52 protein-coding genes, 1 other RNA gene, 2 riboswitches and 1 other annotated feature are annotated in these 54559 nt (G+C 28.1%); of the genes, 35 read left to right on the top strand and 18 right to left on the bottom strand.

From position 1 onward, the window contains the following. Positions 1 to 157 precede the first annotated feature (157 nt). The 3 genes from EDD60_RS12405 to EDD60_RS12395 all read right to left on the bottom strand — a co-directional run bounded on the left by EDD60_RS12405 (position 158) and on the right by EDD60_RS12395 (position 3574). The gene (locus EDD60_RS12405) at positions 158 to 1555 is read right to left on the bottom strand and encodes a leucyl aminopeptidase family protein (RefSeq protein WP_066447233.1); all 1398 of its coding nucleotides are present in this window, start codon (positions 1553 to 1555) and stop codon (positions 158 to 160) included. A 66-nt stretch (positions 1556 to 1621) separates the two neighbouring features. Next, positions 1622 to 3163: an amidohydrolase gene (locus EDD60_RS12400; protein WP_066447231.1), complete on the bottom strand. Its 1542-nt coding sequence runs from the start codon at positions 3161 to 3163 to the stop codon at positions 1622 to 1624. A 48-nt stretch (positions 3164 to 3211) separates the two neighbouring features. Beyond that, a complete protein-coding gene (locus EDD60_RS12395) occupies positions 3212 to 3574 on the bottom strand; it encodes a hypothetical protein (RefSeq protein ID WP_066447229.1) in 363 nt (120 codons plus the stop codon). Between the two features lie 221 nt (positions 3575 to 3795). Between EDD60_RS12395 and EDD60_RS12390 the strand changes: the two genes are divergently transcribed. After that, positions 3796 to 4632, top strand: coding sequence for a hypothetical protein (locus tag EDD60_RS12390; RefSeq protein ID WP_066447228.1), 837 nt, complete (start codon positions 3796 to 3798; stop codon positions 4630 to 4632). 140 nt (positions 4633 to 4772) lie between these two features. Here EDD60_RS12390 and lysA read toward each other — a convergent pair whose 3' ends face one another. The 4 genes from lysA to EDD60_RS12370 are packed head-to-tail and all read right to left on the bottom strand — an operon-like array spanning position 4773 to position 8215. Beyond that, entirely contained in the window at positions 4773 to 6083 is a 1311-nt protein-coding gene (lysA, locus tag EDD60_RS12385) for a diaminopimelate decarboxylase (protein WP_066447226.1), read from the bottom strand. Between the two features lie 12 nt (positions 6084 to 6095). Beyond that, positions 6096 to 6839, bottom strand: a complete 744-nt coding sequence (gene dapB / locus EDD60_RS12380; RefSeq protein ID WP_066447224.1) for a 4-hydroxy-tetrahydrodipicolinate reductase — start codon at positions 6837 to 6839, stop codon at positions 6096 to 6098. Between the two features lies 1 nt (position 6840). After that, the gene (gene dapA, locus EDD60_RS12375; protein ID WP_132226469.1) at positions 6841 to 7737 is read right to left on the bottom strand and encodes a 4-hydroxy-tetrahydrodipicolinate synthase; all 897 of its coding nucleotides are present in this window, start codon (positions 7735 to 7737) and stop codon (positions 6841 to 6843) included. Between the two features lie 10 nt (positions 7738 to 7747). Continuing rightward, positions 7748 to 8215: an ACT domain-containing protein gene (locus tag EDD60_RS12370; RefSeq protein WP_132226468.1), complete on the bottom strand. Its 468-nt coding sequence runs from the start codon at positions 8213 to 8215 to the stop codon at positions 7748 to 7750. Positions 8216 to 8279: 64 nt separating this feature from the next. Continuing rightward, a riboswitch (Lysine riboswitch) is annotated at positions 8280 to 8452 on the bottom strand. Positions 8453 to 8548: 96 nt separating this feature from the next. Here EDD60_RS12370 and EDD60_RS12365 point away from each other — a divergent pair. Together EDD60_RS12365 and EDD60_RS12360 are read left to right on the top strand one after the other, a co-directional pair. Further along, positions 8549 to 9622, top strand: coding sequence for a metallophosphoesterase (locus EDD60_RS12365; protein WP_066447215.1), 1074 nt, complete (start codon positions 8549 to 8551; stop codon positions 9620 to 9622). Between the two features lie 60 nt (positions 9623 to 9682). After that, complete coding sequence (locus EDD60_RS12360) at positions 9683 to 10351, top strand: BglG family transcription antiterminator (RefSeq protein ID WP_132226467.1); 669 nt, start codon at positions 9683 to 9685, stop codon at positions 10349 to 10351. A gap of 24 nt (positions 10352 to 10375) precedes the next feature. On the opposite strand, the gene EDD60_RS12355 is transcribed toward EDD60_RS12360, so the two are convergent. The 10 genes from EDD60_RS12355 to rpmH all read right to left on the bottom strand — a co-directional run bounded on the left by EDD60_RS12355 (position 10376) and on the right by rpmH (position 17634). Continuing rightward, a complete protein-coding gene (locus EDD60_RS12355; RefSeq protein WP_066447202.1) occupies positions 10376 to 11638 on the bottom strand; it encodes a hypothetical protein in 1263 nt (420 codons plus the stop codon). Positions 11639 to 11701: 63 nt separating this feature from the next. Continuing rightward, entirely contained in the window at positions 11702 to 11923 is a 222-nt protein-coding gene (locus EDD60_RS12350) for a hypothetical protein (protein ID WP_066447199.1), read from the bottom strand. A 1-nt stretch (position 11924) separates the two neighbouring features. Next, positions 11925 to 13259, bottom strand: coding sequence for a tRNA uridine-5-carboxymethylaminomethyl(34) synthesis GTPase MnmE (gene mnmE, locus EDD60_RS12345; RefSeq protein WP_066447197.1), 1335 nt, complete (start codon positions 13257 to 13259; stop codon positions 11925 to 11927). Positions 13260 to 13356: 97 nt separating this feature from the next. Continuing rightward, positions 13357 to 13593: a hypothetical protein gene (locus EDD60_RS12340; RefSeq protein WP_066447194.1), complete on the bottom strand. Its 237-nt coding sequence runs from the start codon at positions 13591 to 13593 to the stop codon at positions 13357 to 13359. 4 nt (positions 13594 to 13597) lie between these two features. Continuing rightward, positions 13598 to 15106, bottom strand: coding sequence for a serine hydrolase (locus EDD60_RS12335; RefSeq protein WP_066447191.1), 1509 nt, complete (start codon positions 15104 to 15106; stop codon positions 13598 to 13600). 1 nt (position 15107) lies between these two features. Continuing rightward, on the bottom strand, positions 15108 to 15536 hold the full coding sequence (locus tag EDD60_RS12330) for an RrF2 family transcriptional regulator (protein WP_066447186.1): 429 nt from the start codon (positions 15534 to 15536) through the stop codon (positions 15108 to 15110). Positions 15537 to 15644: 108 nt separating this feature from the next. Next, a complete protein-coding gene (locus EDD60_RS12325) occupies positions 15645 to 16244 on the bottom strand; it encodes a Jag family protein (protein ID WP_066447185.1) in 600 nt (199 codons plus the stop codon). 14 nt (positions 16245 to 16258) lie between these two features. Continuing rightward, a complete protein-coding gene (locus tag EDD60_RS12320; protein WP_066447182.1) occupies positions 16259 to 17119 on the bottom strand; it encodes a YidC/Oxa1 family membrane protein insertase in 861 nt (286 codons plus the stop codon). 2 nt (positions 17120 to 17121) lie between these two features. Beyond that, positions 17122 to 17457, bottom strand: a complete 336-nt coding sequence (gene rnpA, locus EDD60_RS12315; RefSeq protein ID WP_066447180.1) for a ribonuclease P protein component — start codon at positions 17455 to 17457, stop codon at positions 17122 to 17124. Between the two features lie 42 nt (positions 17458 to 17499). Next, positions 17500 to 17634: a 50S ribosomal protein L34 gene (gene rpmH, locus EDD60_RS12310; protein ID WP_003535525.1), complete on the bottom strand. Its 135-nt coding sequence runs from the start codon at positions 17632 to 17634 to the stop codon at positions 17500 to 17502. A 584-nt stretch (positions 17635 to 18218) separates the two neighbouring features. On the opposite strand from rpmH, the gene dnaA reads away from it, so the two are divergent. The 13 genes from dnaA to EDD60_RS12245 all read left to right on the top strand — a co-directional run bounded on the left by dnaA (position 18219) and on the right by EDD60_RS12245 (position 36144). Further along, entirely contained in the window at positions 18219 to 19562 is a 1344-nt protein-coding gene (gene dnaA, locus EDD60_RS12305) for a chromosomal replication initiator protein DnaA (RefSeq protein ID WP_066447178.1), read from the top strand. A 148-nt stretch (positions 19563 to 19710) separates the two neighbouring features. After that, the gene (gene dnaN / locus EDD60_RS12300; protein ID WP_066447175.1) at positions 19711 to 20814 is read left to right on the top strand and encodes a DNA polymerase III subunit beta; all 1104 of its coding nucleotides are present in this window, start codon (positions 19711 to 19713) and stop codon (positions 20812 to 20814) included. Positions 20815 to 20903: 89 nt separating this feature from the next. Further along, positions 20904 to 20977, top strand: a riboswitch (cyclic di-GMP riboswitch). Positions 20978 to 21025: 48 nt separating this feature from the next. Further along, positions 21026 to 23272, top strand: a complete 2247-nt coding sequence (locus tag EDD60_RS12295; RefSeq protein ID WP_132226466.1) for a sensor domain-containing diguanylate cyclase — start codon at positions 21026 to 21028, stop codon at positions 23270 to 23272. 48 nt (positions 23273 to 23320) lie between these two features. Then, complete coding sequence (locus EDD60_RS12290) at positions 23321 to 23992, top strand: response regulator transcription factor (protein WP_066447168.1); 672 nt, start codon at positions 23321 to 23323, stop codon at positions 23990 to 23992. A gap of 1 nt (position 23993) precedes the next feature. After that, positions 23994 to 24884, top strand: coding sequence for a sensor histidine kinase (locus tag EDD60_RS12285; protein WP_066447166.1), 891 nt, complete (start codon positions 23994 to 23996; stop codon positions 24882 to 24884). A gap of 88 nt (positions 24885 to 24972) precedes the next feature. Then, positions 24973 to 25656 carry an ABC transporter ATP-binding protein gene (locus EDD60_RS12280; RefSeq protein WP_066447237.1) on the top strand — a complete coding sequence of 228 codons (684 nt, stop codon included), beginning with the start codon at positions 24973 to 24975 and terminating at the stop codon, positions 25654 to 25656. Beyond that, positions 25653 to 28094 (top strand): FtsX-like permease family protein, encoded by a 2442-nt coding sequence (locus EDD60_RS12275; RefSeq protein WP_066447162.1) that lies wholly within the window; start codon positions 25653 to 25655, stop codon positions 28092 to 28094. Before EDD60_RS12280 ends, EDD60_RS12275 begins: the two co-directional genes overlap by 4 nt. 180 nt (positions 28095 to 28274) lie before the next feature. Further along, on the top strand, positions 28275 to 28490 hold the full coding sequence (locus EDD60_RS12270) for an RNA-binding S4 domain-containing protein (RefSeq protein WP_066447161.1): 216 nt from the start codon (positions 28275 to 28277) through the stop codon (positions 28488 to 28490). Next, entirely contained in the window at positions 28480 to 29589 is a 1110-nt protein-coding gene (gene recF, locus EDD60_RS12265; RefSeq protein WP_066447157.1) for a DNA replication/repair protein RecF, read from the top strand. The genes EDD60_RS12270 and recF overlap by 11 nt, the downstream gene beginning before the upstream one ends. Continuing rightward, the gene (gyrB, locus tag EDD60_RS12260; RefSeq protein WP_066447155.1) at positions 29576 to 31498 is read left to right on the top strand and encodes a DNA topoisomerase (ATP-hydrolyzing) subunit B; all 1923 of its coding nucleotides are present in this window, start codon (positions 29576 to 29578) and stop codon (positions 31496 to 31498) included. The genes recF and gyrB overlap by 14 nt, the downstream gene beginning before the upstream one ends. Positions 31499 to 31513: 15 nt before the next feature. Next, positions 31514 to 33973 carry a DNA gyrase subunit A gene (gyrA, locus tag EDD60_RS12255; RefSeq protein WP_066447153.1) on the top strand — a complete coding sequence of 820 codons (2460 nt, stop codon included), beginning with the start codon at positions 31514 to 31516 and terminating at the stop codon, positions 33971 to 33973. Between the two features lie 125 nt (positions 33974 to 34098). Next, entirely contained in the window at positions 34099 to 34716 is a 618-nt protein-coding gene (locus EDD60_RS12250; protein WP_066447150.1) for a DUF4230 domain-containing protein, read from the top strand. Positions 34717 to 34800: 84 nt separating this feature from the next. Beyond that, entirely contained in the window at positions 34801 to 36144 is a 1344-nt protein-coding gene (locus EDD60_RS12245; protein WP_066447131.1) for a dicarboxylate/amino acid:cation symporter, read from the top strand. A gap of 23 nt (positions 36145 to 36167) precedes the next feature. Here EDD60_RS12245 and EDD60_RS12240 read toward each other — a convergent pair whose 3' ends face one another. Beyond that, positions 36168 to 37055 carry a PD-(D/E)XK nuclease family transposase gene (locus EDD60_RS12240; protein ID WP_066447129.1) on the bottom strand — a complete coding sequence of 296 codons (888 nt, stop codon included), beginning with the start codon at positions 37053 to 37055 and terminating at the stop codon, positions 36168 to 36170. Positions 37056 to 37267: 212 nt separating this feature from the next. Beyond that, positions 37268 to 37458: a binding site (T-box leader), on the top strand. Positions 37459 to 37497: 39 nt separating this feature from the next. On the opposite strand from EDD60_RS12240, the gene serS reads away from it, so the two are divergent. The 19 genes from serS to EDD60_RS12145 all read left to right on the top strand — a co-directional run bounded on the left by serS (position 37498) and on the right by EDD60_RS12145 (position 54479). After that, positions 37498 to 38775 carry a serine--tRNA ligase gene (gene serS, locus EDD60_RS12235; protein WP_132226465.1) on the top strand — a complete coding sequence of 426 codons (1278 nt, stop codon included), beginning with the start codon at positions 37498 to 37500 and terminating at the stop codon, positions 38773 to 38775. Between the two features lie 134 nt (positions 38776 to 38909). After that, complete coding sequence (locus EDD60_RS12230; protein ID WP_066447124.1) at positions 38910 to 40409, top strand: amino acid adenylation domain-containing protein; 1500 nt, start codon at positions 38910 to 38912, stop codon at positions 40407 to 40409. A 13-nt stretch (positions 40410 to 40422) separates the two neighbouring features. After that, the gene (locus tag EDD60_RS12225) at positions 40423 to 40650 is read left to right on the top strand and encodes an acyl carrier protein (RefSeq protein ID WP_066447122.1); all 228 of its coding nucleotides are present in this window, start codon (positions 40423 to 40425) and stop codon (positions 40648 to 40650) included. A 2-nt stretch (positions 40651 to 40652) separates the two neighbouring features. Further along, positions 40653 to 42233, top strand: a complete 1581-nt coding sequence (locus EDD60_RS12220) for an MBOAT family O-acyltransferase (RefSeq protein WP_132226464.1) — start codon at positions 40653 to 40655, stop codon at positions 42231 to 42233. Between the two features lie 12 nt (positions 42234 to 42245). Then, positions 42246 to 43235 carry a hypothetical protein gene (locus EDD60_RS12215; RefSeq protein ID WP_066447116.1) on the top strand — a complete coding sequence of 330 codons (990 nt, stop codon included), beginning with the start codon at positions 42246 to 42248 and terminating at the stop codon, positions 43233 to 43235. A gap of 28 nt (positions 43236 to 43263) precedes the next feature. After that, positions 43264 to 43351, top strand: an RNA gene (gene ffs / locus EDD60_RS12210) — signal recognition particle sRNA small type. A 17-nt stretch (positions 43352 to 43368) separates the two neighbouring features. After that, on the top strand, positions 43369 to 43815 hold the full coding sequence (locus EDD60_RS12205; protein ID WP_066447111.1) for a nucleoside deaminase: 447 nt from the start codon (positions 43369 to 43371) through the stop codon (positions 43813 to 43815). 67 nt (positions 43816 to 43882) lie between these two features. Continuing rightward, on the top strand, positions 43883 to 44563 hold the full coding sequence (locus tag EDD60_RS12200; protein ID WP_066447104.1) for a Bax inhibitor-1 family protein: 681 nt from the start codon (positions 43883 to 43885) through the stop codon (positions 44561 to 44563). A 65-nt stretch (positions 44564 to 44628) separates the two neighbouring features. Beyond that, on the top strand, positions 44629 to 46452 hold the full coding sequence (dnaX, locus tag EDD60_RS12195) for a DNA polymerase III subunit gamma/tau (RefSeq protein WP_066447103.1): 1824 nt from the start codon (positions 44629 to 44631) through the stop codon (positions 46450 to 46452). Positions 46453 to 46455: 3 nt separating this feature from the next. Beyond that, positions 46456 to 46764 (top strand): YbaB/EbfC family nucleoid-associated protein, encoded by a 309-nt coding sequence (locus tag EDD60_RS12190; protein ID WP_066447102.1) that lies wholly within the window; start codon positions 46456 to 46458, stop codon positions 46762 to 46764. Further along, entirely contained in the window at positions 46764 to 47357 is a 594-nt protein-coding gene (gene recR / locus EDD60_RS12185; protein ID WP_066447101.1) for a recombination mediator RecR, read from the top strand. Before EDD60_RS12190 ends, recR begins: the two co-directional genes overlap by 1 nt. 22 nt (positions 47358 to 47379) lie before the next feature. Then, on the top strand, positions 47380 to 47571 hold the full coding sequence (locus EDD60_RS12180; protein ID WP_243646678.1) for a pro-sigmaK processing inhibitor BofA family protein: 192 nt from the start codon (positions 47380 to 47382) through the stop codon (positions 47569 to 47571). A gap of 72 nt (positions 47572 to 47643) precedes the next feature. Then, positions 47644 to 48267, top strand: a complete 624-nt coding sequence (tmk, locus tag EDD60_RS12175) for a dTMP kinase (RefSeq protein ID WP_066447096.1) — start codon at positions 47644 to 47646, stop codon at positions 48265 to 48267. After that, on the top strand, positions 48264 to 49217 hold the full coding sequence (locus tag EDD60_RS12170) for a hypothetical protein (protein WP_066447094.1): 954 nt from the start codon (positions 48264 to 48266) through the stop codon (positions 49215 to 49217). Before tmk ends, EDD60_RS12170 begins: the two co-directional genes overlap by 4 nt. 12 nt (positions 49218 to 49229) lie before the next feature. After that, a complete protein-coding gene (locus EDD60_RS12165) occupies positions 49230 to 50060 on the top strand; it encodes a PSP1 domain-containing protein (protein WP_066447090.1) in 831 nt (276 codons plus the stop codon). Beyond that, entirely contained in the window at positions 50041 to 50775 is a 735-nt protein-coding gene (locus EDD60_RS12160; RefSeq protein ID WP_066447087.1) for a tRNA1(Val) (adenine(37)-N6)-methyltransferase, read from the top strand. The genes EDD60_RS12165 and EDD60_RS12160 overlap by 20 nt, the downstream gene beginning before the upstream one ends. Then, positions 50768 to 51616 carry a 16S rRNA (cytidine(1402)-2'-O)-methyltransferase gene (gene rsmI / locus EDD60_RS12155; RefSeq protein WP_066447084.1) on the top strand — a complete coding sequence of 283 codons (849 nt, stop codon included), beginning with the start codon at positions 50768 to 50770 and terminating at the stop codon, positions 51614 to 51616. The genes EDD60_RS12160 and rsmI overlap by 8 nt, the downstream gene beginning before the upstream one ends. Before the next feature lie 72 nt (positions 51617 to 51688). Then, positions 51689 to 52615: a 1-phosphofructokinase gene (gene pfkB, locus EDD60_RS12150; protein ID WP_066447080.1), complete on the top strand. Its 927-nt coding sequence runs from the start codon at positions 51689 to 51691 to the stop codon at positions 52613 to 52615. Then, positions 52605 to 54479, top strand: a complete 1875-nt coding sequence (locus tag EDD60_RS12145) for a PTS fructose transporter subunit IIABC (RefSeq protein ID WP_132226463.1) — start codon at positions 52605 to 52607, stop codon at positions 54477 to 54479. The genes pfkB and EDD60_RS12145 overlap by 11 nt, the downstream gene beginning before the upstream one ends. Positions 54480 to 54559: the final 80 nt, after the last annotated feature.

The following is a 54559-nucleotide window of genomic DNA, read 5'->3' as shown; positions in this document are numbered from 1 at the left end:
GATGGTTGATCCTTCACCCTCTAAATATCTTTTGACAATACTTAATTTTAATTCTTTTGAATATTTATTTTTTCTTCCCAATATAAAAACCTCCCATATCAGTGTTTAATTATTTACACTGTCTACTGGGAGGTTATCATATCATTTTCATAGTTTTTTATTCTTTTACCATATTAACTACACTACGTACCATTGCTCCAGTGGCAGCTGTTCCATCATTATCAGCAGTACCAGCAATATCTAAGTGAATCCATTTTGTTCCTTCTTCTACAAAAGCTTCTAAGAAGTTAGCAGCAACACTTGCTCCAGCACCTGCTTTACCAACTGAATTTTTAAAATCTGCACTATGTGATTTAAGTTTTGCAAAATATTCTTCATCGATTGGTAAACGCCAACCTTTTTCATCACTTTCTTTCATAGCCTTATCAAATTCTTGATAATATTCATCATTATTAGAGAATACTCCTGTATAGATATCACCTAATGCTGAAACACATGCCCCTGTTAAAGTAGCTAAATCAATAAGTTGTGTAGCTCCTAATTGTTGAGCATATGTAATTGCATCACATAGAATAAGTCTTCCTTCAGCATCTGTACTAATAATTTCTACTGTTTTTCCTGATAATGTTGTAATAACATCTTGTGGTTTATAAGCTTTTCCACTGACTAAGTTTTCTGTTGTTGGAATAATGCCATATACATTAGCTTTAGCTTTTAATGCACCTAAAGTTTTCATAACTCCTAATACATCTGCACCACCACACATATCATATTTCATACCAAGACTATTTCCTTTTAAATTATATCCACCTGAATCAAATGTTAATCCTTTTCCTATTACAGCTGTATATGGAGTATCTGCATTTGTATATTTTAAACAAATCATATAAGCTGGTATATGACTACCTAAGTTTACTGATAAAATACCTCCAGCTTTCATTTCTTCTAAAGCTTTTTTATCTAAGATTGTACATTCCATTCCATACTCATCTGCTAATGCTTTTGCTTCTTCAACTAAATGAACAGGTGTCATTAGATTAGATGGTGTATCAGCTAATCTTCTAGCATAGTTGATTCCTTCTCCATAAGCTATTGCTTCATCTATATCTTTTTGTATATCTTCATCACTAATCATTTGTACATCAACAATATTTTTGAAATCATGTCCAATAACATGTTCTTGATATTGTGAAATCATATGACTTTCAATAAATAATCTTGTGATTTGATGGATATTTATTTCATCTGTACATGCTTGTTTAACTATAAAGTTCATTGGTTCTTTTATTTTTTTAGATACTGTTTCAAATGCTTTTCTTAGTTTCATTGTTGTGATTTCTTTTGAATCACCTAATCCAATAAAAAGAATAGATGGAAAAGGTAATTTTCCTAATGTATGTATTTGTGTTATTTGATTATATTCTTTATTAACAATTGTATTTAAATCAAAACCTAATTTCTCAATTATTTCATTACAAATATCTTGATCTTTATAAATTGGATAAATTCTACTTTCCTTATATTCATTTAATTCACTATATTTTATCTGTTTCATCTTTCTTTCCTCCATTTATATATATCCTATCACTTTTTTAACAAGATAAAAATAGAAAAATGGTACTTATCCATTTTTCTCATAAACGACTTTTCCATCTTTAATTGTCTTTATAATTTCAATATCTTTAATATGTTTTTTATCTACCTTCAAAGGATTATCACTTAAAATAATCATATCTGCCTTTTTACCAACTGATAAGCTTCCTTTATCTTTTTCTTCATGATATTGATAAGCTGCATGAACTGTTAATGCTTTTAATGCTTCAATTGGTTCAATACATTCTTCTTTTCCTAAGGTTTTTCCATTGATTGTTTGTCGGTTAACAGCTATTTGAATTGTTTCTAACATATTTGGTTCTATTACTGGTGCATCTTGATGCATTGTAAATGGTAAATGATATTTTAATGCTGAATGAAGGGGACTAATTGTTTGTGCTCTTTCTTTTCCTAATTGTCTTAAATGAATATCTCCAAAATAATAAACATGTGCTAGGAAAAATGAAGGAATCATTTTTAGTTCTTTAATTCTTTGCATTTGTGATTCTCTCATCATTTGAGCATGTATAATAACTGGTCTAATATCTTGTGAACATACTTGACTATATTGATTGATATAATGTTCAATGGCTTGATCACCATTACAATGTGCTAAAACTTGCATATCCTCTTTGATTGCTTGTTGGAGATTATTTTTTATTTGTTCATCATTTAATGTTGGATATCCATATGTACCATCTACATAAGAAGCAATTGTCCATGCTGTTTTATTTTGTGGTGAACCATCTAAAAACATTTTATATCCACCAATTTTAAAATGATGATGATATTGTTTTTTATAATCTTTAAAGACTTCTTTAAATTGAACAGCATCATATCCTAAATATCCTACAACATCTAAGAAAAAATCATCTGTATCAACTAACATTTGATAAATATCTTTTAATTCATCAACAATCATTCCATCTTGAATCGTTGTTATTCCATAGCTTGCATATTTTTCCTGTGCTTTTGTATAAGCCTCTTTTAACTCATCTAATGATTTCATTGGAATCTTTTGGACATATGAAGTATAAGCATTTTCTTCTAAAAACCCAGTCATATAATTAATTTTTCCACCTACTGGTGAAATTGTCTTTTCATTAATATTTAATGCTTGTAATGCTGGTGTATTCATAACTCCACAATGTCCTGTATAATGTTGTATACAAATAGGTATTGTTGATGAAACAGCATCTAATTCTTGTTTTGTTATATGTCTTTTTTCTTTTAAATTTTCTTGATTATATCCTTTACAATTAATAAATTGATTTTCTTTTATTTTATTTGCTTTTATATATTCTAAAATACATTTTTGAATATCTTCAATAGTTTGACAATCATCTAATGCCACTTGTAATAAACCCATTGCATATCCACTTAAATGACTATGTGCATCTATAAACGATGGCATTAAAGTATGTCCTTTTAAATCAATAACCAACATATCTTCTTGATATAAATCATCATATTCTCCAACACTTATAATTCTTCCATTTTCTTCTACTAATGCATTTCCTTGGTTTTCATCCATTGTTATGATTGTTCCATTTGTATATATTGTTTTCATAATATTGCCTCCACAAACTTATTATCTTCCTCATTTATGAATGCAATATTAAAATAACCAATCAAACAACAAAGACTTTGTCTTTATATCTTTTGTAGATTCACAATAATTGACTTTCAATTCTCCTTCAAGTGTTTTTCCTTTTCCCTTCCCAATGACTATTTTATAGATTCCTTGTTTAAAACTAGCTTGATAATCTTTTTGATGATCAGCTAAAACTTGATCCTTATTATCAACTCCTTTAACCCATTCTTTATAATCTTCTAATAAATTATTTTTTATATCATACATTTCTTGAATATCACTTTCTTGATTAGAATTTGCTATTATTTTATATTTTGGTTCATGACTTTTGGCTTGAACACTTACACATAACATTCCTGCTAATATAACAAAAATAATTTTTTTCATTGATTTCACCTCATTAGTGATTATGAACATAATTGGTAAAAATATACAAAATTACTCTATAAAAAAAGAAAAAATCAATTTTCTTGCGTATATATATAATAGGAGGGTTTATTTTTGGGATAAAATACGAAAATATTTACAAATTGCAAATTTTTTGATATATTATTTTTAGAAGAAATATCACAATTTTGTAAGTGTTTTTGAGAAAGTGAGGTGATGATATGGAGCAAGGTTTGGTGGAAACCAAAAGTAAATACCAATGGGCTATTCAAAGTTTTACTCTTATGGATGATACTTTCATGCGTATTATTTTTAAAGATTATCAATGTTTACAACTTCTTTTAGATATTATCTTTCAAAAACACCTTCATATTATTTCTTGGCATACTCAGTATGACTTAAAAAATTTATATGGACGTTCTTTAATTGCTGATATTGTTATTGAAGTAGAAGGTAGAAAGTTTATTAATATTGAAGTACAAAGAAGTAGAGATGGTGCTCATCCTAAAAGACTAGAGTTACATAAAAGTCTTATGATGGCAAATACAACATATCCTCAAGATAAATGGGCTGATATACCTGATATAAGCATTGTATTTATATGTGAAGATGATATTCTTAATGAAGGTAAACCTATTTATTATATGCATACAACATATGATGAAAATGGTAAGTTTGTTGATAATGGTGTTGAAAGTATTTATGTTAATGGAAAAATAAGAGATGAAACACCTTTAGGTAGATTAATGCACGATTTCTTTTGTACAAGAGCAGAAGATATGTATTATGCAGTGTTGAGAGAAAGGGTTAATTATTTTAAGAATGAGGAAGGAGCTGAAACTATGTGTGCAATTATGGATGCTATTAAAGAAGAAGGAATTAGAAAGGGTAAAATGGAAGGTATAGAAGAAGGTAGAATTGAAGGAGAAAGAATAGCTATTATGAAAATGATTAGAAATCTTTCATTTGAAGAAGGTATTCCTTTTATTGAAGCAATGATGAAATTACATATTCCTCTTAATGAACAGGAATCATATATGAAACTTCTTGTTTCATAAAAGATAATTATACTAAAAATAATCCTCCTAAACATAATAAGCAGGAATTAAAACGTAGGCGTTATTAAAGAAGAATCCTATTTAAAGCTACTTTAACAAAAAAACGTAGATACATATTTCATGTATTTACGTTTTCATTTTTATTCATAATCTTCATTTGTATCATAATATGTTAGATCATCAAATGTTTGTCTCCTAATAACAAGTTTAGACTTTCCTTGATAAGTAAACACAACAGCAGGTTTTGGTAATTGATTATAATTAGAAGCCATTGAATAATGATATGCCCCAGTAGAGAATTGAGCAAAAATATCACCTGGTTCAGGTTTTGCTACCATAACTTCTTTAACAACAATATCTCCTGATTCACATATTTTCCCTGCAACTGTTACTTTTGTATCTTTTGGTTGTTCAGCTTTATTTACAATGACACCTTCATAATCAGCATCATATAAACATGTTCTGATATTATCAGTCATTCCACCATCAATACTTACATATGTACGAACATCTGGAATTTCTTTAATTGCCCCAATTGTATAAAGTGTAATCCCTGCATTACCAACAACATAACGTCCAGGTTCTACTAAAACCATTGGCATATCCCAACCACGTTTATCATAACCTTCTTTAATTGTTTTCATAATCTCTGTTGTAATGACTTCAAAATCTAATGGTTCATCTTTTTTAGTATAAGCTATACCATATCCACCACCAGCATTGATTTTTGTAACCATAACACCTAATTGATCATAAATTTCATAAGCAAATCCAACAAATCTTTTCATTGCACTAATATAAGCATATAAATCAAAAACTTGTGAACCTATATGACAATGAATACCTTCAAACTCAATATGAGTAGACTCTAAAATTTTTGAAATTGCCTCTAAATAAATACCATGTCTCGCACTAAATCCAAACTTTGTATCTTTATGACCAGTTTGAATAAAACCATGACCCCCAGCTTTAATTTCAGGTACTACTCTCACTGTCGCATATATTGTCTTATCTAATCGACTAGCAATTTCTTCTACTAATTCTATTTCATAAAAATTATCAATTACAAAATGATCTACATCATGTGATATTGCATATTCTATTTCTGATGGTAATTTATTATTACCGTGGAAATAAATCTTATGTGGATCAAATCCAGCTTTTAAAGCTATTGAGATTTCACCAGCACTGACACAATCAATTCCTATTCCATATTCATTAGCTAATCTATAGATTTCTAAACAACTAAATGATTTAGAAGCAAATAATGGTAAAACATTTTCGTATTTATCTAAGAATTTTGTTTTTAATTCATTCATTTGATGACGAATATGTCCTTCACTCATAACATAAAGTGGAGTCCCATATTTTTTAACTAAATCCATAGCATTGACATCATCTATATATAAAGTATTGTCTCTAATTTGAGCAAATTCTGTTTGTAAAACCATCCCTAATCCCCTTTAGTATAAATTTTTTAAAGTAAACAATCCATTTTCTTTATCTACAATTGCATTACAAGCTGAGATAGCTCCTTGTACAAAAACATCTTTAGATAAAGCCGTATGTTTAACCTCGATAATTTCATCATGACCTGCAAACAATACAGTATGTTCACCAAAAATTGTTCCAGCACGTACTGATTGAATACCAACTTCATTTTTTTCACGTTTATGATGAACTTGACTACGATCATAAACTTCTTTTGTTTCATCAATATCTTCATGAATAACATCATATAAAAGTTTAGCTGTTCCTGAAGGTGCATCTATTTTTTGATTATGATGCTTTTCAATAATCTCAATATCATATCCTTGTTCATAAAACTCTTTTGCAACACTTTTAACAATCTTTGTTAACATAGAAACACCAAATGATGTGTTATATGATTGAAAGATTGGAATTTGTGAAGAAGCTTCTTCTATATGTAATTTTTGTTGATCATTAAATCCAGTTGTTGCAATAACCAAAGCACAATGATTCTTAATACCAAACTTTAAAATATCTTCTAAATTATTAGGATGAGAAAAATCAATAATAGCATCTACCTTTTCATTAACTTCTTCTAAAGATGAATACATATTTTCGTCAATTTTCTCATCAAAGACAGGAGAAACAATACCAACAAGATCCATCTTCTCATTGTCTCTCACTGCTTGGGCAACCTTTTTACCCATTAATCCATAACCATATACAATAACATTCATATTAATAACCCTTTTCTTCAAATTTTGCCATAGCATCAAATAATAATTTCTTATTAGCTTCAGTTGTTGGAATAAGTGGTCTCCTTACCATTTCTCCACATACTCCTAGTTTAGCTAAAGCAACTTTTGGCATAATTGGATTCACATCAACAAATAAATACTTACTTACATCATTAAAGTCATAAGCCATTGCTCTTGCAAGTTCCATATCGCCTTTTAATACAGCTTGAGCAAATTTTTCTGTTTCTCTTGGATAAACATTAGATAATACAGAAATAACACCTTTTCCTCCCGCAGCAATAAATGGCAAGATATTATCATCACATCCACTATACATATCAAAATCTAAATCTCTTGTTTTTGTTAAAACATCCATAGCATAAGCAATATTATCAGTAGCATCTTTCATTGCTTTAATATTCTTATGTTTTGCAAGTTCTACAACTGTATCAACTGCAATATTCATTCCAGTACGTCCTGGTACATTATATAAAATCATTGGGATATCAACTCTATCAGCAATATAAGTATAATGTTCAATTAACCCTCTTTGACTTGTTTTGTTATAATATGGTGTAACAACTAAAATTGCATCAGCCCCTACTTCTTTAGCAAACTTTGCTTTCTTTAAAACTGTTTCAGTATCATTAGAACCAGCCCCAGCAATCACTTTAACTCCAGTTCCTTTAGCCATTTCCATAACTATTTTTGTTAATTCAAATTCTTCTTCAATTGTAATTGTTGGTGTTTCACCTGTTGTTCCATTTACCAATAAAGCTTGTACCCCACCATCAATCATTCTTTGAACTTGTCTTTTAAATCCTTCAAAATCTAAACTTCCATCATCATTCATTGGTAATACAAGTGCTACAGCACTTCCTTCAAAAATTGGTTCCATAATATCCTCCTTATAATTGATAAGCTTTTTTTATTTCATTAACCGCTAATTCCATAAATTCACTAGGAATAACACAAGAAATAGAAATTTCTGATGTTGTAATTTGTAAAAGTGGAACTTGATATTTTCCTAAGATTTCAAAAATATGAGCAGCTACCCCTATTTCATCCTTCATCTTTTCTCCTTCTACCATAACCTTAGCAACATTACGACTTTGATAAACCATAATTCTTGGATGCTTTTGTTTAATATTTTCAATAGCTTCATTAAGTTTTTCTTGATCCTTTTGATCACATGTAAAATCAATTCTCATCTCATCTTCTAACATGGCTTGTGAAATCATATCAATATTAACACCATTCTTAGAAATTTCTTGAAAAATGCTACCGACAAATAATGAATTCTTTTCAACATTTAATAATTTTACTTGAATAATCTGATCATTATACTCAACTTGAGTAATTGCATTTTTATCCATCTTCCTGCCTTCTTTCTATTAAAAAAATTGCAATGATACCATTGCAATCAATAAACAAATATATGAACGCAATAGCACCCCACTTTAATCTCTTAAAGTGACAGTGGCATAGATATTCTCTATACCCCCAGGAAATCATAACATGCAAATTATAACTCCTTCGGCAATTGCCCCTCTTTCTTTTTAGTTGCATCTATTCATAAAAGAATTCTTGACTCTTGCGCCTCTATCTTGACTTAATACTATCACAACCCTTATCTGAAAGCAACCTTTATTTTTATGCACAATCATTGCTTTTATGATATACTAAAGAACAAGAAATGAGGTTTGGTTATGAAATTATTTTTTATTCTTATGTTTCTCTTTATTATTATAGCACCTTTTATCTATTTTCAGCATTATTTTCACTCTATAAATAAGCTCACCAAAATGATTTTTTCATTCTTATCACTTTTAACTCTTTTCGTTACCTTAATAAAGATTTATTTTCATCCTAATTCACCATTTTTCTTTATATTAACCCTAATATTACAATATTATATGTTATCACTCTTTGTCAGTATGATTTTACTTATTATCTATCAATTCATCTGTAGATGTTTGCATAAACAAGTCATTCAAAAAATATCTATTATTCTTATAGTTATATCTATAAGTTTTGTATCTATTGGATATATTACTCATTTTCATAAAGTTAAAGAACCTTATCAGATAACTATTCATAAAGAATCTTCACTTGATTATTTACATATTGCGTTTGTAAGTGATATGCATCTAGGTTCTGGAACCTATTTAAATGATGTAAAGAATTTTGTTGATGCTATGAATAAAAATGATTATGATCTTGTTTGTTTTGGTGGTGATTTATTTGATGAAACGACTCCTAAAGAAATGATTCCAGAAGCTTTAGCACTTTTATCCCAAATAGATAGTCGTTATGGAATGTATGCAGTGAATGGTAATCATGAACACTATGCTCAGTTTCTTGATCAGCAAGCTTATAAAAAAAATAATATTCATCTTTTAAGTGAAAACTATGTATGTGTTAATGGTCTTTTTAATATAGTAGGTAGAGAAGATGTTAGTGCTAAAAGTCATATAACTTATCAACAAGTCATTCAAAACATGGATACCTCATTACCTACTATTGTTTTAGATCATAATCCAAAACGTTATCAAGAAGTTATGAGTGAATCAGATTTACAATTATCTGGACATACTCATGCTGGACAGGCATTTCCATTATCATTAGCAACTGCTCCTTTATATGATAATGATTATGGATTACTCTTAAAAAACAACTTTTCTTTGATTGTAACAAGTGGATATGGGTCATGGGGATTTCCGGTTAGATTCATGACACAATGTGAATTTGTTGATATCATGGTAACATTTTCAAAAAAGTGATTTTTGTTATGGACAAATACTAACAAATAATATATCATATGAAAAGCGAGGTAAGGTAGTATGGTTATAGAATTAGATAGTCAATATGAAAATAGAAAAGAAGTTATTGAAGATATTGTAAACTCTTTTATTAATGAACATTCTATTAGCGTGTCTCAAACAGCTTTTGATAATTTAATTATTCATTTATCGTTATGTGTATCTAGAGAACTTCATGGAACTTATATTCCTACAAGTGAAAGTCAAATTAATCATTTAAAAGAACATGAGTACTATGGAATCTCTAAAGAAATTGTCAAAGCGTTAAATAACAAATTCAATATTACAATTGATGAAAATCAAATAAGCTATGTGACTATGTATTTAGCAAATATTAACTTATTAGATATCGATTTTAATTGTGAATTCGATTTATGTGATGATGAAATGGAAGAAATTATTAATGAAACTATTGAACGCATTCAAAATCAATTAAAAATTGATTTAAAAGAAAATAATGAATTCTATACAGGAATTACATTACATTTTTATCCTGCATTAGATCGTTTACAAAACAATCAACAATTAACAAACAATCCACTCAAGGATCAAGTGCAATCACAACATGAAACTGAATTTAAATGTGCTGAAATCTTTAACTCTGTTGTTGAAGAACATTACCACAAATCATTTAATGAACATGAATTAGCATATATTGCTTTACATTTTGGTACTGCACTCAAAAAATAAAGGAACTTTCAAAAAGTTCCTTTTTTAATTTTGAACATCAATATCTATATAATATTCATCCTGATTTAAATCAATATCTTTTTGATAAACTTTCAAATCTTTTTTTAATCCTAAATTATCATCTTTTAGACTATATGGTTCTTGTAATATTAGTTTAATCTTTTGTGAAGTTATATTTAATGATGATTGATATTGTGTCATATAATTAAAATTATGATCTTGTTTTGATTTTAAAGCAACATAATAATTCTGTAAATATTGATAATTTAACTTAATAGATGAATCAGCAGGAATTTTGACTTCATGACTGATTTGATAATATGCATCATCTATAATGTATTCTATAGAAAACATTTCAATTGGAACATTATTTTCTATCATTTCATCAATGAGATGATAGAAATTTTGATTGATAGAATCTTGATTAATTTGATACTGCTTCTCTTTTAAGAAGATATTATTTTGTTCTAATAATATTGCATCAATAGCCTTCTTAACTGTTATTTTTTCTTCATCTATCTTAGCTTTTACCTCATGACTCTCCTTATTTAAATTACTATCACTATATCCAGTTAAATGAATATCTTTTATTTTTTCTTTTGATATCAACATAGGTGTTAATGCATATTCTCCATTATCCATCATAATTTCAAATATTTCATCTTCATTCTTATCTATGTTGTAACAGTAAACTTTTTGATTTTTGGGAATATCAACTGTTAAATAACAAACGGTTCCATCTTGTGGGTATTGTCTATCTACAAAACGATAGACATAGACCTCTTGTTTTAATAAGTCTTTCATTTGTTGGGATAGTTTTTTAGGTTGGTTATCTAATAACTGTTTGATTTGATTGATATTATGAGGTAATGTTCTTTCAAATAATTGATTTTCTTTAGAATATTGATATTGATTAATAAATTGTTGTAAGTTGATTTGATAATTAATTGATTTTCCATTCGCTTCAATCATGAATTCATCTTTATTTGATAAATATCCTAAATAAGGATATTTCAGTTGAATTGTTTTTTCTTGTTGACTATGATTATATAATTCATATTCTTCTTTTATTAGAAAATTATTTGAAATATTTATTTCTGTATTTCTAGTAGCAGTGATATCTTGTGGATGGTCAATTTGTAAAGGCATAATGGCACCATTATAATAAATATTATAACCTTCATATTTTGAACCATAGGTATATATGTCCATAATAATTACACATAAAATTGTCACTATAGCTAAACCAATAAGAAATGTATTTCTTAATAAATGTCTTTCTTTCATAATTATTGCCTCCTTTCATAAAAGAAAAATGAGATTATCTATCTAATCTCATTATATCAGCAATTATTTGTTTTTCAAAACTTTATATAGTGCATACAAAATAATACATTCAAATAAACAAGAAAGCATAACTATCATAAATATATAACTTATAATAGAAAGAACATTATTCCCTCTATTGAATGCTGTAACACCTAAGAAAATAACTAAACTGACTAAACCAATTGTTCTTAAATATTTAAAAAACTTATAGAATCTTTCTGATAAAACAGTATATTTTCCCATCTTATTTACCTATACAAAAGCGTTTGAATAATTCATCTAATAAATCTTCTTTTGCTCTTTCTCCTAATATTTCTTTTAAGTTTTCCCAACTATCATATAAATCAGTCACAATCAAATCAGTTGGTACCTGATTTTTCATTGCTACAATCGCATTATCCAATGACTCACTTGCTCTTTGTAATAATTGAATCTGTCTTGCATTAGCTAAAATATCTTCTTGTCCAGCAGTAATTTGTCCTAACTCAAATCTTTTCTTAATCTCTTGAATCAAAGCATCAATATCATTATCTCTAGCACTAATAGAAATACCCTCTATATCAATATTATGTCCTTGATCTTTTTTATTCACAACAATAATTCTTTGGGTATCTTTAGATAACTCTAATAATTCTTCATCTTCTTTACTTAATGGTACTGAACCATCAATAACTAATAAAACCAAATCAGCTTTATGAATAAGTTCTTTTGATTTATGAACTCCAATATTTTCAACAATATCATCAGTATCTCTAATTCCTGCTGTATCAATCATATTTAAAATAATATTATCCAAACGAATTGTTCCTTCTACAATATCTCTTGTTGTTCCAGCAATATCAGTTACAATCGCTTTATCTTCATTTAACAAGGCATTTAATAAACTTGATTTCCCAACGTTTGGCTTTCCTATAATAACAGTTGAAATACCATCTTTTAATAGATGAACATTTTTAGATGATTCAATAATATGATTCATCTTTTTTTGTAAAGATTGACTTTTTGGTAATAAAGAATCAGCAGTTAATTCTTCTACATCTTCATATTCAGGATAATCAATATTCACTTCTATTTGAGTAATAATTTGAATTAAATCTTCTCTTAAATCTTCAATAAAATGACTAATATTTCCTTGAATACCTTTTAATGCTAATTCTGTAGCATAATCATTTTTAGCAGTAATCAAATCACTAATCGCTTCAGCTTGAGATAAATCAATACGTCCATTTAAAAAAGCACGCTTTGAAAACTCACCATGTTCAGCCATTCTAGCACCTTTTTTCAAACAAAGATTCAAGACTTTTTGAGTAATGTAAACACCCCCGTGACAATTAATTTCCACCATTTCTTCACCAGAAAAAGTTCGCTTACCACGATAAATATTAACTAAGACTTCATCAATCTTTTGCTCACCATCTTTAATATATCCATAAGTAATTGTATGACTTGCTTTATTTAAAATCTTACCAGTAAAAAACTCTTGAACAAAAGCAATACAATCTTTACCACTTAATCGAATAATAGATATTGCTGCTTCTAATCGAGAAGTTGCAATCGCAACAATAATATCATCATTCATCTTTTTTCACTTCCTTTATGTTATTCTTATATAGTATAACAATATCCATCTAAAATATCTATGATTTCAAAGAAAAATCTCAGTTATAAACTGAGATTTAACAATAAGCAGCTAAATACATTTGTGGATTATCTTTATATTTTTCAGCCTCTTGTTGACTTAGAAAAACTGTATAATGAATTTGATTTGAATAAATCACATGTGGACCTTCACATCCCGAATATCCTTCTATACTAAAAGTATATTCTTTTTCATTTCCTTCCACATTCATAATTTGACCTGACATAACATAACCATTCATTAAAAAGTATACCATTGTTCCTTCTTTTAACATATATTTACCCTCTTTCATAAAGATTAGCTGCAACATAAACAATATCTTCTAATAATTTCTGCATTTTTATAATAATTGGATGTTCTGATAATCCATAATGCTCGGCCATTTTCACTGTTTTTTCAAATGCTAACCATGTACAACCATTTTCATCTTCCCAAACAGCTATTTTTAATGGTAATGCAAGAGCAATACTTTGATCTTCTATCATGAGATTAGTTCCTACTTGAGGTGAACCAAATACCAATACTGTTGTTGGTCTTAATTGCATATGAACTTGTTTTGCATTTTTAGCATGATCAAACTTTGCAAAAAGTGGGATTTCTCTTTTTTGTAATTCTTGTTCTAATCGTTTGACAGTTTCTTCAACTGAAAATTGTCCTTCCATCAAATACAACTGATTATCATCATAATTTGTTGATAATAAATCACCAAATGCTGCTGCGATTTTTCTTCCTAAATTCGTAAAATCAATATTTTCTTTATTGGCTAATAGAGTGACACAAACCAATTCTTGTGGATCAGTGAAACGACTTAAGAAAGATGAATAACCTTCAATACTTCCTTTAATATCCATTAAACCACGATGTTTATAGAATTGCCATCCAGCAACACCAGGAACTTCCTGACCATTTGGTAAATGCCAAGCCTTATAAACTTTTTGACGATTTTCTAATTCATGGATTAAAATTCCACCAGCTAAACCAATATCCCAAAATGAAATATCTTGAGCACTCGCCCATATATCATGATATCCCCTTAATGAAGTTATTTTTTGAATATCAATTTCTTCTTCATCTTTATTATAACTTTTTGCTATTTCTGTTGGATCTACATAATTTCCATCTTTTTTAAAGAGTTGATGCAGAAATTCTGTTTTAGAAATATCTTCATGATAAAATTGATTTAAATCTTCATAGAAACCTGTATGTTTTAAATTTAAATAATAAATTTGTCTATCCATAACAAAATCATGATAACTTTGATGACTGACTCTTTCAACAATTTCACTTAACAATAAGAAATTGGTTGCAACTTTTTCAACTGCTTCTCCTGGCTGAAAATGTAAAGGTTCAGCCTTTAATAAATCAATAATTGCTTTAAACTCCATACTTTCATGATAATCAGGTAAACCACTTGCATGATGTAATAAATCTATTACTTTAATAGCTTCCCATGACTCAGGTATATCATCAATATATTTTTTAATTGATTCATTTAAATCTAATAAACCATCTTCAAATAACTGCATAATTGCGACTGCGCAAAAGGCTTGTGAAATATCTCCGACTGGCCACATTGTATTAACACTTGCTAGTCTTTTTTCTTTCACATCACTTAGTCCATATCCTACAACTCTAGGAATATAAGGGGCTTGTACAATAGCCAATGTTAAGCCTGGTATATCTTGTTCTTTCATAAAATCAATAATCATTTGATCAATACTATAACCTAAATAACTTACATCCTTATTACCTCTTAATTTCATTTCACTGTGTTCTCTTGTGTTCATATTATTTTCCTTCCTCATAGATATTTTCTAACTTCATTAAAATATCTTTGATTGTTAAAGTCGCTAAATAACTTTGACATGATTTTTCTAAATCATCACATAAATCATCAACAACATGAGACATTCCACTACTTACCATACAATCTTTATTCATATCACCACTACGCCATGAAGTTTGACATATCTTTATATGTATTGCATCGTATACTTCTTTTAATGTGATTTTCTCACTTCCAATTTCAGCATAATATCCACCATTAACCCCAACTTTTGTTTTTACAATTCCTGCTTTTTTTAGTTGAGATAGTACTTTTCTAATTCTAACAGGATTAACACAGACATTATCAGCTAATTCTTCACTTGATAATTGCTTATTTTCTTTCCTTAAATAAACCAAAACATGAATAGCTATAATAAATTCACTTGGCATCCTTCTCACCTCTAAACTGTAACTTTTTTTATTACAATTTGATTATATATCATTTTTTATAAATATCAAATTATATGCTTGTAAAATAAAAAACCCTATCGCTAGGGTTTAATCTACATATGAAATTGTAATATATCTATTTTTTCCTTCGCCTTTACTTTCTGTTTTTAAATGATTCATTTGTGAAATAACTTGATGAATCACTTTTCTTTCATCAGCAGGTAAAGGATCAAGTTTAACATCAGCTTTTGTCTTTAAAACTTGTTTACCAAGTCTTTTAGCCATAGATGATACTTTCTTATATCTGTTTTCTTTATATCCATTAATATCTAAACTAATTTCAATTCTTTTCTTAAATTGAGTTTGAATAGCATTTTTAGCAATAAAATTAAATGCTCTTAAAATCACACCATTTTTTCCAATTAAGATAGAATTATTATCAGTATTAATATTACAATAAATACGTCCATCTTGAATATAAGATACTGTTTCAACAGTAAATTGCATATTTGTAAGTGTTCTTCTCACAAAATCTTCTAAATACTCTTGTACCATATTTTGTGTGTAACATTCAATAACGACTTTTTTAGAGAATAGACCTCTCTTTTCTTCAATAACTTCATAAGTAAGTTGATCTAAAGTCACACCTAAATCAAGACATGCATTTTGAACAACTTCTTCTTCAGTTTTTCCCTCATATGTTTTCATATATTTTTCCGTCCTTATTTATCTCTTTTCTTTTCAATATGGTAAATTTGAATATAAACTGTTCTAATGACAGTAATTAAACTTGTAGTAATCCAATATAATGACATCGCAGTTGGCATTGATAAAGCAAACCATACGATCATTGCTGTCATAACAATATTCATTGTTTTCATTGATTGTTGTTGTTTTGAAACCTTATAACGAGGATTTCTCTTTAACATAATATTGTTAATTTCAATAGCAAAATATTGTGTAATACCTACTACTGCAACAATAACAATATATACCCAATTACCACTTGTAATTTGTGACATTGGTGTAGCACCTAAGTTTAATCCAAATAAAGTAGAAGTATATAAAATTTCAATTCTTTGAACAGCTTGCCACATTGCTAACATAATTGGCAATGTTAAGAAAGTTGAAAATGAACTAAACATACTGATATTGTGCTTTTTATATAAAGCTTGAATTTCAGCAGATTGTCTCATTTGTGAAGCTTGATCTTTTCTTCCAGCATATTTTCTTTGGATTTTTTCCATTTCTGGTTGAATTAATTGCATCTTTTGAGTAGATTCAGTTGATTTGATCATAATTGGTAAGATTAAGAGATTGATAAAAGTTGTCATACCAACAACTCCCCAAGCTACATTACCAAATACATCACTTATAAATAAGATACCTTTTGCAATTGGAATTGTTAAGATAAAATCAAAGAATCCAGCTTTTAAACTCCAAGGTGTTGCTGCATTAATTGCACGTGATGCTAATAAGTTTCCTTTTGAATCTAAGTTCTGACCACAACCTGTCAAGACAAAGACAAAGGCAACTAAAGCAAACACCTTTAAAAACTTCTTCGTACGTTGATCTAAATACATTTTTACTTTTCCATCCTTTTATTTATTTTGTCATAGAGATACTTTAAATCTTTTAGATTTTCTTGATATGAACTCTTTAAGAATTTTTGTCTCACTATCACAATAAAATCCATTTTTTGATCTTTATCAAAAACCTCTTGAATCATCATTCTGACTTGTCTTTTCGTTTTATTTCTAACAACAGCATGACCTAACTTTTTACTAACGGAGATTCCCACTCTCATATGTTCATCATTAGGCAAATAATAAATGACAAATTTATGATTTGCTACTGATTTTTTCTTATGAATAATGGTTTGAAAATCTTCATTTTTCTTAATTCGATATAATTTTTTCATATTTTTTTAGAAAAAAAACCACATTAAAGTGGAATTTTTTTGTTAGGCAGATAAAACTTTTCTTCCTCTTTTACGGCGACGAGCAAGTACTTTTCTTCCGCCTACTGTTGCCATTCTAGCTCTAAAACCATGAGTTTTTGATCTTTTTCTCTTATTTGGTTGATATGTTCTTTTCATTGATTACACCTCCAAAATTTCTATATTTTTTTATACACAGTAACATATGCTCCATTATTATATGGTTTTTGCCCATATAAGTCAATGAAAATATCTAAAATTCTTTATACTAACCCCTTGATTTTGTTCATAAAACAAGCATTTTTCTAGCTATTATTTGCTAGTGGCAAGATATAAAAAGATATTCACTATTATTGTGCTTATTTTTTATTATTTTACATTTCTTTACACATAACTTCTTTATCTTCCATATTTTTTGCACAACTTAGCAACGTTGTGAAAGTCTTTATGCACAACTGTGCAAAACCACCCAAAATCTATGATATATCTACATTTTTTATGTGCATAATAACATGCATATGTTGTGAATCTAGTTATGCATAAAAATAAATTCACATTTATTCACATAGCATAACTTTTTATGCACAATTCCCCATCTATGAAATTTGTGTATAATCAAAAAAAGCTCCATTAATCAACACTTTTTAATGTGCGTAACTATGTGCACAACCTGTGAATGGGTTTTTTCTGCTTCATTTTATGCACAATTTCCTCTATAATATGATGTGAGAGAAGGTGAATATGTGAATAATCTTGATATAGACTGGCAAAAAACATTAAATCTCTTTAAAAATAGATTAGATGAATTTGGAATTGATAAGATTACTTTTGATTCTTTCTTCACAACTCTACAAATTAGAGATATTGTGGCAAGTGATGTCACTGTAACAATTGATACTCAATGGAGTTTAGATGTTGTTTTGCCTTATATAGATCGTTTAGAAGAAATTTATAACACTTTAACAAGTGGTCATTACCATTTATCCCTAGTCACAGAGGGAGATTATAATAAGTCTGTTTTACAAAAGAATAGTTTATTAAACTTTGAAGATAATTTGAATCCTGATTTAACATTTGAAAACTTTGTTGTTGGTAATAGTAACCGGATTGCCCAAAATGCCTCTTTAGCCGTCGCAATGAAACCTGGTATTTCTTATAGTCCATTATTTATTCACAGTAATTCTGGACTAGGAAAAACCCATTTATTGAACGCTATAGGAAATTATGCAAAACACCGTGATCCAGCGACTAAAGTTTTATTCACAACAAGTGAAAACTTTGTTAATGAATATATTCAATCCTTATCTAATCATACTATTGATGAATTTAACTATAAATATCGCCATATTGATATCCTATTAATAGATGATATTCAATTTATGGCTACAAAAGAATCATCTAGTGAAATATTCTTTAATATTTTTAACAGTCTTATTAGTAATAAAAAACAAATTGTCATTACATCAGATAAACCACCTCGTGATTTACGAGGAATGGAAAGTCGTTTAGTAAGTCGTTTCTCATCTGGTTTAACTGTAAGTATTGATACCCCAGAGTTTGAGACATCTAAAGCTATCTTAAGAAAGAAAATTGAAGTTGAAAATGTTGATTATCCAATTTCTGAAGATGTCTTTGATTTTATTGCAACACATTTCAATACTGATGTTAGAGAACTGGAAGGAAGCTTGAAACGTTTGTTGTTTTATAAGCTTATTTGTGGGAAAAAGCTTGATTGTATCGACTTAAATTTTGCTTTAGAAGCATTTAGTGATACTTACACCCAACCTGCTCAAAAGAAAGAATTAACTGTATCAAATATAAAAAAATGTGTTGCTGACTATTATAACCTAACTGTTACGCAGATTAACTCGAAATCGCGTACATCTAGTATTATTGTTGCTAGACATATTGCAATGTATTTAGTAAGAGATTTAATTGATGATATTTCTTTTATTCAAATTGGTCATGAATTTGGTGGGAGAGATCATTCTACTGTCATGAAAGCATGTAGTAAAGTTCAAAAAAAGCTAGAAAAAGATATGAACTATCGTCAAGCTATTGATGATATTAAAAAGAAACTTGTATAAAACTTGTGCACATCTATCCACAATTTGTTCACATGTTATTTTTAAAAAAATATTGATAAATACACAATATTTATGAGTTATTCATATTGTGCACAGTATTATTATTATGATATTATTTAAATAATAATAAATATAAAGGAGAAAAAAGATGAATTTTAAAATAAAAAGATTAGAATTACTAAATGCTTTAGCTAAAGTATCTAGAGCTGTTTCTATGAAAAGTCCTTTACCTGTTTTAACAGGAATTAAATTTGATTTAAAAGAAGATGAATTAATTTTAACTGGTAGTGATAGTGATATTACTATTCAAACAAGTATTCATGAGAATATTGAAATTATTGAAAAAGGTTCTGTTGTTTTATCTTCTCGTTATATATTAGAAATTATTAAAAAGATTGATTCTGAAGATGTTCATATTTATATTGTTGATGGAACATTAACAAGAATTGAAGGAGCAAGTTCTCGTTTTGATTTAAATGGTACATCTTATATTGATTATCCTAGAATTGATTTAAATAAATCTGGGGTTAATTTACAGATGAAAGCTACTGATTTAAAAGAAGCTATTGAACAAACATCATTTGCAACAAGTGAAAAAGAAACAAGACCAGTTTTAACTGGGGTTAACTTTAAAGCTAAAGATCATGTCTTAGAATGTATTGCAACTGATAGTTATCGTTTAGCTAAACGTATTTTAAATATTGATTCTGATGTATCTTTTAATATTATTATTCCTAAGAAAAGCTTAATTGAGATTAGTCGTATTATTGAAAAAGATGAATTGATTGATTTATATGTATCTGATCGTAAAGTTTTATTTATCTTTGATTCTGTATTAATTCAAACAAGATTAATTGATGGTTCTTATCCTGATACAAGTCGTTTAATTCCTAATGATTTTGATTATTCTATGACAATAGATAGTACAAGTTTATTAAATTCTATTGATAGAGCATCTTTATTATCAAATGAACAAACAAATATTATTAAATTATCAATGAATGAAGATCAAGTCATGTTATCTTCTTATTCTCAAGAAATCGGTTCAGTAGAAGAAAACTTATCAAGAGCTTTCTATAAAGGTCAACCTTTAAATATTTCATTTAGTGCAAAATATTTAAATGACGCTATTAAAAGTATTAATGGTGATAAAGTAAGAGTATTATTCACTGGTGAAATGAAACCATTTATTATCAAAGACTTTGAAAAAGAAGATATTATTCAATTGGTTTTACCAGTAAGAACATATTAATAAAGGAGTCTCTTTTAAAAAAGGAGACTTTTTTTATTTACCAATAGTCATCCGCTTGAATAAGATATTTGCTGTGATATAATTGAGATAGAATATATAGGCAAAACTATCGAAAGGTAGTGACGCAAAGCTATAGGGCCTGAAATGGCAGCCAGTTGCATCAATGAAACAGGTGCAAACCTGTTTATTTTTTTAAGAGAGGTTTAATTTAATGAAGAAGTTATTAAAAACATTGATTATTATTGGTTCTATTTTTATGTTGATTTTTTCATTCTATGATTTTTTATCAATTATCAACAAATTAAATACTAGAAATACTCGGGAACATTTATCAGATGTTGGTAAACAAACTGCAAATACTTATAGTGAAATATTTCAAAGTTTAAAGGTTTCTATTGTGAATACGAGTGAATTGATTAGTACAAGTTTTGAATCACAAAAAGATATTGGAAATATTTTAGAGAATTTTTGCCATAACAAGAATTTATTTGCTAGAGTGTGGTATGTTGATGAAAATCATTTATTACAAAATTATTATCATAAAATGACATACCGTTCAAAGAATGATTATATTGATAAAATCTTTAAAGGCGAAGCAGGGATTACGAATTCTTTTATTTCTGATTATAATCATGATGAAGTGATTGCTATTTACGCACCAGTTTATAAAAAGAATAAGGTGGTAGGTGGAGTTGTTGGGATTTTAGATTTGAATAGTGAAAATAATAATTATATTTATCAGGATGTTTTTGATAATCAATCATATGTTTTTGCGGTTACTGGTGATGGACAAATTATTTCTAAGATTAAAAATACACATACTTTATATAATGGAGATAATTATTTTGAGTTTTTAGAAAAAGAAGTTCATTTTGATCAAGGAAGTTATCATGGAATATTAGAAATGATTGATAAAGAAAAATCTGGTTATTTTTCTTTTTCTTATCAAAAGAATAAAAGATATGTATATATGACTCCAGTAAAGATTAATAATTGGTATATCTTTACAGTTATCTCAAATAAAGTTATTGATCAACAAAATAATTATATTAATCAAGCAACTTCTTTATTAATTATTAAAATATCTATATTCTTTTTGATTATGTTATTTTTTATTGTAAGATATTTTCAAAAGATTAATTCTCGTTATGAAACAATTAATAAAGAATTAAAGACAAGTAATAAAAAGATTGCGTTACTTTTAAAGCAAAATAGTGATCGTATATTTGAATATAATATCAAAAATGATAGTTTAACTTTAGATGCTTGGAATGATTATCCTAAATTATTATTAAATAGTTTTCTTAGTAATTTACATAATTATAATTTTGTTTCAAAAGAACATGAACAACTTTTAAAAGATTCTTTTCATAAAATTATTGAGACTCATCAAAAAGTTATCTTTGATGCAAAGTTCCCTTATATTAGTAAAGATGATGAGACTTGGTTTCATGTTTCTATAATATATAATGAAGATAATGAGAAATTAATTGGAACTTTAAGAAATAGTAGTAGGGAAATGAAAGAGTATAATGTTCTTGTACAAGATCATATGTTTAAAAATTCTATTTATTCACAGGCTTTTGCGATGTTTGCTGTGAATTTAAAAACACGTAAAGTGGTTATTTATCAAACGGGTGGTATTTATTATAATGCTATTGATGTGGAATATAATGATGAATTTATTAATAAGCTTTTAAAAAATACATATAAAAAAGATCGTGATAAAGTGAGAATGTTCTTTAATTATAAAAGAGTTCAAAATTTATATCATCATCATGATGGACATGATCGGATTGAATTTCGTATTTTTAATGAACAGACAAATGATTATATGTGGATTCGTTTTAGGATTCAATTTGAAAGACAAAGTAGTAATAATGAGTTATTGATGATTGCTTATGCAAATAATATTCATTCAGAGAAATTAAGACAATTAGAAAATGAGTTTAAGGCTCAAAGAGATGGGTTAACAGGGTTATATAATCGTCAGACATTTAATCAATTGGTTGATGATTATTTGAAGGAAGAATTTTCTGTTGCTCGTTATGATGCTTATATGATTGTTGATTTGGATGATTTCAAGAGTATTAATGATACATTAGGTCATTCTTATGGGGATGAAGTAATTCAAAGAGTTGCAGATATATTGGAAAATAATTGTTATGAAAGTGGCTATGTTGGGCGTTTTGGTGGTGATGAGTTTGTTATTTTCTTATATGACCAAGAATCGAATGCTCAAATAGAAAATAAGGTTAGAAAAATATTGAGGGAAATTAATGGAATTAAGTTTGATAAATATTGTGAGATATCTGCTTCTATAGGTATGACATTTGTAAAAAAAGAAAAGTTTCATCAGGAACTTTTTGAAATGTGTGATAAAGCTTTATATGTATGTAAGAATAGTGGAAAAAATAGATTTTTCATTTATACAGAAAATGAAGATATTGATGAATAGTCAGTATCTTTCTTTTTTTATTTCATGTATAATAATAATGGTGATTGAATGAAAAAAATTTTATTAGTAGAAGATGATATTGATATTGTGAAACATTTAATTTCTTTTTTAGAGAATGAAGGTTTTTTTGTGTATCATACTGATGGTCAAACTAAAGCAATGGATATGATAGAAAATCAATATTTTGATCTTATCTTATTAGATTTATCTTTAAAAGAGGGGCATGGTTTTTCTTTATATCATCAAATTAAATCTTATCAAGATATTCCAATTATATTTTTAACTGCAAGTAATGACGAATACAGTGTTGTTACTGGATTAAATTTAGGGGCTGATGATTATATTTCAAAACCATTTCGGCCAAGAGAATTATTATCACGTATTTCTAATGTTTTAAAACGTTATCAAAGACAGAATATAGTTTTTAAGTATCAAGATATCAAATTAAATACGTTAACTGGACAGGTTCTAAAGAATAATCAAGAAATTATCTTATCGGCTTTAGAATATAAATTATTGTTAATATTTATTTCTCATCCTCATCAATTACTTTCTAGAGACTTTTTATTAGATGAAATATGGAATATCACAGGGGAAGATGTAACAGACAATACATTATCAGTATATATGAAAAGATTACGTCAAAAAATAGAGGATGATCCTAAAAATCCTTGTTATATTAAAACATTAAGAGGTTTAGGATATAAATTAGGAGACTAATATGTTATATGGTATTTTGCTTATTGTTATTGGTATTTTGATTTTAAAAATTTATAGAGATCATAATAAAATTAAAAAAATATCAAGACAAGTGAATCAAGTTTTATTTCAACAATCTGATTTATATGTTCAACAATTTCAAGAAGGTGAATTATCTATTTTAGAAAGTGAAATTGTGAAATTGGTGAATCGTCTTTATGAACAAAATCAGCTTTTAAATCAAGATAAAATCTTATTAAAACAATCATTAGAAGATATCTCTCATCAAATAAAAACACCACTAACATCTTTAAATTTAATTCAAGAAAGATTAAAAACTGCTTCTCAAGAAGAAAAAAGAACATTATTAAAACAACAACAACTTTTACTTCAAAAAATAGAATGGTTGGTAACCACTTTATTAAAAATGGCACAACTAGATGCTGGTACAATTACTTTTCAAAAAGAAACTATTAGTAATGATCATTTACTTCAAGAATTAATTAAACCATTTGAGATTGCTTTAGAATTAAAGAATTTGAAAATAAATAAGAATTATCAAAATGATTATCTTTACAATATTGATTTTCATTGGACAATAGAAGCTTTATCCAATATTCTTAAAAATAGTATTGAACATATTCAAGAAGAAGGAATTATTGAAATAAGTATTGATCATAATCCTTTATATGATGAAATTATTATCAAAGATAATGGATCTGGAGTTGATCAAAACGATTTACCTCATTTATTTGAAAGATTTTATAAAGGACATAATGCAAGTGAAAAGAGTGTAGGCATTGGTTTAGCATTAAGCCAAATGATTATTGAAAAACAAAATGGCACAATCAGTGTTGAAAATACATATCCAGGAGTTAAGTTTACGATTCATTTCTATCATGAAGTGATCTAAACTTTTTTTCTTAGTGACAATATTGTCACTTCATAGTCATGAGGATGTCATGTGTTATGGGTATAATAGAGGTAAAGGGGGAAAGAAAATGAAAATACTAGAAGTTAAAAATTTAACCAAAATTTATGGAACTGGTGAAAATGAAGTCAAAGCTTTAGATCATGTTTCTTTTTCTGTAGAAAAAGGAGAATTTATTGCGATTGTTGGTTCATCTGGTTCAGGAAAAAGTACTTTATTACATTTAATAGGTGGTGTTGATAAACCAACCAGTGGTGAGGTGATTGTTAATGGAATCAATGTTTATCAACAAAATGAAGAACAGCTTGCGATTTTTAGAAGAAGAGAAGTGGGTTTAATTTATCAGTTTTATAATTTAATACCAGTCTTAACAGTTGAAGAAAATATGACTCTACCAGTCTTGTTAGATAATCAAAAAGTAAACTCAGTAAGATTAGAAGAATTACTAAAAATTTTAGATTTAACAAATAGAAAAAATCATTTACCTAAAGAGTTATCAGGAGGTCAACAACAACGTGTTTCTATTGGTCGGGCTTTAATGAATGCGCCATCACTTGTTTTAGCTGATGAACCTACAGGTAATCTTGATTCTAAAAATAGTAAAGAAATCATTGATTTATTAAAAATAACCCAACAAAAATACAAACAAACACTTATTATGATTACTCATGATGAAAGAATTGCTATGCAAGCTGATCGTGTGATTGTGATAGAAGATGGCCAAATCAAAAAAGATGAGGTTTTAAAAAAATGAAAATCATCAATCAATTAACTTTAAGATATTTAAAACAAAATAAAAAAAGGTCTATCTTAACAATTCTTTGTATCATGGTTTCAGTGATTATGGTGAGTTGTGTCGGTATTGCTTTTTATTCAGGTCAGCAATTTTATAAAGATTATATTGAAAGAACTGTAGGAGATTATCATTATCACTTTGTTACTGATAATCAAGAATTTTTAGATACTTTAGCAAAAGATTCCAAGATTGAAGAATATTATTTTTCAAGTACAATGCCTTATTATGGAGATAATCAACTTGAAAGCAACACTTTTTTTAATATGAAAAAAGGAGATTCTTTATATTTTGAAAAAGAAAATTATAAGAGTATATTAGAAAAAGGACGTTTACCTCAAAATACGAAAGAAGTTGCTATATCAAGTCGTTATTTAAAGGCTAATCAGCTTCAAAAAACAATTGGAGATACAATTTCTTTTTATAATGAATCTGATCAAACAACAGAGACTTTTAAAATAGTTGGAATTATTAAGGAATATAGTAGTAAAAATTATTATAAAAGCTCTTTTAGTGCATTATCATATATTGATTGTCGTCAATATTATACAGTTTATATAAGAGATAAAGATGTATCAAAAAATATTTTTGAACATAAAAAAGCATTAGAAACAAAGTTGGGTGAGCAATCAGGAATGTTTAATTCTTCTTATCTTGCTGTTCAAAATATCTTTGAAGATAATTCTCATTCACTTTTCTTAATATTTTATAATCTTATTGCAGTCATTGTTATTATTATAGTTTTTATATCTATTTTTATTATCTATCAAGCATTTAATTTATCAATCAACGATCGGATACAGTATTTGGGTATGTTATCAAGTGTTGGAGCAACTCCTAAACAAAAGAAGCGTTCTGTTTATTTTGAGGGTTTTGTTTTATCGTTAATTGCAATACCATTAGGTCTTATCGTGAGTTTTGTTGGATTAGGTATTACATTTTTCTTTATCAATCATTTAGAAATGATAAAATCTTTAAATATTCAAATTCATCCACAAATATCATTATCATATCTTTTGATTGTCTTTATTATTTCATTACTCACAATTTTTATTTCTTTATATTTACCAGCTAGAAAAATTTCTAAAATATCAGTCATTGATGCTTTAAAGAAAAATGATGAAATCAAAGTCAAATTTCATAAATTAAAAACAGGGTTCTTATCTCATCGGTTCTTTAATATTTATGGTCAAATGGCCATTAAGAATTATAAACGCCAAGGAAGACGTTCACGTGTGATTGTTTTATCATTAATCATTTCTATGACTGCTTTTATAGGAATGTATAGTTTTGGAAAAAATATGTTAACTGAAATGAATAGAAATAATGAGTTTGTTCATTATGATATTGAATCTAATTTTGCTTATAAAAAAGATTACTATAATAACTTAAATCAATTTCTTAAACAAAATGATAAAGTCGATAATTATTATTTTATGTCAAATTTAACAGCTTATGTAAATATTGATCCAAGTTATTTAGATATACCAGTATCATCAAGTCAAGATTTTCAAATAACGCTTGTTGGATTAAGTGAAAATAAACGAAAAGAACTCTTTGAAGAAAATGATTTAAAATACAATCAAAATCAAGTCTTGGTTTATAATGGAACCTATATCAATGAAGAAGGAAAAGAATATTCTCAGCGTTTTCATAAAATTGATAATCAATTGATGAAAGAAATTTATATTGGTGATATAGAATATGATGAAAATGGTGAAGAAAGAATAAATCATAAAGTGAAATTGAAAAATTTTGAATCTTTGGAATTTATAAAGAAAAATGATTTTTTAAAATATTTAAATATAAATGAAGAAATGGAAATTTTCTTTATTGTTCCAATGGATTATATTCAACAAATTGATTTGAAATATACTTCAATTCCAATGGAATGTCATATCTTTTCAACCCAACATCAAGAATTAACAAAAGAATTAGAAAACTTAAATTATAGTGCATATGATTACGCTCAATCTGTATCGGAAAATAGACAGATATTCATTATTATTCAGATTTTTGTATATGGATTTGTATGTATTATGATTGTATTTGCAATGTTAAATATTATTAATATGATGAGTGCCAGTATTGATAAAAGAAAAAGAGAACTTGGTATGTTGCTTAGTGTTGGAATGAGTCCTAAAGATATTAGTAAGATGTTATTTTATGAAAGTTTTATTTATGGATTGAAAACATTGCTTTATGGCATTCCTATTTGTATAGGAATTGAATGGATATTTTATAAACAAATGTCAAGTGATACAGTTTTTGTTCCGTCATTTATGGCTTATGTGATTGCTTTTGTTGTGATTATGATTGTAATGTTTATAACATTTAGAGTTGGATTAATGAAATTTAGAAAACAAAATATTATTGAAACATTGAAAGAGGATATGTAGGTCGAAAATGACCTACTTTTCTTTTTTTCGTCCTCATTTTCGTTTTAAGAGACTTTTAGATAAAAATGTGATTTATGTCTTTTTTAATAAATATTGAATATAAGCCATAAAACCTACCATTTTTGATGTTTTTATGCTATAATAGGAACAGTATTGGAAAGAATCGGGTGACGTGTTTTTATGAAAGAAATTGGAATTAATACAGAATATATTACACTAGGAAAATTTTTAAAATATGTGAATGCTGTAGATTCAGGAGCAGTAGCTAAAATGGTTATTTTAGATGGACTTGTTCTTGTTAATGGTGAAGTTGATACCAGAAGGGGTAAGAAGTTACGTGAGGGTGATGTTGTCTCTTTTGAAGGTATTGATTATGTTATAAAGTATGAAGATTAATTCTATTGAATTAAAGAATTTTAGAAATTATCAGGATTGTTCTGTAGAATTTGATCCTTTTATTAATATTTTTATTGGTAAGAATGCACAAGGTAAAACCAACTTATTAGAAGCTATTTATATATTATCGATGTCTAAGAGTTTTAAGACAAAGATTGTTGATGAATTGATTTATTTTGATGAAGATTTTGCTAAGATTCATGGTGATATTATGACTCATGAGAAGCAGATGAGTCTTGAAATTGTTTTGTCAAAGTTAGGAAAGAAAGCTTTTATTAATCATAATGAAATTAAAAAAACGAGTGATTATGTTGGGTATTTAAATGTTGTTTTGTTTATTCCTGAAGATTTGATGTTAATTAAAGGAAGTCCTCGATTGAGAAGAAAACTCATAGATATGGAAATTTCTAAGATTTCGCCTGTATATATGTATAATCTTAATAAATATAATAAGCTTTTAAAAGAAAGAAATAAGTATTTAAAGATGTTACATGATAGTCATAAGGATGCTGATACTTATTTAGAAGTTTTATCTGAACAGATGGCTTTATTACAGGTTGATTTATTAAAGAAAAGAATTGAGTTTGTTGATTTATTGAATGAGATTTCAACGAAGATGTATGATTATATAGCTTTACATCAAGAGAAGTTATCTTTGAAATATAAGAGTCATTATCAAGAATTAACATATGAATGTATTTTAGATAAATATCAAAAGAGTTATAAAAAGGATATTTTGTTAGGTCAGACAAATCATGGGATTCATAAAGATGATTTGTTGATGTATTTGGATGAAATGGATGCATCTATTTATGCATCACAGGGGCAACAAAGATCGATAGTTTTGGCAATGAAGATAGGTTTATTAGAATTGATTAAAAAGGAAATTGGGGAGTATCCTATTTTATTGTTGGATGATGTTTTAAGTGAATTGGATGATGTTAGAAAAACAAAGTTATTGAATTTAATTCAAGGTAAAGTACAGACGTTTTTAACCTCTACATCAGTAGGTGGTATTCATCATCAAGTTATAGATATGGCTAAGAAGATAGAAATTGAAAATGGTCAGTTGAAAGGAGAAGAAAATGGAAGAAAATAAAGTAGAACACAGTTATGATGAGTCCGATATTCAGGTACTAGAGGGATTGGAAGCTGTTAGAAAAAGACCTGGTATGTATATTGGAACAACTTCTTCTAGAGGATTACATCATCTTGTTTGGGAAATTGTAGACAACTCTATTGATGAAGCTTTAGCAGGTTTCTGTAATGAAATTAGAGTTATTCTTGAAAAAGATGATATTGTCAAGGTTGTTGATAATGGGCGTGGTATGCCAACTGGTAAACATGCAAAGACAGGAAAGAGTACAGTTGAAACAATTTTAACTGTTTTACATGCTGGTGGTAAATTTGGCGGTGGAGGCTATAAGGTCTCTGGTGGGCTTCATGGAGTTGGTGCCAGTGTTGTTAATGCTTTGAGTGAATGGCTAGAAGTGCATGTTCATAGAGATGGACATATTTATTATCAACGTTTTGAAAATGGTGGTAATCCTGTTAGTGATTTGAAAATCATTGGTGATTGTGATGATACTGGTACAACTGTCACTTTCAAGGCTGATCCACTTATCTTTAATGAAACAACTGTTTATGATTATGAAACATTGAATCAAAGAATTAGAGAATTAGCGTTTTTAAATAAAGGTTTAAAATTGATTTTAGAAGATCATCGTATTGAACCTCATAAGAAAAATGAATATCACTATGAAGGTGGTATTAAGGAATATGTTGCTTATTTAAATAGAAATAAAACAGCAATTCATGAAGAAATTATTTATGTAGAAGATGAAGTTGATGATATTAAAGTTGAAGTTGGTATGCAATATAACGATGGATATCAACCTAATATCTATTCTTTCTGTAATAACATCAATACACATGAAGGTGGAACACATGAAGAAGGTTTCCGTTTAGCTTTAACAAGAGTTATTAATAACTATGCTAAGAATAATAATTTCTTGAAAAAAGATGATGAGTCTTTAAGTGGTGATGATTGTCGTGAAGGGTTAACTGCTATTATTTCGGTTAAACATCCTGATCCTCAATATGAAGGACAAACAAAGACAAAGTTAGGAAACTCTGAAGTTAGAAAAATTGCAAGTAGTATTATTTCTGAAGCTTTAGATAAGTTTTTATTAGAAAATCCTGATACTGCTGCAACAATTATGAATAAAGCTATAGTCGCAAGCCGTGCTCGGATGGCTGCTAAACGTGCAAGAGAAATGACACGTCGTAAGACAGCTCTTGATAGTATTGCGTTACCTGGAAAATTAGCCGATTGTTCATCAAAGGATCCAAGTGAATGTGAAGTTTTCATAGTCGAAGGGGATTCTGCCGGGGGTAGTGCTAAGATGGGGAGAGATAGAAGAACACAAGCTATCTTGCCATTAAGAGGTAAAATTTTAAATGTTGAAAAAGCAAGATTGGATAGAATTTTAGGAAATGCTGAAATTCGTTCTATGATTACAGCTTTTGGTACAGGAATTGGTGATGAATTTGATATTAGTAAATTAAGATATCATAAGATTGTTATTATGACCGATGCCGATGTTGATGGTGGGCATATTCGTATCTTAATGTTAACTTTCTTATATCGTTTCTTAAAACCATTAATTGAAGAAGGTTTTGTTTATGCTGCTCAACCTCCACTTTATTTATTAAGACATGGTAAAGAGGATCATTATTTGTATTCAGATTATGAATTAGAAAAAATGAAACAAGAATTAGGACCTACTGCAAAGTATTCAATTCAACGTTATAAAGGGCTTGGAGAAATGAATGCCGAACAATTATGGGATACAACTATGAATCCTGATAATCGTGTATTATGGCAAATTGATTTAGATGATGCTATGCAAGCTGATGCAATGTTTGATATGTTGATGGGTGAAAAAGTAGAACCTAGACGTGAATTTATACAAGAAAATGCTCAAGAAGCAGAACTTGATTTATAGTGAAGGAGAGAGATAATGGAAGAACGTGGAATTAAAAAAAGACCGTTAACGGCGGAGATGAAACAATCATTCATTAACTATGCTATGTCAGTTATTGTTCAAAGAGCATTGCCTGATGTTAGAGATGGTTTAAAACCAGTACAAAGAAGAATTGTACATGGGATGAATGAATTAGGATGTTATAGTGATAAACCTTATAAGAAATCTGCTCGTATTGTTGGGGAAGTTATGGGGAAATACCATCCTCATGGTGACTCATCAATTTATGAAGCATTAGTTCGTATGGCTCAAGATTTCTCATATCGTTATATGATTGTTGATGGACATGGAAACTTTGGTTCTATTGATGGTGATGGAGCTGCCGCACAACGTTATACTGAAGCGAGAATGTCTAAGATATCTATGGAATTAGTCAGAGATATCAATAAAGATACGGTTAACTTTGTTCCTAACTATGATGGCGAAGAAAGTGAACCAGAAGTTTTACCAGCAAGATTTCCTAACTTATTGGTTAATGGAACAACTGGTATTGCCGTAGGGATGGCAACAAATATTCCTCCACATAATTTAGGAGAAGTTGTTGATGCTATTCTTGCAGTTTCACATAATCCTGATATTACGATTCTTGAATTGATGGAAAATTATATTCAAGGTCCTGATTTTCCTACAGGTGCTTATATTTTAGGAAAATCAGCTATTAAAAAGGCTTATGAAACAGGTAATGGCTTAATTATCATGCGTGCAAAGACGGATATTATTGATATTCAAAGTGGTAAAAAGGCTATTGTTGTTACTGAAATTCCTTATATGGTTAATAAAGCTAGATTGATTGAAAAGATGGCTGAACATGTTAAGGAAAAACGTATTGAAGGTATTACTGAAATTCGTGATGAATCTAACCGTGAAGGTATTCGTATTGTTATTGAACTTCGTAAAGATGTTCAACCTGAAGTTATTTTAAATCAATTATTTAAATTAACTGCTTTACAGACAACTTTTGGAGTTAATTCAATTGCTTTGGTTAATAATGAACCACAAACATTGAATTTAAAACAAATGATTACATATTATTTAGATCATCAAGAAGAAGTTATTAAAAGAAGAACAGCTTTTGATTTAAAGAAAGCAGAAGATCGTGCACATATTTTAGATGGTTTAAAAAGAGCTTTGGATCAAATTGATGCTATTATTGATTTAATTCGTACATCAAGAACAACTGAAATCATTCAAAATAGATTGATGGAAGAATTTGATATGTCAGAAAGACAAGCTAAGGCTATTCGTGAAATGCAGCTTCAAAGATTGGCTGGTTTGGAAAGAGAAAAGATTGAAAATGAATTAAATGATTTATTAGAATTGATTGCTGATTTAAAGGATATTCTTGCAAATAGAGAAAGAATACTTGAAATTATTGAAACTGAATTATTACAAATCAAAGAGAAATTTGCTGATAAGCGTAGAACTGAAATTATTCAGGGAACATTTGATTTAGAGGATGAAGATTTAATTCCTGTTGAAGATGTTATTATCTCACTTACAACAAATGGTTATATTAAACGTACTCCAGTTGATACTTATAAGACTCAAAATAGAGGTGGTAGAGGTATTAAGGGTATGAGTACAAATGAAGATGATATTGTTGATTCTTTAATTAATATGAGTACTCATGATGATTTATTGTTCTTTACTAATTTTGGTAAGGTTTATCGTATTAAAGGATATAATGTTCCAGAGTTTGGTAGAACTGCAAAGGGATTACCAGTTGTTAATTTATTAAATCTTGAAAAAGATGAATATGTAAAATCAATGATTTCTATTGATAGAAATCATATTGATGAAGAAAAAGAATTATATTTATTCTTTGTTACATTAAATGGTTTAGTAAAGAAAACATCTTTAGAAGAATTTAAAAATATTCGACAATCTGGTAAGATTGCTATTACATTAAAAGATGAAGATCAATTAGTTGCTGTTAAATTAACAACAAATGATGAAGAAATTCTTATTGCTGCATCTAATGGTAAATTAATTAGATTTAAGGAAAATGATGTAAGACCAATGGGTAGAACAGCATCAGGTGTAAAAGGTATTAATGTAGATGGTGGTCATGTTGTAGGTATGACAACAAATGGTGAAGGTCAATATATCATGGCGATTAGTGAAAATGGTTATGGTAAGATGTCACCTATTGATGATTATCGTGAATCTCATCGTGGTGGGAAAGGTGTTAAGACTATTAATACAACTCTTAAAACAGGACAACTTGTTGCTTTAAGAGCGGTTAATGGTGATGAAGATCTTCTCATTATTACAAGTGAAGGTATTGTGATTAGATTACCTATGGAACAAGTTAAGATGGCTGGTAGAAATACTCAAGGTGTTCGTTTGATTAAGGTTTCAGAAGGTTCTACTGTATCAAGTGTAGAAGTTGTTGAAAAATCAAATGATGATGAGGAAGAAACAACTGAAGAATAGAAAGGGATTCCTAGTGAATCCTTTTTCTATATGTAAAGATTAATTAATATTTTTTTGTATAAGGGAAAACATAAATTGACAAATTTAGCAATCTTTCATACAATTAATCTAAAGTAGGTGAGAATATGGCAAAAGAGAAAAAGATTTATTTAAATCAAACTGTTAAAAACATTATAATTATTGTTATTATTGCAGTTGTATTTTTTCTAGTAGGTAAATTATGGCCAAGTGGTGAAGAACCAACCCAAATGACAAGTGATTTATTATCACAACAAATCCAAGATATTAGTGAATTAGCAACTGTTGAGTATAATTATACAAACATGGGTAAATTTGAAAATCAAGCAACTTTTTATGGTTGGAAAGTTCCTTTTACAACAAAAAGTTTTATTATTTCTTATGATGGTAAGATTAAAGCTGGAGTTGATATGACTCAAGTTGAAGTTAGTGTTAGTAAAAAGAAGATTAAAGTAACAGTACCTAAAGCTAAAATCTTATCTCATGAAATTGATGAAAAGAGTATTGAAGTATTTGATGAAACAAAAAATATATTTAATCAAATTAGTATTACTGATTATAATCAATTTGCAATTGATCAAAAAGATAAGATGGAAAAAAGTGTAAAAGAAAAAGGATTATTAGAAGAAGCACAGAAAAAAGTAGAATCTACTATAAAAACTTTTATTAAATCTTTAAATAAATCATCAATTGATTATGAAATTACTATAAATGTGGCAGAATAGATATATATTCTGCTTTTTTTCTTGAAATATTTGTTGAATATAGTATAATATTAGCAATTTGGGTAAATTTTTAGGAGGTTATATATGAAATCAAGTCAAAATGGAAAAAAGCTTGCTATTAAGATGGTTATTGCGCTTGTTTGTGGTTTAATTACTGGTTTTGGTTGTATTGCCTTAAGAGAACATTTGTTGTCAAGTGGTCAAACTGAATTATGGACAACAATTAATAATGTCTTTTTCCAAGATATTACTGCTGAAGGAGCAACAAGTGCTATTGGTATTTTCTATATTGTTGGTCAATTATTTGTTAATGCTTTACAATTGATTATTGTTCCAATGGTTTTTGTTTCAATTGTTTTAGCTATTTGTGTTGTTACAGATACAAAGAAGTTAGGAAGAATTTCTTCTAAAACTATTCTAACTTTCTTTATTACAACTGTCTGTGCTTTGATTTTTGCTGGAGTTATTGGTTCTGTTGTTTACCATATGGGAGCATTTAATGCTGTGGATGCTACAAATATTGCAATTAAAGAAGGAACAGTTGGAACAAATCCTTTAAGTATTGTTATGTCAATTGTACCAAATAACTTTGTTTCTGCTTTAACAAACAATGGTGGTGTATTGGCTATTGTATTCTTAGCTGTATCAGTTGGTTTAGCGATGAATCAATTAAAAGAAAAAACAAAGACAGTGAAAAAATTATTTATTGAATTAAGTGATATTATTTCTGTATGTTTATCATTTGTTATTAATAAATTTGCTCCAATTGCTATCTTTTGTTTATTAACAAGAACTTTTGCAGCTTATGGAATTGATTATTTAATGCCTGCATTAGCTTATGTTATAACTGTTGTCATTGCTTTATTTGCTTATCTATTTATTGCTTATCCTTTATATTTAATGATTATGGCTAAATTAAATCCTAAGCCATTCATGAAGAAAATGGCAAAAGTTGCTTTATTTGGTTTCTCAACTTCTTCTAGTGCTGCTACACTTCCTTTAAATAAACAAACGACTGTTGAAGAATTAGGTGTAAGTGATCAAATTGCTTCATTTACTTTACCATTAGGAATGACAATTAATATGGATGGTACAGCTATAATGCAAGTTATTGCTGCTATATTTGTAGCTGCAAGTTCTGGATATGATGTTACATTTACATCTATGGCAGTTATAGCTGTGTTAGCTTTGATTGCTTCTATTGGAACACCTGCTGCTCCAGGAGCTGGTGCCGTTATCTTGTTTACTATTTTAACAGGAATGGGATATACAAATGATGCTGCATTGTTATCTTATTCATTAATCTTAGCAATCAACCGTCCAATTGAAATGTTATTAACTTCATTGAATGTTGTTGGTGATGCTTCTACTTCAGTTATTGTTGCTAAAAAAGAAAATATGTTAGATGAAAAAGTTTATCATAGTTAAAAAATTCTCAATATTGAGAATTTTTATTTTAGAATTTCTTTTTTTAATTCTTGATATGTATAACTTTGTGTAACAATTGTAATAACTTTATCGAGTTGTTCTAGAGTACAATTATCTAACCATTCAAAATCATCAATATGATAGATATTAGAAATAAGGGTCTTTGCATTTTCTAATTTTGCTTTTTTAATTCCTTCATTAATGCCTTCATTTTTTGCATCATGTATTGCAGTGTTAAAGACTCTTTGATCTCGTTCATATTGATAATATGCTAATAACTGATCAGAGTTTAAATAATCTTCATAAAGTTTTACAACTTTTTTATTTAAAGGAGTTAATTGTTCTTTTTTGTGATTTTCTTCATTTTCAAAGAGATAAATAAATTGTTCAAATTGCTTTTTAAAACCTACTTCCATATTCAACTCCTCCATTCTTTGTGTTTGAATAATTTCAATACAGATTGGACCTTCATCAATTTTAATACAATAATCACTATCCATAAATTCCAAATGATGTGTGAAATGTTCAAAATTTTTAATAGGTGTTCCCGTATAAATAACTAAGCATTTAACACTACTTACATTATAATCTCCTCCTCTTTTTATTTCTCTTTCCAATAGCTTAGCGGCGTAACTAATAAATCGAATGAGAACATTCCTTGTTATTGTTTGATTTTGCATTTCTACATTATACAAATGTCCTAATTGATCAGTAAAAACGACATCTAATATCATTTTCTTTAATTTCTGATTAATAGGATATTCTTCAGAATTTTCTATATGAGTATACTCAATAGGATAGTCAGATAGATGTTGGGCAATAAGGGTACGAACATCATTACAATTTTGTAAAAGATAGTGAAAAAAGTAATCTGAGCAAAATGATATAATTGATGTATTTTCTTTATTCATAAATTTTTTCCTTTCTAGTAAAAGTAGCCCCTCTACTATATATATACAAAGAAAAAATCTATTTTTCTTTTTTTTAGAAGAAATTTATGAAATATTTTCATATATATTATATACTGATTATATAAAATTTACAATAAGCAAACATTTAACAAAATCAAATGAATAATAAAAAAGATGTTTGAACTTAGATAGTGTTGTGGTATAATCATTGTGTTAAATCGATGCGTTGACTAAGTAAATATGAAATCATCAAAGAGAGCTGATGGATGGTGTAAATCAGCATGATGACATATTGAAATCTACCAACAAGAGAAGCTAATCACTTCCGGATGATCCGTTATCTCATATAAAGATATCAGATAGATATGAAATAGGGTGGCACCACGATATATTCGTCCCTTGTAATGGTGTTTTTATTTTATCAAGAAAAGGAGAATGAAAGATGATTGATATTGCAAAATTAAGAGAAAATCCTGAAGCAGTGAAAGAAAACATGAAAAAGAAGTTCCAACATGATCGTTTACATTTAGTTGATGAAGCTGCACAATTAGATAAGCTTTATCGTGAAACACTAACAAAAGCAAGTGAACTTCGTGCTATGCGTAATAAATTATCAAAAGAAATTGGACAATTTATGCGTGAAGGAAAAAAAGAATTAGCTGAAGCTAATAAGAAAAAAGTCAGTGAAATGGCTGAAACTTTAAAACAATTAGAAGAAAAAGAAGCTGAACTTGGATCTAAATTAAAAGAAGTTATGATGAAAATTCCTAACTTTATTGATCCTTCTGTTCCAGTTGGTAAAGATGATAGTGAAAATGTAGAAATTCAAAAATATGGCGAACCAGTTGTACCTGATTATGAAATTCCTTATCATGCTGATATTATTGCTAAGTTTAATGGATTAGATAAGGATGCAAGTGGTAGAACAAGTGGTAATGGATTCTATTATTTAATGGGAGATATTGCTCGTTTATCTTCAGCTATGATTTCTTATGCTAGAGATTTTATGATTGATAAAGGATTTACTTATTGTATCCCACCATTTATGATTAGAAGTGATGTTGTGACTGGTGTTATGTCTTTTGAAGAAATGGATGCAATGATGTATAAAATTGAAGGAGAAGATTTATATTTAATCGGTACTAGTGAACATAGTATGATTGGTAAATTTAAAGATCAAATTGTTAAAGAAGAAGATTTACCTATTACAATGACTTCTTATTCTCCATGTTTTAGAAAAGAAGTTGGAGCTCATGGTATTGAAGAACGTGGTATTTATCGTGTTCATCAATTTGAAAAACAAGAAATGGTTGTTTTATGTAAACCTGAAAATGCTATGGAATGGTATGATAAGATGTGGTCATATACAGTAGAATTATTTAGAAGCCTAGATATTCCAGTGAGAACACTTGAATGTTGTAGTGGTGATTTAGCTGATTTAAAAGAAAAATCTTGTGATGTTGAAGCATGGTCTCCTCGTCAACAAAAATATTTTGAAGTTGGATCATGTTCTACTTTAGGAGATGCTCAAGCAAGACGTTTAGGTATTCGTACAAAAGGTGAACAAGGAACATATTATGTAGCTACACTTAATAATACAGTACTTGCTAGTACCAGAGCATTAATAGCATTCATTGAAAATAATTATAATGAAGATGGAACAATTAGTATTCCTGAAGTTTTACGTCCATATATGGGTGGAAAAGATAAAATTTCTTAAAATGAGTCGAAAGACTCATTTTTTTTCTTTAAAAAATCTTTCGTTTTATATACACAAAAATTACACATATTTTTCATAGGTTATCCATAATAATTTGTTAAAATGTGTAAGAAAAAGAAGGAAGGGGATATTTTATGAAGAATATTCTTGAATATTTAGAAAAATCAGCACAACAATATTTTACAAAAGTTGCATTTACTGATGAAAATCATGAAATGACTTATGGAAGTTGTGTAGAATGTTCTAAAAAGATAGGAACAGCATTGTTAGAATTAAAAGCAAAGCGAAAACCTATAGCAGTTTTAATGGATAAAAACGTAGAAAGTTTAACTGGATTCTTTGGGGTTGTTTATAGTGGAAATTTTTACGTTGTTATTGATTGTTATATGCCAAAAGATAGAATTGAAAAAATATTTGAAACTTTGGAACCAATTGCTTTAATTTCTGATTATGCACATCAAGAATTAGCATTAAGTTTACATCATAAAGTCTATTTTTACGAAGATTTAATGACTACTAAAATTAATCAAGTTGCATTAGATCAAGTTAGAAATCAAATGATAGATACAGATCCACTCTATGCTTTATTTACATCTGGTTCAACAGGTGTACCTAAAGGCGCAGTTGTTTCTCATCGCAATGTTATAAATTATGCTTCATGGTATAAAGACACATTTGATATTAATGAAGAAACTCAATTTGGAAGTCAAACACCATTTTATTTTAGTATGTCAGTTTCTGATGTCTTTAGCACTATTATCTCTGGAGCAACACTTCATATTTTGCCGAAAAAGTTATTTTCATTTCCTATTAAATTAATAGAATATATGAATGAAAAGAAAGTAAATACCATTTATTGGGTTCCATCTGCTTTATGTATCATTGCTAATCTTAAAGTATTAGATTATTTAGCATTAGAGTATGTGAATAAAGTCTTATTTGCTGGAGAAGTTATGCCAACAAAACAATTAAATTACTGGATAAAGAAAATTCCTGATGCCATGTATGCTAATTTATTTGGACCAACAGAAACAACTGATATTTGTACTTATTATATCGTTGATAGAGAATTTAAAGATGATGAAGTTTTACCAATAGGTAAAGCTTGTAATAATTGTGATGTCTTTTTATTAGATGAAAATAATCAAGAAGTGACTGATCATAGTGAAGGAGAGCTTTGCGTCCGAGGTTCATTTTTAGCTTTAGGTTATTATAATAATGAGGAAAAGACGAAAGAAGCATTTATGCAAAATCCTTTGAATCAGGCATATCCTGAAATTATATATCGAACTGGAGATTTAGTGAAATATAATGAATTTGATGAATTGATTTATATAACACGTAAAGATTTTCAAATTAAACATATGGGATATCGTATTGAATTAGGAGAAATAGAGGCAGCTGTTAATGCATTAGAAAAAATTCAAGCTTGTGCTGTTATTTTTGATGAAGGAAAAGATAAGATTGTTTTGATTTATACTGGTAAGATGAATGACCAAGAGATAATGGAAGGAATTAAGAATAAAATTCCAAGCTATATGTATCCTAATGTTATTATTAAAAAGAAAATCATGCCATATAATCAAAATGGAAAAATTGATAGAAAATGGTTAAAGAACCATTATGAAGATTAAGGAGGAAATAAGAATGGAAGAATTATTAGATATTTTAAAAGGATTAAAACCAGGGGTTGATTTTGAAAATGAAAAGAATTTAATTGATGATAGAATTTTAGATTCTTTAGATGTTATGAATTTAACTGTTGAATTAAATGATGAGTTTGATATTGAAATAACACCACTAGATATATTACCTGAAAATTTTCAATCTATTGAAGCAATGTATGCTTTAATTACACGTTTACAAGAAGATTAGTTATGGTTTATACATCTTATGTCTATTTAGTTCTATTTTTAGGAATGACATTTTTGTTGTATACAATCTTTCCTAAAAAGTATAAATGGACGGTTCTATTAGCAGCAAGTTATATTTATTATATGGCAGCTAGTCGTATTTGGTTAATTGTCTTTATATTATTAACATCATTATCTGCTTATTTAGGTGCTATATGGATAGATAAAATTAATGAGTTATTTACCAGTGTTAAAAAATTAATGGATAGACAACAAAAGAAAGAATTTAAAGAAAAGATATTATGGCAAAAGAAAATGGTTATTGTTTTGATGTTATTGATTAATGTTGGAACATTAGTATTCTTAAAGTATTTTAATTTCTTTGCTGATGTTCTTAATATTACTCTATTCAATCAATTACATATGGAAATTCCAATGTTAAAACTCTTTTTACCATTAGGTATTTCCTTCTATACATTACAAGCAGTAAGTTATGTTATTGATGTTTATAGAGGAAAATATAAAGCAGATTATCATTTTGGTAGAGTTTCGTTATATTTAACTTTCTTTCCAACAATTGTTGAAGGTCCGATTACAAGATATGATCAAGTTGCTTATCAATTATATGAAGGACATGAATTTAATTATGTTAATTTAACACAAGGATGTCAGTTAATTTTATGGGGTATGTTTAAAAAGATTGTGATTGCTGATAGAGCTAATATGTTAGTTAATTATGTTTTTAATGATTATATGAAATTTTCAGGATTAAGTGTTGTTATTGCAATTATTTTTTATACAATTCAACTTTATACAGAGTTTTCAGGAGCTATGGATATTGTAAGAGGTAGTGCACAAATCTTTAGTGTAGAATTACCAGAAAACTTTAAACAGCCATTCTTTTCTAAGAGTATTAATGAATTTTGGCAAAAATGGCATATCACTTTAGGAGCATGGTTAAGAGATTATGTTTTTTATAGTGTTTCTTTATCTGGAGCTTTTAAGAAATTTAATCATTTTGTAAAAAATCATTGTAATGAGTATTTTTCTAAGTTATTACCAGCAACAACAGCTTTATTTTTTGTTTGGATTTGTAATGGACTATGGCATGGGGCAAGTATGAAATATGTCATGTATGGAATGTATTATTATATTTTAATGGTTATTGGAATGTTTATGGAACCTGTGTTTCATAAAATATTAGAGGCATTACATATTCAAAAAGAAAAAACTTATTTTAAATTTTTTCAGATATTGAGAACTGTTTTCATTGTTAATATAGGTATGCTTATTTTTAGAGCTGATACATTATCAGCAGCATATCATATGTTTATATCTTGTTTTCAAAACTTTCATTTAGATTTGAGTGTTATTGCACATTTGGGATTAAGTGTAGCAGATGTTAGTATTATATTAATTGGAACACTTGTTGTTTTTATTATGAGTTTAATTAAAGAAAAAGGGATTCATATTAGAGAAAGTATTAGTAAATGGAATATTGTACCTAGATGGAGTTTTTATTTAACAAGTTTATTTGTTGTTATTATATTTGGTGCTTATGGTAGAGGGTATGATATTGTTAGTTTTATCTATGCACAGTTTTAGGAGGTGTAAATAATGGATAAAAGCAATAATCTAAATAATCGTTTAAAAGAAATATCTAAAATTGTTATCTTTTTATTGATTTGTGTTGTTTTGTTAAATTGTTTATCTCCTATATTTTTACCTAAAAACAACAATAAAAGAAGTGGAATTAAATATGAAAATGCAAGAGGATTTTATGGTGAGAAAGCTCATTCAATTGAGGTTTTAGCTATTGGTAATAGTGACTTGTATAGTGCCATGAATCCTTTGCAGTTATGGAATAATCATGGAATAACTGCATATGTTTCAGGAGAACCATCACAAAATATTTTTAGTGCTTATTATTTGTTAAAAGAAGTCTATAAGAATCAAAGACCTGAAGTTGTTATTTTAGAGGTGGATGAATTATTTTCTAAAGGTGATGCTGATGATTTGGATGAAGTAATTAATAATGTGTTAAAATATAATTTTCCTTTATTTGAATATCATAGTCGTTGGAAAAGTATGAGTCATAAAGATTTTAAGAATTTAAAAGTTAAATATAAGGATAGAATGATTTCTAAAGGTTATATTTACCATAACAATATTCAATCACATCCCACAGGATATAAATATATGAAAGAAAATCGTTCTTCTGCTTTATCAGTAACAACTCAATTATATTTAGATAAATTTATGCAATTAGCTAGTGATCATCAAACAAAAGTTCTATTAGTATGGTATCCATCAGCAACTACAGCAACTTTAAAAAGACATCAAACAATCGAAAAAGTCGCTAACCGTTATCAAATTCCATTTATAGATTTTAATACTGATCAATATAATACAGGCTTTAATTGGATGACAGATACCCGTGATGGTGGTAATCATTTAAATTATAGTGGGGCAACAAAAATGACTAAGTATATAGGACAGTATTTAAAAGACAATTATACATTAAATGACTATCGTCATGACCCACATTATGAACAATGGAATAAAGATTATGAAATGTTTATGAAAAAGAATAAATTAGCTTATTGATTTGTTGATGAAATATGATATAATAGATTTTGCCATTACAATAGGCGGCTTCGAACCATGTCAGGACCGGAAGGTAGCAGCATTAAGAATGTCCGTTTATGTGTAGTGGCTTTTTTCAAAGGAGAAAAACAATATGGATGATGAGAAATATATGGAGTTGGCATATCAGCAGGCAATCAAAGCAAAAGAAATAGATGAAGTTCCAATTGGTGCTATTATTGTAAAAGATAATGAAGTTATAGCTCGAGCTTTTAATCAAAAAGAAACATTGCATGATGTTACTGCGCATGCAGAAATGTTAGCGATTCGACAAGCTTGTCAGAAATTAGGAACATGGCATCTAGATGACTGTATTTTATATTCTACACTTGAACCTTGTATTATGTGTAGTGGTGCAATCATACAAAGTCGTATTGATAAAGTTGTTTTTGGTGCCGTTGGTCAACGTTGGCATGGTATTTCTGAATATCTTCAGTATCATAAATTTAATCATTATCCAACTATTGTTTCAGGTATATTAGAAGAAAAGTGTAGTTTATTATTATCAGATTATTTTAAAACTAAAAGAAATCGTTCATAAAAAGTCCATAAGTTGTTAATATTCATTTTATAAAAGATATATATAATGTTTTTAGGAGATGAATAGTATGGATTATAGCGGGAATCAACAAAAATTATCATATCAGCAATTTCTATTAACTTTATTAAAATGGGTTCTTATAGGTATTGGATTAACAACTGTATCATCTATTTTTATGGTTATGATTGTTATTCCATTTATTATAGATGGAATATATTTATCATTATTAATTCTTTCAAGTATTATAGAAGTTTTTATGGTTTATTTTTTAGTTAAGAGATTGACACAATTATCAAATCAATCAGCTAAAAAGTATTATTATATATATTCAATTCTTAATGGTATTTCATTATCATTATGGATAAATTTTACTGCTCCTGGAGCTGTTATTATAGCTTTTGCATTAACATGTGCTTATTTTGGTTTACTTTATACAATTGTAAAATATTCAAAAACAAATTTTTTAACGATGGGAAAAGTTTGTCAAGCAGCTTTACCTATGTTATTAATTGGATATATTATTTTATTATTTATGAATGTTCCAATTTATTATCATATTATTGTCATTCTTGATCTTATTATTTTTACTGGATTGATTCTTTATGATATGAAAACAATACAAAGAATCTATGAAGAATGTCTACCAGAAGAATTAGAAAGCCAAGCAATGAAGGGAGCATTGTTATTATATTTAGATTTCATTAATGTTTTTTTAGATATTTTAATGCTTATTGCTGATAATAGTTAAAAGATATCTTTAGATATCTTTTTATTATCGTAAAATATGTTATAATTGAGCAAGGAGTTGATTATATGGCATACAAAACATTATATAGAGTTTACCGTCCGCAACGTTTTGAAGATGTTGCAGGGCAAGAACATATTATTACAACGCTTCGTCACGCAGTAGAAGAAAATAAAATTGCTCATGCATATTTATTCTGTGGACCAAGAGGAACTGGAAAAACGACAATTGCTAAATTACTTGCTAAGGCAATTAACTGTACTGGTGATATCAAACCATGTGATGAATGTGAGAATTGTAAAGAAATTACTTTAGGATCACATCCTGATGTTATTGAAATAGATGCAGCAAGTAATAATGGTGTTGATGAAGTCAGAAGTTTAATTGAAAAGGTTAAATATGCACCAACTCAAGGGAAATATAAAGTTTATATTATAGATGAGGTTCATATGATGTCTACAGGTGCTTTTAATGCGTTATTAAAAACCTTAGAAGAACCACCAGCACATGTTGTTTTTATTTTAGCAACAACTGAACCACACAAAATACTTCCAACTATTATTTCAAGATGTCAAAGATTTGATTTTACTAAATTGAGTATGTTGGATATTGTTAATAGAATGAAGAAAGTCATTACTGAAGAACATTATCAATGTGATGATGAAGCTTTAGAAATGATTGCTAAATTAGCTGATGGTGGAATGCGTGATGCATTATCAATACTTGAACAATGTTTAGCTTTTAATGATCAACATTTAACTATTCAAGATGTTAATCAAATCTATGGAATTGTTTCATTAGAAAATAAAATTGATTTTATTAAAATATTACTTTCTAAAGATATGAAAAAATCTCTTTCAATGCTTGAAGAAATGAAAATGAATGGGATTGATATTAAAAGATTAACTCTTGATTTAGTTGATATTTTAAAAGATATTGTTATTTATCGTAATACCCAAGATGAATCTATTTTATTTGTTCTATCAAAATTTTATTTAGACATGATTGTGCCATATATAACTTGTGAAGAAGCTTTAACATTTATAGATATATTGATGGAAGCTAGTGAAAAATATTCTAAAGTTATTAATCCATCTATTTATTTTGAATTAGCTATTTTAAAAATATGTAATCAGATTAAAGATGAAAAAGTGATTCATGTTGAAACAGTTGCTGTTCCAAAGGTAGAATCTCCAATACAGGAAATACCTAAAGTTGCTGAAATTCAAGCATCTGAACCAATTGAAGAACCGGTTGAGGAAATACTTGCAGAAGAAATAATAGATGATTCTATTCAAGAGGAAGTTATCCCTGAACCAATCTTAGAACAAGAGGAAATTGAACAAGAAGAAATTCCTACATTTGAATTTGAACAAAAAGAAGAAGTTCAATCACAAGTAGATGAAAATATTCAGATAGATCCAGATGATATCATGAATATATTAGTTCAAGCTAAACGTGAAATACTGGAAAATATTCAAGAAAGATGGCCAATTATTAAGCGTTATTTAGCTAATCTCAATACTGCTAAAAGTGCTGGTATGCTTTGTGATGGTGCAGCAGTTGCCGCTTGTCCAGGTGGATTGATTATTTCATTTGAATTTCAACCTGCAGTGAATGCTGTTAACTATTATAAGAACTATAAACAATTAAGTTCATTTTTAACTGAGATATTAGGACAGGAATATCGATTTATTGCTGTTCAACAAGATGATTGGTTAAAAATACGTAGTCATTTTATTGAATTAAAGAAAAAAGGTCAATTGCCACAACCACATGAATTGACTTTAAAACATATAGACTCACACGATTTAGATTATGTTGATTTAAATGAGGCACAAGAGTTTGCTTTAAAATTATTTGGAGATATTGTTGAATTTAAGGAGGATTAAGAAATGAATTTTGCAAATTTAGTACAACAAGCCCAACAAATGCAAAGAAAGGTTAATAAAATAAAGAAGGAATTTGATGAAAGAGAATTTGACATTGTTTCTCAAAATAATATTATTACTGGTAAGATGAAAGGAAATCTTTCAATTATTGAATTACATATCGATCAAACTATGTTTAATACAGATAATCAAGAAGATGTTGAAGATTTGTTAATGGTAACTATTAATCAAATGATTGATAAAATCAATAAAGAAAGGGAAGATACATTAAATAAAGTTACTAATGGTGTTGATGTATCTGCGTTTATCTAATGAATTATCCAGCTTGTTTTGAAGAACTTGTTGAATGTTTTAAGATGTTACCTGGAATAGGAAACAAAGGTGCTGAACGTATGGCTTATCATGTTTTATCTATGGATGAGCAACAAGTTCAAAGATTTTCTGAAGCATTGATTGATTTTAAAACCAATATTCAATATTGTAAGATTTGTGGACATATATGTGAAGGTGAAGTTTGTGATATTTGCCAAGATACAACTCGTGATCAAACGACAATCTGTGTTGTTGAATCACCTAAAGATGTATTTGCGATGGAAAAGTTAAAAGAATATCATGGTCTTTATCATGTTTTACATGGAACAATGTCTATTATGGATGGTAAAACTATTGAAGATTTAAATATTAATAGTTTATTTGAAAGATTAAATGATAATATTAAAGAAGTTATCATTGCAACAAATCCTACAAGAGAAGGAGAAACAACAGCTTTATTCTTAGCTAAACTTCTAGCTAAACAAAATATTCCAGCAACCAGAATAGCAAACGGATTACCAATAGGAAGTAATCTAGATTATGCTGACGAATTAACTTTATTAAAATCATTAGAAGGAAGAAAGAAAATATAAATCATCTCATATAATAAATGAGGTGATTTTTTTGTATAAGTTAACTAAAGTATTTATAAGATTGCTTATAGCAACAATTTTTATATTTGTTTTTAATACATTTGAAGCAATAACACATATAACATTGTCATTAAATATTTTTAACATTTTTATGATTTCATGTTTTGATATCTTTGGTGTTGCTCTTTGTATTGTCTTAAAATATATCCTTTAGTCAAATTAAGAAATAATGCTTTATATCTCAACCAAATTTTTATATAATAGAGTATGAAATGAGGTGTTATAAGTGCCAGGAGTATTTATTACTTTTGAAGGTGGAGAAGGCAGTGGTAAAACAACAATTGCTGCTTTAATCAAAGAAGCATTAGATAAAGAAGGATATCAGGTGACTTTAACTAGAGAACCTGGTGGAGTAGAGATAGCTGAAAAAATTAGAGATATCATTCATGATGTCAAATATACTAATATGGATAGAAAGACTGAGGCATTGTTATATGCAGCAAGTCGTCGTCAACATTTAGTTGAAAAGGTCATTCCAGCTTTAGAACGAAATGAAATTGTTATTTGTGATCGATTTGTTGATAGTTCAATGGTTTATCAAGGAATTGCACGAGGTATTGGAATCAAAGAAGTTTATGAAATGAATTTGTTTGCAACAGAAAATATTTTACCAAAACGTACAATCTTTTTTGATATTAAACCTGAAGAAGGCTTGAAAAGAGTTTATGCAAATAAAGATCGTGAAATTAATAGACTTGATTTGGAAACAATTGAATTTCATCAAAAAGTATATGATGGTTATTTATCTATATGTGATGAATTTAAAGATCGTATAGTGAAAATTGATGCAAGTTTAGATATTGATGGAGTTTTTCAACAAGTCTTAGAAAAGATTAGAGAAGTCTTATGAGTTATCAAGATCAATTAAAACAAGAACAGCCAATTCTATATCAAATATTAAAAAAAAGTTTTCAAAGTCAAAAGATACCTCATGCTTTTTTATTAGTTGGTAAGAATAGTAGTATAGCTGCTCATTATATCGCAAAGAGTTTAATTTGTGAAAATGATGATCTTGCATGTAATGAATGTATTGATTGCCAAAAAATAGATGAACATAAATATGCAGATTTTATTTATGCTAATGGGAAAGATGAAACAATCAAAAAAGGAATTGTTGAATATATTCAAGAACAATTTGCTAAATCTTCAATGGAAGGTAAAGCAAAAATATATTTAATGGAAAATATTGAAAATTCTACAGTTGAAGCTATGAATAGTTTATTAAAAGTTCTTGAAGAACCTATAGCTGGAGTATATGCAATATTTACTTGTCAAAACTTAAATAGAGTATTGCCAACAATTCAATCACGATGTCAAGTTATTCAATTGTTGCCAGGTTCTAAGTTGTTTTTAAGAGAACAGTTAAAAAAAGATGATCTATCTGAAGATGATATTAATATTCTATCTGAATTATTTGATACATATGAAGATTGTCAGCAATATATTGAATCAGAAGTGTTTGATAAATTGAAATTAGAAGTTTATCATTTTATTGAAGATTTATATCTGCATAGAGAAAATCTTGTAATTAATGTTGAAACTCATTTAATGAAGGACTTTAAAGAAAAGGATAAGATTCAATTATTTTTAAATATGCTTGTTCTAGGATTAAGAGATTTGTTTCACGTGAAACATTCTATGAATCTTACTTATCCATCTTATAAAGGATTGTATGATAGAATAGAAGAAGATGAAAATCAATTAGTAGAGAAAATTGATTTGATATTGAATACAGAATATCTATTAAGTACAAATGCAAATGTTATGTTATTAATGGATAGTTTGATGTATAAATTATAGAAAGGAGACTTTATGGAAGAAAAGTTAGCTCTGATACGTTTTAATAATGTAGGGAAGTCGTATTATTTTTCTACTGATTTAGATGTACATAAAGGAGATAAAGTTGTTGTTGAAACAGTTAGAGGGTTAGAATTAGGTGAACTTATTACTGATTTAAAAAATATTGATGAGTTTAAACTTGATACTGAGCTTAAAAGAGTTAAAAGACGAGCTAATCGTGCTGATTTGGATTTATATGAGTTTAATAAAACAAAAGCTGCAAAATCATTAGAAATCTGTAAAAAAATTGTTAGTCAGTATGATTTAGATATGCGTTTAGTCAATTGCGAATATACATTAGATGCGTCAAAAGTCATTTTTATGTATACTTCAGAAAGTCGTGTTGATTTTAGAGAGTTATTAAAAGAATTAGCAAGTGTGTTTAAGTGTCGTATTGAATTAAGACAAATTGGACCAAGAGATAAATCAAAGATTGTTGGAGGTTTAGGTTCTTGTGGATTACCATTATGTTGTTCATCATTCTTAGGAGAATTTGATGGTGTCTCAATTAATATGGCTAAAAATCAAATGTTAGCAATTAATATTGATAAAATTTCAGGAGCATGTGGTCGTTTATTATGCTGCTTGAAATATGAGGACGATATCTATACTGCTGAAAAACAAAGATTCCCTAAAATTGGAACACGGGTAAAATATGAAGATAAAATTGTTAAAGTAACAGGATTAAATGTGATAAGTGATTTAGTTAAAATTGAACATGATGGAAATGTTTCTTTTGTATCTTTAAATGAAATTAAAATATTGCCACCAAAGGATCATAAACATGAACAACGAGGTCACTAATTATTTATTAGCTTATGAGAACATGAAAATTATCCAAAGAAAAGATATGTTTAACTTTTCTTTGGATACTGTTTTATTAGCACACTTTTGTACAATTAATAAAGATTTAAATGCAATTGTTGATTTTGGTACAAATAATGCAGCAATTCCTTTACTATTAAGTAGAAGAACTGATAAAAAGATTATTGGTGTTGAAATCCAAAAAGATGCTGTTGATTTAGCAATTAAAAATGTCGAGTTAAATCAGTTGGGAGATCAAATAGAGATTGTACATAGTGATATTAAAGATTATGTTAAAGAACAAAAGAAAGTAAAATTGGTTGTTTGTAATCCACCTTTTTTTAAAGTGGGAGAACGTAGTAATCTTAATGACAATGAATATTTACAAATTGCTCGTCATGAGATTAAAATTAATTTAGAAGAAATTGTTCAAAGTGCTGCTGCAATTTTAGATAATAAAGGTCGTTTTGCGATGGTTCATAGACCAGATCGGATGATTGAAATTATTAATTGTATGCAAAAGTATGATATTGAACCAAAAAGAATACGTTTTGTTTATCCAAAAGTAGGAAAAGATTCTCATATCTTTCTTATTGAAGGAATGTATAAAGGAAATAAAGGCGTAAAAATTGAAGCACCATTATATGCGCATGAAGATGATGGAAGCTATAGTGCTGAAGTAAGAAAAATGTTTGGAGAAGATGAACATGAATAGACAAAAGAGTTTTGAAAATGAAAAACCAACATTATATCTTGTAGCAACACCGATAGGGAATTTAAGTGAAATGACATATCGGGCTGTTGAAACATTGAAAAATGTTAATTTTATTGCGGCAGAAGATACAAGAAATACTGTTAAATTATTAAACCATTTTGAGATAGATACAAAGCTTATTTCTCATCATGAACATAATCTAGTAACTTCAATACCAAAGATTATTCAATTGTTAGAAGAAGGAAATGATATAGCTTTAGTAAGTGATGCTGGATATCCTGCAATTAGTGATCCGGGTTATGAATTAGTTAAAGCGGCAATAACTAAAGATATTAATATTGTACCTATTTCTGGAGCAAATGCATGTTTAAATGCTTTGGTTGTCTCTGGTATTGCACCTCAACCATTCCTTTTTTATGGATTTTTAGATCATCAAGATAAAAAGAAGAAGAAGGAACTAGAACTTTTAAAAAAATATCAAGAAACAATTGTTTTCTATGAAGCTCCTCATAGAATCAAGAAAACATTAAAATTAATGTTAGATATCTTTGGTAATCGTCATATTGCTTTATGCCGTGAGATTACAAAAAAGCATGAGGAAATAAATAGGGGAACAATTGAAGAAATTCTAGCAGTTGTTGATGATATGAAAGGTGAAATGGTCATTGTTGTTGAAGGTGCAACGGAAGTTGAAGAAGATATTGTTTTTGAACAGAGTATTGAAGAACATGTTAATGAATATATTGAAAAGGGTATGTCAACAAAAGATGCTATAAAAGAAGTTGCTAAACAACGTAATGTATCTAAGAACGTTGTATATCAAGAATATCATCAAAAATGAATATAGAAATATATTCATTTTTAATTTAGAATCAAGTATAATAAGATTAGATGAGTTAGGAGGGAATATGATATGATTTATACAATAACATTTAATCCATCAATAGATTATATGGTTTCGGTTGATCATTTTAAATTAGGAACAGTTAATAGAACAAGCCAAGAATATCTTTTACCAGGTGGTAAAGGGATTAATGTATCTATTGTTTTACATAATCTAGGAATAGATAGTACAGCATTGGGATTTATTGCTGGTTTTACAGGAAAAGAAATAGAAAATAGAGTGACAAATGATTTTGGGGTACAATGTGACTTTATTGATGTTGAAAATGGCTATTCACGTATTAATTTTAAATTGAAAAGTGATGAAGAAAGTGAAGTCAATGGAAATGGTCCAATGATTAATAAGGAACACATTGATAAACTATACAATAAGTTATCTTGTTTACAAGCAGGGGATATTCTCATTCTTTCAGGAAGTATACCTAAATGTTTATCAGATGATATTTATAGTGAAATCATGGAAAAACTTACTGATAAGAATATTGAAATTGTAGTTGATGCTACAGGTGATTTGTTAATGAAAGTATTAAAACATAAACCATTTGTAATTAAACCAAACAATCATGAATTAGCTGAAATGTTTCACGTGAAACTTTTTGGAACTCAGGATATTGTAAAGTATGCAAAAAAATTACAAGAAATGGGTGCTAAAAATGTTTTAATATCAATGGCAGGAGATGGGGCATTATTTATTTGTGAGAATGGAAAAGTTTATTTCAGTAATGCACCTAAAGGCCAAGTAAAAAATTCTGTTGGAGCAGGAGATTCAATGGTTGCTGGTTTTGTAGCAGGTTATGAGAAAACAAAAGACTACGTACAAGCGTTTAGAATGGGAGTTGCAACAGGAAGTGCAAGTGCTTTTTCTGAAAATTTAGCAACTGCGAGTGAAGTTGAAAAATTATTACAAGAAATTAAAGAGGTAGAATATGAATATTAGAGACCTTTTAAAAGAAGATAGTATAATTCTTAATCAACATAGTCAGACTAAAGAAGAAGCTATAGATAAACTTATTGATTTACATTACCAATGTGGACATATCAATAACAAAGAAGAATATAAGAAAGCAATACTTGCTAGAGAATCATTATCTTCAACTGGAGTAGGCAATATGATAGCTATTCCTCATGCCCAAGATAACAGCGTTAATTATCCGTCATTAGTTGCAATGGTTGATAAAGAAGGTGTTGATTTTGATTCATTGGATCAAAAACCAGCTAAAATATTCTTTATGATTGCAGTAAACAAAGATGGTGGAACACAACATTTAGAAATACTAGCACAGTTATCACAAATTTTAATGGATAAGAAAACAGTTGAAAAATTATTAAATGTAACAACCCCATTAGAATTTATTCAAATATTAACTGCAGATATGCAGGAAGAAAAAGAACAAGAAAATGATAATTATTATGATGTTGTTGCAGTCACAGCTTGTCCGACAGGAATAGCTCATACATATATGGCGGCTAAGGCTTTAGAAGATACAGCAAAGCAACTTGGAATTAGAATTAAGGTAGAAACCAATGGTGCAAGTGGTGTTAAGAATAAATTAACTGATGAGGATATTCAAAATGCAAAATGTGTCATTGTAGCAGCTGATAAAAAAGTTGAGATGAAAAGATTTTCAAAGAAACCTATTATTAAGGTTCCTGTCGCAAAAGGAATACATGAAGCAAAAGAACTTTTGGAAAAAGCAACGAGTGGTGAAGGTGTTAAGGAAACAGTTGAAAGTACTAAAAAATTTAGTAAGTTTTTTAAGAACAATAATCCATTAGTTATTATTTATAGACATTTTATGAATGGTATTTCACAGATTATTCCTTTATTAATGATTTATGGTATTTTTACATTTATTACTATATTTATTAATGATAAATTTCCTGATCTACTTATAAATAGTCAAGTGGTTTATGAAGGTGTTGCTCCAGGAGTATCATTAAGTGAATTTGTAAGAATTATAGTCAGTACTTCATCAATAGGAAACTTATTTATACTATGTTTATTAAGTGCATATATTGCAGATAGTATCAGTGATAGACCAGCGTTCTATGTTGCCTTTATAACTGGATTGACTTTATTCAACATGAATTTTATCGAAAGTGTTATTGTTGGTTTTGTAGCAGGATATGTTATTTTATTACTTAAAAAGTTATTTTCATTTTTACCTGAGGTTATAGAAAGTATAATTCCAAATTTACTGTTACCAATAATAGGAACATTCATAATGTGTGGTATCTATTTAATATTAGGATTTTCATCAAGGTATTATGGTGTTGCTCAAACAGTCCCAGAAATTAATCCAATTCTTTTGATTGGAGGATGTACAATCTTAGGAGCAATGATGTCAATTGATATGGGTGGACCAGTTAATAAAATTGCATATTCTATTGGTATTGCAAGTATATTTTATAAACATGGTGAAATAATGTCAGCAGTGATGGTTGCAGGAATGATTCCACCAATCATGATTGGTCTTTCAATGGTTACATCATCTAATCTTTATCAAGATGATGAAGTTAAAGGAAAGTGGCATTGTATGATTAAAGGATTATGTTTTGTGAGTGAGGAAGCTATTCCTTTTATGCGTAAGGATAGAAAGGGAATTCATTTGCCTTGTATTATTGCTTCAGCTTTAGCAGGTGGATTATCTGCATACTTTGGATGTAGTCAATTATTTCCACATGGTGGAATCTTTACAATTTTCTTTATAAATAATCCATTATTTTTTGTTATTACTTTATTATCTTGTTCATTAATAGGAATGAGTTTAATTTTAATTTTAAAAGGTAATCTAGAATAACGTGTGGTCTCCAATTATTGGAGTCTAGATTATCATGGGGTAAATAACACCCCAAACAATTGAACTGGTGATAAAGGTGG

It is taken from the genome of Longibaculum muris (assembly GCF_004343035.1).
GTDB lineage: Bacteria > Bacillota_I > Bacilli_A > Erysipelotrichales > Coprobacillaceae > Longibaculum > Longibaculum muris.
Note: the sequence above shows the minus strand (reverse complement) of the source record. Positions and strands in the feature narration are given on the sequence as shown.

Excerpts from the sequence above, each read along its gene's own strand:
- EDD60_RS12405 (WP_066447233.1), bottom strand. The coding sequence starts at position 1,555 with ATGAAACAGATAAAATATAGTGAATTAAATGAATATAAGGAAAGTAGA.
- EDD60_RS12400 (WP_066447231.1), bottom strand. The coding sequence starts at position 3,163 with ATGAAAACAATATATACAAATGGAACAATCATAACAATGGATGAAAAC.
- EDD60_RS12395 (WP_066447229.1), bottom strand. The coding sequence starts at position 3,574 with ATGAAAAAAATTATTTTTGTTATATTAGCAGGAATGTTATGTGTAAGT.
- EDD60_RS12390 (WP_066447228.1), top strand. The coding sequence starts at position 3,796 with ATGGAGCAAGGTTTGGTGGAAACCAAAAGTAAATACCAATGGGCTATT.
- lysA (WP_066447226.1), bottom strand. The coding sequence starts at position 6,083 with ATGGTTTTACAAACAGAATTTGCTCAAATTAGAGACAATACTTTATAT.
- dapB (WP_066447224.1), bottom strand. The coding sequence starts at position 6,839 with ATGAATGTTATTGTATATGGTTATGGATTAATGGGTAAAAAGGTTGCC.
- dapA (WP_132226469.1), bottom strand. The coding sequence starts at position 7,737 with ATGGAACCAATTTTTGAAGGAAGTGCTGTAGCACTTGTATTACCAATG.
- EDD60_RS12370 (WP_132226468.1), bottom strand. The coding sequence starts at position 8,215 with ATGGATAAAAATGCAATTACTCAAGTTGAGTATAATGATCAGATTATT.
- EDD60_RS12365 (WP_066447215.1), top strand. The coding sequence starts at position 8,549 with ATGAAATTATTTTTTATTCTTATGTTTCTCTTTATTATTATAGCACCT.
- EDD60_RS12360 (WP_132226467.1), top strand. The coding sequence starts at position 9,683 with ATGGTTATAGAATTAGATAGTCAATATGAAAATAGAAAAGAAGTTATT.
- EDD60_RS12355 (WP_066447202.1), bottom strand. The coding sequence starts at position 11,638 with ATGAAAGAAAGACATTTATTAAGAAATACATTTCTTATTGGTTTAGCT.
- EDD60_RS12350 (WP_066447199.1), bottom strand. The coding sequence starts at position 11,923 with ATGGGAAAATATACTGTTTTATCAGAAAGATTCTATAAGTTTTTTAAA.
- mnmE (WP_066447197.1), bottom strand. The coding sequence starts at position 13,259 with ATGAATGATGATATTATTGTTGCGATTGCAACTTCTCGATTAGAAGCA.
- EDD60_RS12340 (WP_066447194.1), bottom strand. The coding sequence starts at position 13,593 with ATGTTAAAAGAAGGAACAATGGTATACTTTTTAATGAATGGTTATGTT.
- EDD60_RS12335 (WP_066447191.1), bottom strand. The coding sequence starts at position 15,106 with ATGAACACAAGAGAACACAGTGAAATGAAATTAAGAGGTAATAAGGAT.
- EDD60_RS12330 (WP_066447186.1), bottom strand. The coding sequence starts at position 15,536 with ATGCCAAGTGAATTTATTATAGCTATTCATGTTTTGGTTTATTTAAGG.
- EDD60_RS12325 (WP_066447185.1), bottom strand. The coding sequence starts at position 16,244 with ATGAAAACATATGAGGGAAAAACTGAAGAAGAAGTTGTTCAAAATGCA.
- EDD60_RS12320 (WP_066447182.1), bottom strand. The coding sequence starts at position 17,119 with ATGTATTTAGATCAACGTACGAAGAAGTTTTTAAAGGTGTTTGCTTTA.
- rnpA (WP_066447180.1), bottom strand. The coding sequence starts at position 17,457 with ATGAAAAAATTATATCGAATTAAGAAAAATGAAGATTTTCAAACCATT.
- rpmH (WP_003535525.1), bottom strand. The coding sequence starts at position 17,634 with ATGAAAAGAACATATCAACCAAATAAGAGAAAAAGATCAAAAACTCAT.
- dnaN (WP_066447175.1), top strand. The coding sequence starts at position 19,711 with ATGAATTTTAAAATAAAAAGATTAGAATTACTAAATGCTTTAGCTAAA.
- EDD60_RS12295 (WP_132226466.1), top strand. The coding sequence starts at position 21,026 with ATGAAGAAGTTATTAAAAACATTGATTATTATTGGTTCTATTTTTATG.
- EDD60_RS12290 (WP_066447168.1), top strand. The coding sequence starts at position 23,321 with ATGAAAAAAATTTTATTAGTAGAAGATGATATTGATATTGTGAAACAT.
- EDD60_RS12285 (WP_066447166.1), top strand. The coding sequence starts at position 23,994 with ATGTTATATGGTATTTTGCTTATTGTTATTGGTATTTTGATTTTAAAA.
- EDD60_RS12280 (WP_066447237.1), top strand. The coding sequence starts at position 24,973 with ATGAAAATACTAGAAGTTAAAAATTTAACCAAAATTTATGGAACTGGT.
- EDD60_RS12275 (WP_066447162.1), top strand. The coding sequence starts at position 25,653 with ATGAAAATCATCAATCAATTAACTTTAAGATATTTAAAACAAAATAAA.
- EDD60_RS12270 (WP_066447161.1), top strand. The coding sequence starts at position 28,275 with ATGAAAGAAATTGGAATTAATACAGAATATATTACACTAGGAAAATTT.
- recF (WP_066447157.1), top strand. The coding sequence starts at position 28,480 with ATGAAGATTAATTCTATTGAATTAAAGAATTTTAGAAATTATCAGGAT.
- gyrB (WP_066447155.1), top strand. The coding sequence starts at position 29,576 with ATGGAAGAAAATAAAGTAGAACACAGTTATGATGAGTCCGATATTCAG.
- gyrA (WP_066447153.1), top strand. The coding sequence starts at position 31,514 with ATGGAAGAACGTGGAATTAAAAAAAGACCGTTAACGGCGGAGATGAAA.
- EDD60_RS12250 (WP_066447150.1), top strand. The coding sequence starts at position 34,099 with ATGGCAAAAGAGAAAAAGATTTATTTAAATCAAACTGTTAAAAACATT.
- EDD60_RS12245 (WP_066447131.1), top strand. The coding sequence starts at position 34,801 with ATGAAATCAAGTCAAAATGGAAAAAAGCTTGCTATTAAGATGGTTATT.
- EDD60_RS12240 (WP_066447129.1), bottom strand. The coding sequence starts at position 37,055 with ATGAATAAAGAAAATACATCAATTATATCATTTTGCTCAGATTACTTT.
- serS (WP_132226465.1), top strand. The coding sequence starts at position 37,498 with ATGATTGATATTGCAAAATTAAGAGAAAATCCTGAAGCAGTGAAAGAA.
- EDD60_RS12230 (WP_066447124.1), top strand. The coding sequence starts at position 38,910 with ATGAAGAATATTCTTGAATATTTAGAAAAATCAGCACAACAATATTTT.
- EDD60_RS12225 (WP_066447122.1), top strand. The coding sequence starts at position 40,423 with ATGGAAGAATTATTAGATATTTTAAAAGGATTAAAACCAGGGGTTGAT.
- EDD60_RS12220 (WP_132226464.1), top strand. The coding sequence starts at position 40,653 with ATGGTTTATACATCTTATGTCTATTTAGTTCTATTTTTAGGAATGACA.
- EDD60_RS12215 (WP_066447116.1), top strand. The coding sequence starts at position 42,246 with ATGGATAAAAGCAATAATCTAAATAATCGTTTAAAAGAAATATCTAAA.
- EDD60_RS12205 (WP_066447111.1), top strand. The coding sequence starts at position 43,369 with ATGGATGATGAGAAATATATGGAGTTGGCATATCAGCAGGCAATCAAA.
- EDD60_RS12200 (WP_066447104.1), top strand. The coding sequence starts at position 43,883 with ATGGATTATAGCGGGAATCAACAAAAATTATCATATCAGCAATTTCTA.
- dnaX (WP_066447103.1), top strand. The coding sequence starts at position 44,629 with ATGGCATACAAAACATTATATAGAGTTTACCGTCCGCAACGTTTTGAA.
- EDD60_RS12190 (WP_066447102.1), top strand. The coding sequence starts at position 46,456 with ATGAATTTTGCAAATTTAGTACAACAAGCCCAACAAATGCAAAGAAAG.
- recR (WP_066447101.1), top strand. The coding sequence starts at position 46,764 with ATGAATTATCCAGCTTGTTTTGAAGAACTTGTTGAATGTTTTAAGATG.
- EDD60_RS12170 (WP_066447094.1), top strand. The coding sequence starts at position 48,264 with ATGAGTTATCAAGATCAATTAAAACAAGAACAGCCAATTCTATATCAA.
- EDD60_RS12165 (WP_066447090.1), top strand. The coding sequence starts at position 49,230 with ATGGAAGAAAAGTTAGCTCTGATACGTTTTAATAATGTAGGGAAGTCG.
- EDD60_RS12160 (WP_066447087.1), top strand. The coding sequence starts at position 50,041 with ATGAACAACGAGGTCACTAATTATTTATTAGCTTATGAGAACATGAAA.
- rsmI (WP_066447084.1), top strand. The coding sequence starts at position 50,768 with ATGAATAGACAAAAGAGTTTTGAAAATGAAAAACCAACATTATATCTT.
- pfkB (WP_066447080.1), top strand. The coding sequence starts at position 51,689 with ATGATTTATACAATAACATTTAATCCATCAATAGATTATATGGTTTCG.
- EDD60_RS12145 (WP_132226463.1), top strand. The coding sequence starts at position 52,605 with ATGAATATTAGAGACCTTTTAAAAGAAGATAGTATAATTCTTAATCAA.